The sequence below is a fragment of the Massilia sp. Soil_C_3 genome, from assembly GCF_057657035.1.
The window spans coordinates 226,846-282,868 of sequence record NZ_JBDGJG010000009.1; the positions used below are offsets into that span (position 1 = coordinate 226,846).

55 protein-coding genes and 1 tRNA gene (2 of these 56 running past the window's edge) are annotated in these 56,023 nt (G+C 65.1%); 30 read left to right on the forward strand and 26 right to left on the reverse strand.

The window, feature by feature from the left end; all coding sequences use genetic code 11:
* The 5 genes in view from AC3A6F_RS19855 to AC3A6F_RS19875 are tightly spaced (at most 42 nt apart) and all read left to right on the forward strand, a layout consistent with a single transcriptional unit that may run on beyond the window.
* Positions 1–966 carry the 3' portion of a CpaE/TadZ family protein gene (locus AC3A6F_RS19855; protein WP_487683904.1) on the forward strand. It extends 210 nt beyond the left edge of the window, so only the last 966 of its 1,176 coding nucleotides appear in the window; its start codon lies off the left edge, out of view; the stop codon is at positions 964–966.
* 42 nt (positions 967–1,008) lie between these two features.
* Positions 1,009–2,361 carry a TadA family conjugal transfer-associated ATPase gene (locus AC3A6F_RS19860; protein WP_487683907.1) on the forward strand — a complete coding sequence of 451 codons (1,353 nt, stop codon included), beginning with the start codon at positions 1,009–1,011 and terminating at the stop codon, positions 2,359–2,361.
* Between the two features lie 36 nt (positions 2,362–2,397).
* On the forward strand, positions 2,398–3,390 hold the full coding sequence (locus AC3A6F_RS19865; protein WP_487683910.1) for a type II secretion system F family protein: 993 nt from the start codon (positions 2,398–2,400) through the stop codon (positions 3,388–3,390).
* Between the two features lie 7 nt (positions 3,391–3,397).
* Positions 3,398–4,333, forward strand: a complete 936-nt coding sequence (locus AC3A6F_RS19870; RefSeq protein ID WP_487683913.1) for a type II secretion system F family protein — start codon at positions 3,398–3,400, stop codon at positions 4,331–4,333.
* 13 nt (positions 4,334–4,346) lie between these two features.
* Positions 4,347–5,399, forward strand: a complete 1,053-nt coding sequence (locus tag AC3A6F_RS19875) for a LytR C-terminal domain-containing protein (RefSeq protein ID WP_487683915.1) — start codon at positions 4,347–4,349, stop codon at positions 5,397–5,399.
* On the opposite strand, the gene AC3A6F_RS19880 is transcribed toward AC3A6F_RS19875, so the two are convergent.
* The 3 genes from AC3A6F_RS19880 to AC3A6F_RS19890 form a co-directional block, all read right to left on the reverse strand.
* Positions 5,390–6,481: an NADH:flavin oxidoreductase/NADH oxidase gene (locus AC3A6F_RS19880; protein ID WP_487683918.1), complete on the reverse strand. Its 1,092-nt coding sequence runs from the start codon at positions 6,479–6,481 to the stop codon at positions 5,390–5,392. The two genes, AC3A6F_RS19875 and AC3A6F_RS19880, sit on opposite strands and share 10 nt — an antisense overlap.
* Positions 6,482–6,692: 211 nt before the next feature.
* Positions 6,693–7,511 carry a glycoside hydrolase family 16 protein gene (locus AC3A6F_RS19885; RefSeq protein WP_487683921.1) on the reverse strand — a complete coding sequence of 273 codons (819 nt, stop codon included), beginning with the start codon at positions 7,509–7,511 and terminating at the stop codon, positions 6,693–6,695.
* Between the two features lie 20 nt (positions 7,512–7,531).
* On the reverse strand, positions 7,532–8,332 hold the full coding sequence (locus AC3A6F_RS19890; protein ID WP_487683925.1) for a polysaccharide deacetylase family protein: 801 nt from the start codon (positions 8,330–8,332) through the stop codon (positions 7,532–7,534).
* Positions 8,333–8,928: 596 nt separating this feature from the next.
* Between AC3A6F_RS19890 and AC3A6F_RS19895 the strand changes: the two genes are divergently transcribed.
* The 3 genes from AC3A6F_RS19895 (at position 8,929) to AC3A6F_RS19905 (ending at position 13,806) form a co-directional block, all read left to right on the forward strand.
* Positions 8,929–11,964 carry a TonB-dependent receptor gene (locus tag AC3A6F_RS19895; protein ID WP_487683928.1) on the forward strand — a complete coding sequence of 1,012 codons (3,036 nt, stop codon included), beginning with the start codon at positions 8,929–8,931 and terminating at the stop codon, positions 11,962–11,964.
* A 125-nt stretch (positions 11,965–12,089) separates the two neighbouring features.
* Entirely contained in the window at positions 12,090–12,809 is a 720-nt protein-coding gene (locus AC3A6F_RS19900) for a SapC family protein (protein WP_487683930.1), read from the forward strand.
* Positions 12,793–13,806 (forward strand): cupin-like domain-containing protein, encoded by a 1,014-nt coding sequence (locus AC3A6F_RS19905; RefSeq protein ID WP_487683933.1) that lies wholly within the window; start codon positions 12,793–12,795, stop codon positions 13,804–13,806. The genes AC3A6F_RS19900 and AC3A6F_RS19905 overlap by 17 nt, the downstream gene beginning before the upstream one ends.
* Positions 13,807–13,975: 169 nt before the next feature.
* On the opposite strand, the gene AC3A6F_RS19910 is transcribed toward AC3A6F_RS19905, so the two are convergent.
* The 9 genes from AC3A6F_RS19910 to AC3A6F_RS19950 all read right to left on the reverse strand — a co-directional run bounded on the left by AC3A6F_RS19910 (position 13,976) and on the right by AC3A6F_RS19950 (position 25,578).
* Positions 13,976–15,280, reverse strand: a complete 1,305-nt coding sequence (locus AC3A6F_RS19910; RefSeq protein ID WP_487683936.1) for a sugar MFS transporter — start codon at positions 15,278–15,280, stop codon at positions 13,976–13,978.
* A 13-nt stretch (positions 15,281–15,293) separates the two neighbouring features.
* On the reverse strand, positions 15,294–16,274 hold the full coding sequence (locus AC3A6F_RS19915; RefSeq protein ID WP_487683939.1) for a glucokinase: 981 nt from the start codon (positions 16,272–16,274) through the stop codon (positions 15,294–15,296).
* A complete protein-coding gene (locus AC3A6F_RS19920) occupies positions 16,271–18,793 on the reverse strand; it encodes a glycoside hydrolase family 3 protein (protein WP_487683942.1) in 2,523 nt (840 codons plus the stop codon). The genes AC3A6F_RS19915 and AC3A6F_RS19920 overlap by 4 nt, the downstream gene beginning before the upstream one ends.
* Before the next feature lie 50 nt (positions 18,794–18,843).
* Positions 18,844–20,208: a GH1 family beta-glucosidase gene (locus tag AC3A6F_RS19925; protein WP_487683945.1), complete on the reverse strand. Its 1,365-nt coding sequence runs from the start codon at positions 20,206–20,208 to the stop codon at positions 18,844–18,846.
* 127 nt (positions 20,209–20,335) lie between these two features.
* Positions 20,336–21,397: a LacI family DNA-binding transcriptional regulator gene (locus tag AC3A6F_RS19930; RefSeq protein WP_487683948.1), complete on the reverse strand. Its 1,062-nt coding sequence runs from the start codon at positions 21,395–21,397 to the stop codon at positions 20,336–20,338.
* A gap of 79 nt (positions 21,398–21,476) precedes the next feature.
* On the reverse strand, positions 21,477–22,523 hold the full coding sequence (locus tag AC3A6F_RS19935) for an ABC transporter ATP-binding protein (RefSeq protein ID WP_487683951.1): 1,047 nt from the start codon (positions 22,521–22,523) through the stop codon (positions 21,477–21,479).
* A 13-nt stretch (positions 22,524–22,536) separates the two neighbouring features.
* On the reverse strand, positions 22,537–23,397 hold the full coding sequence (locus AC3A6F_RS19940; RefSeq protein WP_487684183.1) for a carbohydrate ABC transporter permease: 861 nt from the start codon (positions 23,395–23,397) through the stop codon (positions 22,537–22,539).
* Between the two features lie 32 nt (positions 23,398–23,429).
* Positions 23,430–24,323, reverse strand: a complete 894-nt coding sequence (locus AC3A6F_RS19945) for a carbohydrate ABC transporter permease (RefSeq protein ID WP_487683954.1) — start codon at positions 24,321–24,323, stop codon at positions 23,430–23,432.
* A 4-nt stretch (positions 24,324–24,327) separates the two neighbouring features.
* On the reverse strand, positions 24,328–25,578 hold the full coding sequence (locus tag AC3A6F_RS19950) for an ABC transporter substrate-binding protein (protein ID WP_487683957.1): 1,251 nt from the start codon (positions 25,576–25,578) through the stop codon (positions 24,328–24,330).
* 256 nt (positions 25,579–25,834) lie between these two features.
* Here AC3A6F_RS19950 and AC3A6F_RS19955 point away from each other — a divergent pair, with 256 nt between their 5' ends.
* Together AC3A6F_RS19955 and AC3A6F_RS19960 are read left to right on the forward strand one after the other, a co-directional pair.
* Complete coding sequence (locus AC3A6F_RS19955; RefSeq protein WP_487683960.1) at positions 25,835–27,046, forward strand: cation:proton antiporter; 1,212 nt, start codon at positions 25,835–25,837, stop codon at positions 27,044–27,046.
* Positions 27,047–27,175: 129 nt separating this feature from the next.
* Positions 27,176–27,760 carry an acyltransferase gene (locus tag AC3A6F_RS19960; protein WP_487683962.1) on the forward strand — a complete coding sequence of 195 codons (585 nt, stop codon included), beginning with the start codon at positions 27,176–27,178 and terminating at the stop codon, positions 27,758–27,760.
* An 89-nt stretch (positions 27,761–27,849) separates the two neighbouring features.
* On the opposite strand, the gene AC3A6F_RS19965 is transcribed toward AC3A6F_RS19960, so the two are convergent.
* The 6 genes from AC3A6F_RS19965 to petA form a co-directional block, all read right to left on the reverse strand.
* Positions 27,850–27,925, reverse strand: a tRNA-Thr gene (locus AC3A6F_RS19965).
* Between the two features lie 27 nt (positions 27,926–27,952).
* Entirely contained in the window at positions 27,953–28,453 is a 501-nt protein-coding gene (locus tag AC3A6F_RS19970) for a ClpXP protease specificity-enhancing factor (RefSeq protein ID WP_487683965.1), read from the reverse strand.
* 133 nt (positions 28,454–28,586) lie between these two features.
* The gene (locus tag AC3A6F_RS19975; protein WP_005663771.1) at positions 28,587–29,198 is read right to left on the reverse strand and encodes a glutathione S-transferase N-terminal domain-containing protein; all 612 of its coding nucleotides are present in this window, start codon (positions 29,196–29,198) and stop codon (positions 28,587–28,589) included.
* Positions 29,199–29,317: 119 nt separating this feature from the next.
* On the reverse strand, positions 29,318–30,082 hold the full coding sequence (locus AC3A6F_RS19980) for a cytochrome c1 (RefSeq protein WP_487683968.1): 765 nt from the start codon (positions 30,080–30,082) through the stop codon (positions 29,318–29,320).
* A 28-nt stretch (positions 30,083–30,110) separates the two neighbouring features.
* Positions 30,111–31,523 (reverse strand): cytochrome b, encoded by a 1,413-nt coding sequence (locus AC3A6F_RS19985; protein ID WP_487683971.1) that lies wholly within the window; start codon positions 31,521–31,523, stop codon positions 30,111–30,113.
* Position 31,524: 1 nt separating this feature from the next.
* Positions 31,525–32,139, reverse strand: a complete 615-nt coding sequence (petA, locus tag AC3A6F_RS19990) for a ubiquinol-cytochrome c reductase iron-sulfur subunit (protein WP_487683974.1) — start codon at positions 32,137–32,139, stop codon at positions 31,525–31,527.
* A 224-nt stretch (positions 32,140–32,363) separates the two neighbouring features.
* Between petA and mscL the strand changes: the two genes are divergently transcribed.
* From mscL to AC3A6F_RS20010, 4 genes are read left to right on the forward strand one after another with little or no spacing between them, the layout of a single operon-like run.
* Positions 32,364–32,783: a large conductance mechanosensitive channel protein MscL gene (mscL, locus tag AC3A6F_RS19995; protein WP_320473225.1), complete on the forward strand. Its 420-nt coding sequence runs from the start codon at positions 32,364–32,366 to the stop codon at positions 32,781–32,783.
* Positions 32,784–32,821: 38 nt separating this feature from the next.
* Positions 32,822–33,967, forward strand: coding sequence for a Do family serine endopeptidase (locus tag AC3A6F_RS20000; protein ID WP_320473226.1), 1,146 nt, complete (start codon positions 32,822–32,824; stop codon positions 33,965–33,967).
* Between the two features lie 28 nt (positions 33,968–33,995).
* Entirely contained in the window at positions 33,996–34,694 is a 699-nt protein-coding gene (locus AC3A6F_RS20005) for a DUF2461 domain-containing protein (RefSeq protein ID WP_487683977.1), read from the forward strand.
* 11 nt (positions 34,695–34,705) lie between these two features.
* Positions 34,706–35,056 carry a cupin domain-containing protein gene (locus AC3A6F_RS20010; RefSeq protein ID WP_487683980.1) on the forward strand — a complete coding sequence of 117 codons (351 nt, stop codon included), beginning with the start codon at positions 34,706–34,708 and terminating at the stop codon, positions 35,054–35,056.
* A gap of 138 nt (positions 35,057–35,194) precedes the next feature.
* Here the strand turns inward: AC3A6F_RS20010 and AC3A6F_RS20015 are convergent, their stop codons facing one another.
* From AC3A6F_RS20015 to AC3A6F_RS20035, 5 genes are all read right to left on the reverse strand, one after another.
* On the reverse strand, positions 35,195–36,226 hold the full coding sequence (locus tag AC3A6F_RS20015; protein WP_487683982.1) for an NAD(P)H-dependent glycerol-3-phosphate dehydrogenase: 1,032 nt from the start codon (positions 36,224–36,226) through the stop codon (positions 35,195–35,197).
* A gap of 17 nt (positions 36,227–36,243) precedes the next feature.
* Positions 36,244–36,657, reverse strand: coding sequence for an SH3 domain-containing protein (locus AC3A6F_RS20020; protein WP_487684187.1), 414 nt, complete (start codon positions 36,655–36,657; stop codon positions 36,244–36,246).
* A 125-nt stretch (positions 36,658–36,782) separates the two neighbouring features.
* Positions 36,783–37,244, reverse strand: a complete 462-nt coding sequence (gene secB / locus AC3A6F_RS20025; protein WP_159628228.1) for a protein-export chaperone SecB — start codon at positions 37,242–37,244, stop codon at positions 36,783–36,785.
* A 149-nt stretch (positions 37,245–37,393) separates the two neighbouring features.
* Entirely contained in the window at positions 37,394–37,657 is a 264-nt protein-coding gene (grxC, locus tag AC3A6F_RS20030) for a glutaredoxin 3 (RefSeq protein WP_005663754.1), read from the reverse strand.
* 47 nt (positions 37,658–37,704) lie between these two features.
* Positions 37,705–38,106 carry a rhodanese-like domain-containing protein gene (locus tag AC3A6F_RS20035; protein ID WP_487683986.1) on the reverse strand — a complete coding sequence of 134 codons (402 nt, stop codon included), beginning with the start codon at positions 38,104–38,106 and terminating at the stop codon, positions 37,705–37,707.
* Between the two features lie 91 nt (positions 38,107–38,197).
* Here AC3A6F_RS20035 and gpmA point away from each other — a divergent pair, with 91 nt between their 5' ends.
* The 16 genes from gpmA (at position 38,198) to AC3A6F_RS20115 (ending at position 54,452) form a co-directional block, all read left to right on the forward strand.
* Positions 38,198–38,944 (forward strand): 2,3-diphosphoglycerate-dependent phosphoglycerate mutase, encoded by a 747-nt coding sequence (gene gpmA / locus AC3A6F_RS20040; protein ID WP_147935159.1) that lies wholly within the window; start codon positions 38,198–38,200, stop codon positions 38,942–38,944.
* Positions 38,945–38,986: 42 nt separating this feature from the next.
* Positions 38,987–40,417, forward strand: coding sequence for a murein hydrolase activator EnvC family protein (locus AC3A6F_RS20045; protein WP_487683989.1), 1,431 nt, complete (start codon positions 38,987–38,989; stop codon positions 40,415–40,417).
* A gap of 17 nt (positions 40,418–40,434) precedes the next feature.
* Positions 40,435–41,904, forward strand: coding sequence for a S41 family peptidase (locus tag AC3A6F_RS20050; protein ID WP_487683992.1), 1,470 nt, complete (start codon positions 40,435–40,437; stop codon positions 41,902–41,904).
* 162 nt (positions 41,905–42,066) lie between these two features.
* Positions 42,067–42,816 (forward strand): HesA/MoeB/ThiF family protein, encoded by a 750-nt coding sequence (locus tag AC3A6F_RS20055; RefSeq protein ID WP_487683994.1) that lies wholly within the window; start codon positions 42,067–42,069, stop codon positions 42,814–42,816.
* A gap of 214 nt (positions 42,817–43,030) precedes the next feature.
* Entirely contained in the window at positions 43,031–43,468 is a 438-nt protein-coding gene (gspG, locus tag AC3A6F_RS20060) for a type II secretion system major pseudopilin GspG (protein ID WP_123068255.1), read from the forward strand.
* Positions 43,469–43,479: 11 nt separating this feature from the next.
* A complete protein-coding gene (locus AC3A6F_RS20065) occupies positions 43,480–43,971 on the forward strand; it encodes a GspH/FimT family pseudopilin (protein WP_487683999.1) in 492 nt (163 codons plus the stop codon).
* Between the two features lie 14 nt (positions 43,972–43,985).
* Complete coding sequence (gspI, locus tag AC3A6F_RS20070; RefSeq protein WP_487684189.1) at positions 43,986–44,366, forward strand: type II secretion system minor pseudopilin GspI; 381 nt, start codon at positions 43,986–43,988, stop codon at positions 44,364–44,366.
* Positions 44,363–45,025, forward strand: coding sequence for a PulJ/GspJ family protein (locus AC3A6F_RS20075; RefSeq protein ID WP_487684001.1), 663 nt, complete (start codon positions 44,363–44,365; stop codon positions 45,023–45,025). Before gspI ends, AC3A6F_RS20075 begins: the two co-directional genes overlap by 4 nt.
* Entirely contained in the window at positions 45,025–46,002 is a 978-nt protein-coding gene (gene gspK / locus AC3A6F_RS20080) for a type II secretion system minor pseudopilin GspK (protein ID WP_487684004.1), read from the forward strand. The genes AC3A6F_RS20075 and gspK overlap by 1 nt, the downstream gene beginning before the upstream one ends.
* A 16-nt stretch (positions 46,003–46,018) precedes the next feature.
* The gene (gene gspL / locus AC3A6F_RS20085; protein WP_487684007.1) at positions 46,019–47,308 is read left to right on the forward strand and encodes a type II secretion system protein GspL; all 1,290 of its coding nucleotides are present in this window, start codon (positions 46,019–46,021) and stop codon (positions 47,306–47,308) included.
* Positions 47,305–47,823, forward strand: coding sequence for a type II secretion system protein M (locus AC3A6F_RS20090; RefSeq protein ID WP_487684010.1), 519 nt, complete (start codon positions 47,305–47,307; stop codon positions 47,821–47,823). The genes gspL and AC3A6F_RS20090 overlap by 4 nt, the downstream gene beginning before the upstream one ends.
* Complete coding sequence (gspN, locus tag AC3A6F_RS20095; protein WP_487684012.1) at positions 47,820–48,593, forward strand: type II secretion system protein N; 774 nt, start codon at positions 47,820–47,822, stop codon at positions 48,591–48,593. Before AC3A6F_RS20090 ends, gspN begins: the two co-directional genes overlap by 4 nt.
* Positions 48,593–50,995 (forward strand): type II secretion system secretin GspD, encoded by a 2,403-nt coding sequence (gene gspD, locus AC3A6F_RS20100; protein WP_487684016.1) that lies wholly within the window; start codon positions 48,593–48,595, stop codon positions 50,993–50,995. Before gspN ends, gspD begins: the two co-directional genes overlap by 1 nt.
* A 3-nt stretch (positions 50,996–50,998) precedes the next feature.
* Positions 50,999–52,420, forward strand: a complete 1,422-nt coding sequence (gene gspE, locus AC3A6F_RS20105; protein WP_487684019.1) for a type II secretion system ATPase GspE — start codon at positions 50,999–51,001, stop codon at positions 52,418–52,420.
* Between the two features lie 42 nt (positions 52,421–52,462).
* Positions 52,463–53,683 carry a type II secretion system inner membrane protein GspF gene (gspF, locus tag AC3A6F_RS20110; protein WP_487684022.1) on the forward strand — a complete coding sequence of 407 codons (1,221 nt, stop codon included), beginning with the start codon at positions 52,463–52,465 and terminating at the stop codon, positions 53,681–53,683.
* 19 nt (positions 53,684–53,702) lie between these two features.
* Positions 53,703–54,452, forward strand: coding sequence for a hypothetical protein (locus AC3A6F_RS20115; RefSeq protein ID WP_487684025.1), 750 nt, complete (start codon positions 53,703–53,705; stop codon positions 54,450–54,452).
* 37 nt (positions 54,453–54,489) lie between these two features.
* On the opposite strand, the gene AC3A6F_RS20120 is transcribed toward AC3A6F_RS20115, so the two are convergent.
* The 3 genes from AC3A6F_RS20120 to AC3A6F_RS20130 form a co-directional block, all read right to left on the reverse strand.
* Positions 54,490–55,221 (reverse strand): helix-turn-helix domain-containing protein, encoded by a 732-nt coding sequence (locus AC3A6F_RS20120; protein ID WP_123068267.1) that lies wholly within the window; start codon positions 55,219–55,221, stop codon positions 54,490–54,492.
* Positions 55,222–55,422: 201 nt separating this feature from the next.
* Positions 55,423–55,836 (reverse strand): type II toxin-antitoxin system HicB family antitoxin, encoded by a 414-nt coding sequence (locus AC3A6F_RS20125; protein ID WP_487684028.1) that lies wholly within the window; start codon positions 55,834–55,836, stop codon positions 55,423–55,425.
* Positions 55,837–55,904: 68 nt separating this feature from the next.
* Positions 55,905–56,023, reverse strand: partial view of a type II toxin-antitoxin system HicA family toxin gene (locus tag AC3A6F_RS20130; RefSeq protein WP_487684031.1) — the 3' portion only. 31 nt of this gene lie beyond the right edge of the window; the window shows 119 of its 150 coding nt (coding positions 32–150); its start codon lies beyond the right edge, outside the window; its stop codon occupies positions 55,905–55,907.

Genomic DNA, 56,023 nt, shown 5'->3' on the forward strand with positions numbered 1-56,023 from the left:
CGCCAGTACCCGGGTTCGCAGCTGATGCTGCTGACTAACCAGCACCAGCCCGACCTGTTGATCACGGCGATGCGCGCCGGCGTGCGCGAGCTGCTGCAACTGCCGCTGGTGCACCGCGCCTTCCACGAGGCGATGGACCGGATCGCCACCGCCGCCGGCGTGTCGAGCCTGCGCGAAGGCAAGGTGCTGGCCTTCATCGCCTGCAAGGGCGGCAGCGGCGCCACCTTCATCTCGGCCAACTTCGGCTACGCGCTGGCCACGCTGGCGGGCAAGAAGGTCTTGCTCATCGACCTGCACGGCCAGTTCGGCGACGCCGCCCTGTACGTGTCGGACCAGAAGCCGGCCATGACGATGTCGGACGTATGCGCCCAGATCGCGCGCGTGGACGGGCCCTTCCTCGAATCGTGCCTGGTGCACGTCACGCCGGGTTTCGGCGTGCTGGCCGCGGCCGACGATCCTGGCCACGCGAAAGAGGCCAGGCCGGAACACATCGACACCATCCTGCGCGTGGCGCGCCAGAACTACGACTACGTGCTGCTCGACGTCGGGCGCCAGATCGACGCGGTGTCGCTGCGCGCGCTGGACGTCACCGACACCATCTATCCGGTGCTGCAGCTGGCGCTGCCCGACATCCGCGACGCGCGGCGCCTGCTCGACATCTTCCGTTCGCTGGGCTACGTGCTGGACAACATCCGCCTGATCGTCAACCGCTACGAGAAGGGCGGCAAGCTGCGCCTGCAAGACCTGCATGCGGCGCTCGGCTGCGAGGTGGTGCACACCTTCCCCAACGACTACGTCGCGGTGACCGATTCGGTGAACCAGGGCGTGCCGGTGCTGCAGCTGTCGCGCTCGAGCTTTGCCGCGCGCAGCCTGGCCGAGATGGTCGAGCTGGTGACCGCGCACCGGGTCCAGGAAAGCCGCGGCCTGCTGGATCGCCTGTTCGGGCGCCAGGACGCGGATTACTGATCCATTACCGATCCATTACCGAGCCAGCCACGAAAGACGCCCATGTCCCTTCGCGAACGACTTGCCTTGTCCGGCCAGGAGCGCATCACCGGCGGTGGCGCCGAGCTGCAGGATGCGCCCAACCAGGCCTACCAGGAACTCAAGAAGCTGATGCACCAGATGATCCTCGACCGGATCGACCTGGAGCGCCTGAAGCGACTGACCGCCGAGCAGTTCAAGCACGAGCTGGCGCTGCTGGTGCAGCGCATCATCGAGGACGAGCGCATCGTCCTGAACCAGCACGAGCGGCACCACCTGGTGCTCGACATCCAGCACGAGATGCTGGGCTTCGGCCCGCTCGAGCCGCTGCTGTCCGACCCTTCGATCTCGGACATCCTGGTCAATACCGCGAATAAAGTCTATGTCGAGCGCCGCGGCCGGCTGGAGCTGACCGAGATCACCTTCCACGACAACGCCCACCTGATGAAGATCATTGAAAAGATCGTCTCGCGCGTGGGCCGCCGGGTGGACGAGTCGAGCCCGATGGTCGACGCCAGGCTGCCGGACGGCTCGCGGGTGAACGCGATCATTCCGCCGCTGGCGGTGGACGGGCCGATCCTGTCGATCCGCCGCTTCGGCGGCAGCCCGCTGACGGTGCAGAACCTGCTCGACTATAAAAGCGTGACCACGCCCATGATCCGGGTGCTGGAAGGGCTGGGCACGGCCAAGGTCAACATCCTGATCTCGGGCGGCACCGGCAGCGGCAAGACCACCTTGCTCAACCTGATCTCGGGCTTCATTCCGGCCAACGAACGGGTGGTGACGATCGAGGACGCGGCCGAGCTGCAGCTGCGCCAGCCGCACGTGGTGCGCCTGGAGACGCGACCCGCCAACATCGAGGGCAAGGGCGAGGTGCCGCAGCGCGCGCTGGTGCGCAACGCGCTGCGGATGCGGCCCGACCGCATCATCCTGGGCGAGGTGCGCGGCCCGGAAGCGCTCGACATGCTGCAGGCGATGAACACCGGCCACGAAGGGTCGCTGGCTACCATCCACTCGAACACCCCGCGCGACGCGCTGTCGCGTCTGGAGAACATGGTCAGCATGGCGGCGGTGAACCTGACGCCGCGCGCGATCCGCCAGCAGATCGTGTCGGCGGTGACGGTGGTGGTGCAGGTCTCGCGCCTGACCGACGGCACGCGCAAGCTGGTCAGCCTGCAGGAAATCACCGGCATGGAAGGCGAGATCATCTCGATGCAGGAGATCTTCCGCTTCGAGCAGAGCGGGGTCGACGTCGACGGCAAGGTGCTGGGTCACTTCAGCGCCACCGGCGTGCGCCCGCGCTTCGCCGACCGCCTCAAGCTGTTCGGGGTCCCGGTGTCGGACGATTCCTTCGATCCCGACCGCAGGTTTGACTGAAAACTTAGTGACTGAACTGAGCGACTGAGGACGCATATGGACGGCTTGTTCTATGGCTTCGTGGTGCTGGTGTTCGCGGCCGTGATCCTGGCGGTCGAGGGCTTCTATCTGTGGTGGATGAGCACCCATGGCGCGGCGGCGCGCCGCATCGCGCGCCGCCTGCAGATCATGTCCGGCGGCGTGAGCGGCCGCAGCGGCGAACGGATTTCGATCCTCAAGCAGCGCCGCTACAGCCGCTTCCCGGCGCTGGACCGCCTGCTGCATCGCTTCAAGCCGGCGCAGCGCATCGATGCGCTGCTGGTGCAGGCCGGCGCCACCTGGTCGGTCGGCCAGTTCCTCGCCGGCTCGCTGGCTTGCCTGGTAGCGGCCCTGGTGCTCACCTCCGATGCCTTCAGCGCCTTCACCGTGCCGCTGCCGGCGCGCCTCTTGGCCTGCGTCGGCGGCCTGGTCCTGCCATGGTGGCTGCTGCGCCGCATGCGCATGCGGCGCCTGGTGCGCATCGAGCACCAGCTGCCCGAGGCGGCCGACTTTATCGCGCGCGCGCTGCGCGCCGGCCACTCGTTCACCAATGTGCTGCAAATCGTCGGCAACGAACTGCCCGAGCCGCTGGCCGGCGAATTCCGCATCACGCGCGAGGAAATCAACTACGGCGTGCCGATGAACGAGGCCCTGCACGGCCTGGCCGAACGCATCCCGCTGACCGACCTGCGCTACCTGATCATCGCGGTGCTGATCCAGCGCGAATCGGGCGGCAACCTGGCTGAAATCCTCGGCAACATCAGCCAGATCATCCGCGCCCGCCTGAAGCTGGTGGCGCACGTGCGCGTGCTGTCGGCCGAGGGCCGCATGTCGGCCTGGATCCTGGGCCTGTTGCCGTTCGGCGTGATGGGCGTGATGCTGGTCAGCAGCCCGGACTACGTGCGCATGCTGTGGACCGATCCGTCCGGGGTGCGCCTCCTGTGGTACGGCCTGGGCATGATCGTGTTCGGCGTGCTGTGGCTGCGCAAGACCATCCGCATCCGCGTGTGAGGCTTCCATGACTTCTTCCCAATTGGTTTTCCTGCTGATCGTCTTCGCCGTCGTCTGCCTGCTGGCCTGGGTCGCGCTGGTGCTGTTCGCGCCGCTGGCCCTGCGCGAGCGCCTGCGCCGCTTCCTCGGTCCGCGCGCCGGACAAGACGCAGGCGTGCGCTGGATCGAGCGCGTCGCCAGCGTCGCCCGTCCCCTCACCAGGCTGTCGATCCCCGAGGAAGGGTGGGAAAAATCGACCTTGCGTACCCGCTTCATGAACGCCGGCTGGCGCCACCAGTCGGCGCCGACGCTGTACTTCGCATCCAAGACCGCGCTGGCGCTGCTGGTGCCGGCCGTGTGCGCGCCATTCCTGGTGCTGTATGGCTCGTCCCTGAGCGGCAGCAAGGTGCTGGGCATCCTGCTGCTGGGCGCCGCCTTCGGCTACTACGCGCCGAACGTGGTGCTCGAGCGCCTGGTGCAGCGGCGCCGGCGGGAGATCTTCGAGACCATCCCCGACGCGCTCGACCTCTTGACCGTCTGCGTCGAGGCCGGCCTGAGCCTGGAGCGGGCGCTGGTCAAGGTGGCGGCCGAAATCCACATCAAGAGCGTGGTGCTGTCGCAGGAGCTGCAACTGGTGCTGATGGAGATGCGCGCGGGCTTTTCCAAGGAAAAGGCGCTGCGCAACTTCGCGCTGCGCTCGGGCGTAGACGATGTCGACACCCTGGTGGCGATGCTGATCCAGTCCGAGCGCTTCGGCACCAGCGTCGGCGACTCGCTGCGCGTGCATGCCGAGAACCTGCGCCACAAGCGGCGCGTGATGGCCGAGGAAACCGCCGCCAAGATCGGCCTCAAGCTGCTGTTCCCGCTGATCTTCTGCATTTTCCCGACGTTGCTGATGGTCCTGCTCGGACCGGCCGCAATCCAGATCTCGCGCACCCTGGGTTCCATGCCCTTCGCGCGCTGAAAGGAGTGACCCCATGCGACGCACCCTCGAGATGACCCGCCTGGCGCTGCTGTGCGCCGGCCTGATGGCCTGCTCGCCGTTCGGTTGGCGCGCCGCCTTCGATACCGGCGCGCAGGCCGAGGACATCTATCGCACCGGGCGCGCCCAGCACCTGGCGCAACAGCCGGACGCCGCCCGCGCCACCTACGAGGCCGTGCTGCGGCTGGAGCCCGGCCATCCCGGCGCGCGCAACGGCCTGGCGACCCTGCACGCCGAGGGGCGCGAACTGGAACGGGCGACTGCCATCTGGCGCGAGCTGACCGCGTCGATCGGCCTGGATGCGGGACCGGGGAAGGCTTACCTGTTCGCCAACCTGGGGCAGGCTTACCTGCTCAATGGCGAACATCAGGAAGCGCGAGGCGCGCTGGAACGTGCCTGCCTGCTCGACCCGCTCAATCCGCGCGCCTGGCAGCTGCTGGGCGACGCCCTGGCGGCATCGGGACAGTCCGAGCGCGCCGCGCAGATGCACCGGCAGGCGGCGGCGCTACGCCAGCACGACCTGCGCGCGGACTTTGCCGCCGCTGGCGGCAAGACCGAGGTGGCGCCGCTCGGTCAGGCCCTGGCCGCACCAAAGCCGCAGGCCCACCCTGACTGGTCCCAGTCCTATATCCACGTCGGCGTGGACGGCATGATGGAGTTGCGGCGGGTGGAAGGAGCGCGCGTGGCACGCGAGGCTCCGGCTTCGGCTGCGGTCGCGCGCCTGGAAATCCGCAACGGCAATGGCGTGACCGGCATGGCGCGCGCGCTGTCGAACCGCATCGACGAACCGGGGATCCGGGTGACGCGCCTGTCGAACGAGCCGGGCTTCGCGGTGTCGCACACCCGCATCGAATACGAGGCATCCCATGCCGACGCTGCGCGCAGGCTGGCGCAGCGCCTGGGCAGCACCCAGCTGCGCGAAGTCGACCACGGTGCGCCCGTCAACCTGCGGCTGGTGCTGGGCCGCGATCTGGCGCGCCACGGCACGGCCCTGAGGCTGGCGCCGCCCGTGCCGGCTCAGGACGGGCAGCGGCTGGCTTACCGGTAGCGTTCCAGCCACCAGCCGTATTGCGGCGGCAGAATGGCGAACGGGTTCTCGACGCCCAGCTCCTTGGCCGCGCGGAAAGCGTAGTGCGGATCGGCCAGGTGCTCGCGGCCGATCATCACCAGGTCGATCTGCTCCCCGGCCACCGCCTGGTTGGCCACCTGCGGGTCGCCGATATACCAGGACGATGCCACCGGCAGGCCGGCCTCGTTCCTCACGCGCCTGGCGACCGGCGCCAGGAAGCCCGGACCCCAAGGGATCTTGACGTCGGGGACGGTGAAGTTGACGCTCACGTTCAACATGTCCAGGCCGGCCTCGCGCATGCGGCGGGTCAGCTCGATCGACTCCGCCAGCGTCTCTTCGTCGCGGCCGTCGTACTCGATCACGCCCATGCGCGCGGTCAGAGGCAGGTGCTGCGGCCATACTTCACGCACCGCGGCCAGGGTCTCGAGCAGGAAGCGTCCGCGGCCATCGAGGTCGCCGCCGTACTGGTCGTCGCGGCGGTTCGAATGCGGCGACAGGAAGGATTGCGCCAGATAGCCGTGGGCGAAGTGCAGCTCCAGCCATTCGAAGCCGGCGGCCAGGGCGCGCCGCGCGGCGTCGACGAAGCCCTGGCGCACGCGCGCGATGTCGTCCAGGGTCATCTCTTGCGGCACTTTCGACAGGTCGCCGCCGAAGGCGAGGGCGGACGGGGCGATGGTTTGCCAGCCGTCCGGCGCGTCGTTCGGGATGTGTGCGTTGCCGTCCCACGGACGGTTTGCGCTCGCCTTGCGGCCGGCGTGGCCGATCTGGATGCCGGCCACCGCGCCGGCGGCCTTGATCCCGGCGGCGATGGCGGCCATGCCGGCCACCTGCTCGTCGTTCCACAGGCCGGTGCAGCCCGGAGTGATGCGGCCTTCCGGCGTGACGGCCGTGGCTTCGACGATCACGAGGCCGGCGCCGCCGCGCGCGATCGAGGCGTAGTGGGAGAGGTGCCAGTCATTGGTGACGCCGTCGACTGCGCTGTATTGGCACATCGGCGGCACCGCGATGCGGTTGCGCAGGGTGACGGATTTGAGGGTGAAGGGCGTGAATAATGCGGTCATTGGTGCTTTCCAGGTGATGCTTCGACACGCAATGACGCGCCGCACGGCAAATGGCCGCCCGGGTCTATGGTCGCTGTGGGAAGAAGATCGGGGATTATCGAATCGGTCCTGGCATGCACCCTGTGTCAGGGTTGCGTGCCTGGCCGTATTCTCGCACCGATGCGGATTGTTTGCAGGCGGCGGTCGAAAAGTCGGCCGCCCGGCCAGGCCGTCAGGGCGCGGCCTTGCGATACACGCGCACGTAGTCGACCAGCATCTTGCGCGGGAACGGGGTGGTCGCATCCGGATAGCCCGGCCAGTAGCCGCCCACGGCCAGGTTCAGCAGCACGAAGAAGGGATGCTCGAATACCCATTCTCCCTTGACCGTTTCGGGCGTGGCGGTGTGGTAGTGGATGCCGTCGCGGTACCAGCGGATTTCTTTCGGCTCCCATTCGACGGCGAACACGTGGAAGTCGTCGCCGTATTCCGCGCCCGTGAGTGCGCTGGCGCGGCTGTTGGCGTGCTCGCCCGAGTAGCCCGGACCGTGCAGGGTGCCGTAGGCATTGGCCGGCTCCTTGCCGATGATTTCCATGATGTCGATCTCGCCGCTCTTCGGCCAGCCGACCTGGCCGATATTCGCCCCCAGCATCCAGAACGCGGGCCAGATGCCCTGGCCCTTCGGCACCTTGATGCGCGCCTCGTAGCGGCCGTACTGCGTTTCCTTCAGCCCGGCCGTCTTGAGCCGCGCCGAGGTGTAGTCCTTGCCTTCATGGCCTTCCTTGCGCGCCTCGATCACCAGGTGGCCGTCTTCCACGCGCACATTCTCGGGCCGGTCGGTATAGAACTGCATCTCGTTGTTGCCCCAGCCATGGCCACCGGTCTCGGGGAGCCATTTGCTGCGGTCCAGCGCCGCGCCGTCGAACTCATCGCTCCATTCGAGGGTCCAGCCGGGCAGGCCGCTGTTGGCGGCTGCGGTGGTGGCGGATTGCGTGGCGCAGCCAGCGCTGGCGGCCAGCGCGAGCAGCGCGGCGAGTCGGGTCAAAGTCTTCATGCGTCTCCTTGATTCGGCCGTCATCGCGCCGCGGGCGTCGCCGCGCGCTGCTGCCTGACATGCTTCATGATGTTGAGGAAGGTGTCGGTCCAGTATTCCTGGCGATGCGCGGCGAGGAAGCGGACCAGCTCCTCGTGCGCCTGCGTCGATACGCTCAGGTGGTCGCCGCCGATGCCGTGGAAGGTGAACGCGATCATGGTGCCGCGTTCCCCTGCCTGCTTCACCAGCGCAATCAGTTCGGCGCCGCTCGCGCCGACCGGCGCGACCGAAGCCACCCGGTAGGGATCGACCGCCGCCATCGAGGCCGGCACGCCGGGGCCGGCGCCTGCCTTGATCGCCACGAAGCTCGCGTGCAGCGCCGGCAGGTAGTCGCCGCCGAGGGCCTTCACGTCGAAGCAGGGCGCGGTATAGGTGCGCTCGCGGCGGCCGTCGATCGCAGTGAGCATCGTGTTGGCGAGCAGGACCTGGTCTTGCATCTGTTCGCGCGTGGTGGTGTCCAGGTTGCGGTGCGGAGCGACCCAGGCACGGTCCGGTCCCGCGCCGGAACACTGGTGGAACAGGCTGTGGTTGCCCAGCTCATGGCCGCCCCTGGCCGCGGCGCGCCAGTCTTCCATGCGCCTGGCCACCGGCTCGCTGGACAGCTGCAGGAAGAACGTGCCCTTGATGCGATGGCGGTTGAGCGCCGGGATGGCGTTGTCGAGCTGGGAATCCAGGGCGTCGTCATAGGCCAGGCTGACCGCCGCCCGCGCGCCGCCGGGCCAGGCAAAGGCGGGACCCTGCGCATGCGCCGGACTCGCTCCGACGAAGGTAACACCGGCCATGAGCAAGGCGGTCCGGGTGATGAGGCGGGCAAAAGGTCGAGCAATAGCGCAGGCAATTAAGTGGTGCATCCATGCTCCATTTTGGAAACGTTACCACAACGTCAACCGACTATAGCATCGCCGAAAAACAGGTGTCAACGAGGGAAACGACAGGGTGCACGGTTTTTCCATAACCGGCGCTTATTCTTGTGCTGCACCAAAGTGTTGCAAAACTACGTCAAACGCGGAGAGCACCCCATGGATATTCGGTTGACAATTTTTTTTCCTAACCCTAATATTCAGTCAAATTCATGGAAACGTTTCCATGACGCGAACAAGTCAGCTTCGTTCCCCCAAATGGCCGACAAGGCCCAGGAGCCGAGGACACATGAAACAGCGCGACGCGCACCGGGCAATCCACGCAACGAGGCCACCGGCACCAGCCGGCGGCCCCGTTGCGCCGCTTGGCGCGCGCCGCAGGTTTTCCTGGTCGGGAGATGACCAGGCAAGGATGTAGCAGCGAGTAGCGGAAACACGACGCATGCCGCAGTGCGTCCGATTTGGCGGAGACACCGTAGCTAGGCGACGGTCATATTTATAAAAAAACAGGAGAAGACATGTACTACCCGAAGGCTAAACAGACTCTGATCAGCCTGGCAGTTGCCAGCGCATGTTCGGCATTCATCCCGGCATTCGCGCAAGAACAGGCGACCACGCCGGCCGAGACCGCGACCAGCGCCCCGAACCAGGCAACCGACGCCGCCAGCAACCCCACCGGCTCGATTACCGGCCCTGCGCAGTCGGGCACCCAGACCGTGGTCGTGACGGGCCTGCGCGCCAGCCTTGAATCGTCGATGAACCTCAAGCGCAACGCGCAGGGCTTCGTCGACGGCATCGTCGCCGAAGACATCGGCAAATTCCCCGACACGAACCTGGCCGAATCGCTGCAGCGTATCTCGGGCGTGTCGATCGACCGCGAAATCGGCGAAGGCTCGAAGATCACCGTGCGCGGCGTGGGCCCCGACTTCAACCTGGTGTTGCTCAACGGCCGCCAGATGCCGGTCTCGAACCTGGGCGACCGCAACGGCCGCGCCTTCGACTTCGCCAACATCGCCTCGGAAGCGATCTCGCAACTGCAGGTCTACAAATCGAGCCGCGCCGAGACCCCGACCGGCGGCGTCGGCGCGACCATCAACGTGATCACCGCGCGTCCGCTGTCGCGTCCCGGCATGCAGGCCAGCATCGGCATCAAGGGCGTGCACGACACCTCGGCCACCAACCTGCCGGACGGCCTGCAGAGCGGCGACAAGGTCACCCCTGAAGTCTCGGGCATCTACTCCAATACCTCGGCCGACGGCCGCTTCGGCATCGGCATCTCGGCCAGCTACCAGGAGCGCAACCTGGGCTACAACCGCGCCTCGGTGCCGAATGGCTGGAAAGGCCCGTTCCGCGGCGACGACACCCAGTGGGGCACGATCCCGCAACCGGATGCATCCGGCGCGACCCCCGGCATCGTCAACCGTCCGGGTCCGAACGACCTGTACCAGGTGCCGCAGAACCTGAACTACAACCTCTCCGGCGTGCAGCGCGAGCGCACCAACGGCCAGGTGGTGTTCCAGTTCGCCCCGAACAAGGACCTGACCACCACCCTCGACTACACCTATTCGGAAAACAGGATCCACACCCGCCGCAACGACATGTCGGCGTGGTTCAACTTCGGCCCGTCGTCGAGCAGCTGGACCGACGGTCCGTTCGCCGCGCCGCTGACCTACACCGAGATCATCCCGCTCGGCGTCAACGACATCGCCATGGGCGCCTCCGACTTCGCCACCAAGAGCGAGAACAAGTCGCTCGGCTTCAACGCCGCATGGCGCGTGAACTCGGCCCTGCGCCTCGAACTCGACGCCCACAGCTCGTCGGCCGAATCGACGCCGGACAGCCCATGGGGTTCGAGCAATGTGATCGGCACTGCGAGCTTCAGCCGCGGCAACACCACCGCCGACTTCACCCAGGACTTCCCGGTCCTCTCCATCGAAGGCGCCGACTTCCTGCGTTCGCCGCAGCAGGTCACCGGTTCGGTGTTCGAGAACGGCTACATGAAGACCGAAGTCGACCAGGTGCAGACCCACGGCAGCTGGAAGGTGCTGGAAGCGTCCGAATTCAAGTTCGGCGTCGGCGCCACCAAGGTGAAATACCGCTCGGCCTTCTCGGTCCAGCAGCGCGACACCTGGGGCGGCGCCACCCCGGACTTCAACTACCCGGCCAGCCTGTTTACCCCGGATAGCCTCTCGAAGTACTTCGACCAGGTCGACGGCAGCGGCAACCCGAACCTGTTCAACCGCTTCCACACCTTCAACTTCGGCCAGATCCGCGACATCGTGGCCCAAGCCTCGGGCCTGCCGCAGCTGTACCTGCCGAAGACCACCTACGACACCGATCGCCGGACGGAAGAAAAGTCGAAGAGCCTGTACCTGCAGTTCAACACCGAGTGGGATACCCGCTGGCCGATCAATACCGCGCTCGGCGTGCGTTATGAAAAGACCGACGTCAGGTCGAGCGCGCTGGTGCAGGTGCCGACCGCGATCAGCTGGGTCTCGCAGAACGAACTGCCGGTGCTGTTCGGCGATTCGGGCTTCACTACGCTGGACGGCAGCTACAACCACGTGCTGCCGAGCTTCGACGCCGACATCGCGTTCCGTCCCGACTTCAAGGGCCGCTTCAGCTATGGCGAGACCATCGGCCGTCCGCGCTACGACCAGATCGCCGGCGGCCAGGTGCTCGACACGCTGGCGCGCGTCGAAGGCGGCACCGGTTCGCAGGGCAACCCGGCGCTGGAGCCGGTCAAGTCGAAGAACATCGACCTGGCGCTCGAGTGGTACTACGGCCGCCAGAGCTTCGTCTCGATCAACCACTTCCGCAAGCACCTGGATAACTACGCCGGCCAGTCGCAGATCATCGCCCAGCCGTTCGGCGTGCGCACCCCGGTGGGCGGCGCTTACTGGAACGCGGCGCTGGCCAACGGCTGCGTGGTCGCAGATACCACCTGCATCCGCAACTACATCTTCCGCAACTTCAACGGCCAGGAAGGCGTGGTGCGCGGACCGGACAACGCGACCGGCGATGCCACCGGCACCATCACCGCGATCGGCTCCGATCCGATCGCGGACTTCCGCATCACCTCGTACTCGAACCAGAAGAAGGCGCGCATCCGCGGTCTGGAATTCAACGTCCAGCACATGTTTGGCAACAGTGGCTTCGGCATCCAGGCCAACTACACCTACGTCAATTCGGGCCTGAAGTACGACAACAACAGCTTCGGCGAGCAGTTCGCGCTGGTCGGCCTGGGCGACTCGGCCAACCTGGTGGGTATCTTCGAGAACGACAAGTGGAATGTGCGCGCGGCCTACAACTGGCGCGACGAGTTCCTGTCGTCGACCTTCGACGGCCAGGGCCCTAACCCGAACTATGTCGAAAAATACGGCCAGCTGGACCTGAGCATCGGCTACAACGTGAACGACAACCTGTCGCTGTCCTTCGAAGGCATCAACCTGACCGACGAGATCCAGCGCACCCACGGCCGCACCAAGAACCAGGTGCTGTTCGTGACGCAGTCGGGCCCGCGCTACATGGTGGCCGCACGCTACAAGTTCTGATCGGGCTTTGCCTGTGCCGTCGTTCGGGAGTAGACTTCCCGGATGACGGTATTGACGGCGGGTCGGCAACAGCCGGCCCGCCGTTGTCGTTTCACTGACACCCACTACAAGATAACGAGACATCCATGCCCAACATCGCCCTGCTGAACAATATCGAGCACAAGGACCTGCGCATCATCCACGGCCACCGCGCTGGCCTGGGCAGCGAGGTCGCCTGGGTGCCGACCTTCGCCGACGAATTCCGCTCTCTGCAGGCGCACTATCCGATCATTTTCCGCCAGCTGGACGACGGCGCCAACTACGAGGCGATCGCGCTGCTCGGCTTCCAGCAAGACGAGAACCTGTTCCTCGAGGACGGCCGCTGGGATGCGCCGCTGGTGCCGTGGCTGCACGAGCGCCTGCCGTTCTACATCGGCCGCAACGGCGACGAACTGATGATCCAGGTCGACCTGGATCACCCGCGCATCAGCACGACCGAGGGCGAACCGGTGTTCAAGCCACATGGCGGCAATACCGACTTGCTCGAGAAGATGAGCCAGACGCTGTCGAACATCCACAACGGCGTGCAGGCCAACGCGGGCTTCCTCGAGGCCCTCAAGCGTTACGAGCTGCTCGATGCCTTCGTGCTCGACATCGAATTCGACAACGGTGAAAAAGCCCGCGTGGGCGGCTTCTTCACCATCCATGAAGAACGCCTGGGAGCGCTCGACGGCGCAGTCATCGCCGAACTGCATGCTGCCGGCTACCTGGCGCCAATGTACTTCGCGCTGGCCTCGCTCTCGCACTTCCGCGACCTGATCGACCGCAAGAACCGCAGGAACGCGCGCGATGGCGCCGCCCGTTAGAGCAGTTCGCGAGATCGCCGGGCTGCGCCCCGCCGACCTTGGCCCTGAGATCCTCACATCCACCGAGCCGCTGCTCTTGCGCGGCCTGGTGGCCGACTGGCCGGTGGTACAGGCCGCGCGCACCTCGCCGCAGGCCGCCATCGCCTATCTGCGCCGCTGGTACGTCGACGCCACCGTCAACGCCATGCTCGGCGCGCCCGAGATCGACGGCCGTTTCTTCTACAACGAGGCGCTGGACGGCTTCAATTTCCAGCCCATGCGGGTGCGGCTCGACGCCGTGCTCGATGAACTGGAAAAGCACCTGGCCACGCCAAGGCCGCCGGCCATCTACGTCGGCTCCACCACGATCGACGGCGCGCTGCCGGGTTTCAGGGGCGAGAACGACGTCGACCTGGGCGCGCGCGACCCGCTGGCCAGCATCTGGATCGGCAACCGCACGCGCATCTCGGCCCATTACGATTTGCCGGACAACCTGGCCTGCATCGGCGCCGGCCACCGCCGCTTCACCCTGTTCCCGCCGGGCCAGCAGCACAATCTCTACGTCGGCCCGATCGACCTGACCCCGGCCGGCCAGCCCATCAGCCTGGTGGACTTCAGGAATCCCGATCTCGAACGCTTTCCGCGCTTCGCCCAGGCGCTGGAACACGCCCAGGTGGCCGAGATGGAGCCGGGCGACGCGATCTTCGTGCCCAGCATGTGGTGGCACCACGTCGAGGCGCTCGATGGCTTCAATGTGCTGGTGAACTACTGGTGGCGCCAGTCGCCGGACTGGATGGACACGCCCAATAACGCCCTGATGCACGCCCTGATGACGGTGCGCGACCTGCCGCCAGCGCAGCGCGCGGCCTGGGCAGAGCTGTTCCGCCACTATGTGTTCGAGGCCGATGCCGATACCGCGGCCCACATCCCGGAAGGCGCACGCGGCCTCTTGGCGCCGTTCGACGACGATGCCTCGCGCATGGTGCGCGCGCAGCTGCTCAAGCGGCTGAACCGATAGCCTCGGTCACAATGTAGTTCCCGCTCCCCCAAAAACGTCGTCCCCGCGAAGGCGGGGACCCAAGCTTGCATGCATCGCGATGAAGTATGCAGAACTTGGGTCCCCGCCTGCGCGGGGAGTCGTTACTGCCAGTGGCAGTAACGACGGTGTTCAGGCTGACTGGCTGCGCTTACTCGGCCGCGACCTTCTGCTTGTGCAGATTGGCGTACTTCACGCCGTAGTACATGATGAACAGGTAGCAGGCCGCCGGCACCAGGAAGGAGATCTGCAGGCCGATGGTGTCGGCCAGGATGCCCTGCGCGAACGGCACCACGGCGCCGCCGACGATGGCCATGCACAGGATGCCCGAGCCCTGGCCGGTGAACTTGCCCAGGCCATGCAGCGCCATGCTGAAGATGGTCGGGAACATGATCGAGTTGCACAGGCCCACCGCCACGATTGCCCACATCGCCAGGCTGCCCTCGGTGAAGGTCGCGGTCAGGACCAGCGCGATCGAACCGAGCGCGGTGACCGCCAGCGATTTGCCCGGGCTCACATAACGCATCACGGCGAAGCCGATGAAGCGGCCGACCAGGGCGCCGCCCCAGTACATGCTGACGTAGCGCGCCGCATCGGCGTGCGACAGGCCGGCGATGTGCGGCTCGCCGATGAAGTTGATCAGGAAGCTGCCGATGCTCACCTCGGCGCCGACGTACAGGAAGATGCCCAGCGCGCCCAATACCAGGTGGCGGTACGACATCGCGCCGCCCTTGGCGTCGACCGCGGCGGTCGATTCTTCGAAGGCGATCTTCGGCAGGCGCGCCATGGCGAACATCACCGCCAGCAGCACCAGTGCGGCGGCCAGGCCAAGGTAGGGGCCTTGCACGGCGGCGGCTTCGGCCGCACGGTGCGCGGCCTGTTCGGTTTCCGGCAGCAACGCCAGCTGGTCGGCCGAGAGCACCACGGTCGACAGGATCAGGATGCCGCCCAGCGCCGGCGCCACGGTGGTGCCGAGCGAGTTGAAGGCCTGGGTCAGGGTCAGGCGGCTGGCCGCGGTGCGCGCCGGTCCGAGGGCGGTGACGTAGGGATTGGCGGCCACCTGCAGGATGGTGATGCCGCTGGCCAGCACGAACAGCGCGAACAGGAACATGCCGTAGCCGCCGTTCGAGGCAGGGTAGAACAGGGCGCAGCCGGCGGCCGCGATCAAGAGGCCGGTGACCGCGCCATTCTGGTAACCCAGGCGGCGGATCAGGGCGCCGGCCGGCAGCGAAACGATGAAATAGGCGCCGAAGAAGCAGAACTGCACCAGCATCGCCTGCATGTAGGTGAGGGTGTAGATCGACTTCAGGTGCGGGATCAGGACGTCGTTCAGCGACGTGATCAGGCCCCACATGAAGAACAGGATGGTGACGATGACCAGCGCACCGGTGTGCTGGTTGCGCTCCCCTTCCACGGCCGCGCTGGCCACGGTGGGGTTCTGGATTGGGTTCTGCATGGAGTCTCCGTTGTTATTGCAGAGTAGCGATATGACCCGACAGCATAGCCGAAACCCCGCGCAGCGCGGGATATTGTTCGGTGATCAGGTAGGTCGGGATGCGCGACAGATAGTCGCCGAGACGCCCCTTGTCCTCGAAGCGCGCGCGGAATGCCGATTGTTCGAAGATGGGTCCCAGGCGCGGCACGATGCCGCCACCGATATACACGCCGCCGGTTGCGCCGAGGGTCAGCGCGACGTTGCCGGCCACGCTGCCCAGGATGGCGCAGAACACGTCGACCGAGCCGCGGCAATCGCTCGATGACCCGTCCAGCGCCGCCGCCGTGATGTCGGGCGCCTTGAGACGCTTGCCGGTGCGGGCCCAGTGGATCAGCTCCATGCCCATCCCGGACAGCAGGCGCTCGGCCGAGACGTGGCCGTATTCTCCCCACAGCGCTTCCAGGATCGACACTTCGTCGCGGGTGACGGGCGCGAAACTGACGTGACCCCCTTCGCCGGACAGCGGGATCCAGCGCTCGCCCGCCGGCACCACGCCCGAGACGCCAAGGCCGGTGCCGGGGCCGACCAGGCCGATCGTCCGGTTCGGCAACTCGATGCCGCCGCCGATCTGCCGGCGGCCGTCCTGGGCCAGGTGCGGCAGCGACATCGCCAGCGCGGCGAAGTCGTTCACCATCAGCAGGGTAGTCAAGCCCAGTTCGACGCGCAAGGCTTCGATCGAAAAGCTCCAGTGATGATTGGTCATCTTGATCTCGTCGCCCTCGACCGGATTGGCGATCGCGATCGCCGCATGGCGAACGGTGTCGACCGCGAATCCGCGCACCCTGGCATTGGCCAGGTAAGCGCGCATCGCCTCGCCCAGGCTCGGGTAGCCGGCGGCGGCCAGCACCTCGATGTCGTCGAACCCCGCGCCCGCAGCCGACTGCAGGGCGAAGCGCGCGTTGGTGCCGCCGACGTCGGCCAGCAGCCGCAGCCCAGTGGTCACCTCTTGCGTCATTTCAGTTCACCGCACTGCACGGCGCCTGCTTCCTTGGCCGCGCCGCCGGCGATCTCGATATTGGCGAAGGCCGCCGAGAATGCGGCATCGCTGGTGACGGCGAACGGCGTATCGACCTTGGCCAGGTCGAGGCCCTTGGCCTGGAAGCACGACAGCGGAATCGCGACGGTGTTCTTGGCGCCGACGGCCAGGCGCTTGAACAGGGCGGTCGCATCCAGGTCGACGCTGGTGGAACCCTGGCGCATCGACAGCGTCACCTTGCCGGCCGGCGCCTTGGCGACGATGGTGTCGAAGCGCAGCGCGCCATCCTTGACGGCAGCAGCCGGCAGCACGATGGCGCGTGCGCCGCGTGCTTCCAGCGTGGCCGGGCCGGTCCAGGCGCCGAGCTTTGCGTCCTGCTGGGTATTGACCTGGGCGGTGGTGACGGTAATGTTCGGCAGCTTGAAGCTGGCGTTCAGGTCGGCGCCGAGCACGGTGGTCTGCTGGCCGGAGCGGATCGCCAGTGGATAGCTCAGGCGGTCGGCCTGGCTGAACACGGGGAAGGTGTTGCCGGCGCTGCAGCCGCCTTGCGGATAGCTTTCATCGAGTTTACCCAGCTTGGAACGGGTGGCGACCTTCAAGCCATAACCGTAGGCGAACAGCGGCGCGTAATCCTTGTCGCCCACGTTCAGCTTGATCTGGCAGGCCGACTTCGGCCACGAGAACGGCAGCACGCCGCGGAAGTCGTGGCGCTGCTGGCCTTCGACCAGCAGGTCCGACACGCCCTTGCCCTCGGAGCCCGGCAGCCAGGCCGAGATGAAGGTGTCCGAGAGGTTGAGCAGGTCGTTGGCGAATACCGGACGGCCGGTGACCATCACCGTGACCACCGGCTTGCCCTTGCCGCCGACGGCTTTCAGCACGGCGAGGTCTTCCGGATAGCGGCTGCTGTGGCGCAAGGTGCCGGACGGGTGGATGTCGCCATCGCCTTCGGCATACGGACGCTCGCCGATGACGGCGACCACGACGTCGAATTTCGACACGTCGACGCCTTTCGCATCGAGGCTGAAGGTGACGTTGTCCTTGCCGGCCGCTTCACGGATGCCGGTCAGGATGGTGTCGGCATTCTTGAAGTCGGCATTGGTAGTGGCGGTGCCCTGCCAGGTGATCGACCAGCCGCCGCTCTGGTTCGACAGCTCGTCGGCGCTCTTGCCCACCACGAGGATCTTCTGGCCGCGCTTGAGGGGCAGGGCGGGCCCTTCGTTCTTGAGCAGCACCAGCGATTCGCGCACCGCCTGGCGCGCCAACGCGCGCGCCTGCATGGCGTCGTCCTTGCCGGCATAGGCGTTCTGCACCGGGCTCTTGTCGAACAGGCCGGCGCGCAGCTTGACGCGGATGATGCGCGACACGGCGTCATCGATGCGCGACATCGGGATCTCGCCTGCTTCGACCTGCTTGATGGTATTGGCGATGAAGGCCTTCCAGTCGTCCGGCACCATGATCATGTCGTTGCCGGCGTTGATCGCCTGGGCGCAGCTGTCGTTGCGGCAGCCCGTCACTTCGCCGATGCCGTTCCAGTCGGTGACGACAAAGCCGTCGAAGCCCATCTTGACCTTGAGGATGTCGGTCAGCGCATACTTGCTGCCATGGAGCTTGCCGTACGCCTTGCCGCTGGCCGTGTCGGTCCAGCTGTTAAACGAGGACATCACGGTCTGGGCGCCCGCCTCCAGGGCCGGGAAGTAGCCGGCGCCGTGGATGTTGATCAGGTCGCGCTCGGTGGTCTCGGTCACGCCGCGGTCCTTGCCGTTCCTGGTGCCGCCGTCGCCGATGAAGTGCTTGGCGGTGGCGATGGTGTTGGCGTCGTCCTTGAATGCGCCCTGCATGCCCTTGACGTATTCGCCGGCATAGCTGCGCACCACTTCCGGATGCTCGGCATAGCTTTCGTAGGTACGGCCCCAGCGGTCGTCGCGCACCACGGCCAGGGTCGGGCCGAACACCCAGGCGATGCCGGTCGCGCGCACCGCCCTGGCGGTGGCGGCGCCGATCTCGCGCATCAGCTGCGGATTGCGCGCCGCGCCCAGGCCGATATTGTGCGGGAACAGGGTGGCGCCCGGCACGTTGTTGTGGCCATGGACCGCATCCGTGCCCCACACCACCGGCACCTTGATCGCCATATCGGTCTTCATCGAGGCCTCGTGGTAGGCCTGGGCCAGCGCCAGCCATTCTTTCGCGTCGGCCGCCTTGTTATTGTTTGGCCAGCTGCCGCCGCCGTTCAGAACCGAACCGAGGTAGTACTTCGTCACATCCTCTGGCTTGGTGGTCTTGATCTCGGGCTGGGTCATCTGGCCGACCTTCTGGGCCAGGGTCATCTTGCCGACGATTTCCTGGACCCGCTTCTCGATCGCGTCGTCCTTCTTGATGGCGCTGGTCACGCGCGGCCAGTCGGCCAGTCTGGTGTCGACCGGAGCGGCGGCGCCGCAGATGGCCGGCAGGGCCAGGGCGATGGAGAGGGCCAGCGTGGAAGGACGAAGCTTGAAGGTCATGGGTTGTCTCGCTTTATTGTTCGTTGAAATAAACGCTTATTCGTAGAGGCTCATTCCTGGCGCAGGAAGGAACCATACCATTTGCCGCTGTTCTTCAGGCGGCGCTGCTGGGTGGCGTAATCGATGTGCACCAGGCCGAAGCGGCGCAGATAACCCTCGGCCCATTCGAAGTTGTCGAGCAGGCTCCAGGCGAAATAGCCCTTGATCGGCGCGCCCTGGTCGATCGCATCCTTCATGGCGGCCAGGTGGCGCATCAGGTAGTGGCGGCGCTGGACGTCGTCGATCTCGCCATCCGGGCCAACGCTATCCTCGAAGGCCGAACCGTTCTCGGTGACGTACATCGGGCCCGGGTGATAGTCGTTCTCGATGCGGGTGAGCAGTTCAGTGAAGCCTTCCGGCGACACCGGCCAGCCCATCGCGGTGATCTCGCCGCTGGTGGTCGGCAGCACTTTCGCGTCGAGCGGCGCGTGGCCGGCTTCGTGCTTGACCACTTCGGGGAAGTAGTAATTCACGCCCATGAAGTCGGTCTTGACGGCGATCGCTTCCATGTCGCCTGGCGCGACGTCGGGCGCCGCGGCGCCGAACCGTTCGCGCGTGGCTTCCGGATAGCCGCGGCCGAACAGCGGGTCGAGGAACCAGCGGTAGCGCAGGCCGTCGTGGCGCTCCATCGCGGCTTTGTCTTGCTCGCTGTCGCTGGCGGCGCGCAGCGGGTGCAGGCTGACCGCCATGCCCACCTTCGCATCCGGCACGTTGGCGCGGATCAGCGGCACCGCCTTGCCATGCGAGACCAGCACATTGTGCGCGACTTGCAGCGCGGCCTTGAGGTCGGTCTTGCCCGGCGCATGCCAGCCTTCGAAGTTGCCGATGATGGCCGTGCACCACGGTTCGTTGTGGGTGATCCAGTGCTTGACCCGGTCACCCAGCGTGCGCGTCATGGCGTCGGTGTACTCGAGGAAGGCGTCGATGGTGGCGCGGTTTTCCCAGCCGCCCGCATCCTGCAGCGCCTGCGGCAGGTCCCAATGGTACAAGGTGGCCCATGGTTCTAGGTCCCGTTCGAGCATGCCGTCGACCAGGCGCGAGTAGAAGTCCAGGCCCTTCTGGTTCGGCTGGCCCTTGATGCCGGTGTAGATGCGCGGCCAGGCGAACGAGAAGCGGTAGGCGTTCAGGCCCATGCCGCGCGCGATGTCGAAGTCTTCCGGCCAGCGGTGATAGTGGTCGCAGGCCACCAGGCCATCGGAGCCGTCGCGGATCGTGCCGGGGGTGGCGGCGAAGCGGTCCCAGATCGATTCCACGCGGCCGTCTTCACGGCCGGCGCCTTCGATCTGGTACGACGAGGTGGCGCAGCCCCACAGGAAATCGCGGGCAAAATCGCTGCGCTGCGGCGCGGAAGGCTCGGGTCGGTTGGCAGTGGTCATGGTCTCGCTTCAGGTTTTGGTGTTGTACTCAATTAAATTTTGGGACAGCTTAACAAGACATTGGAAAGCTTTCCAGTCTGGCGCCAAAAAAATGGCCGCATGCGGCCGTGGATGAGGCAAACACGCCTCACTCACTTTTACTCTTGCCTTTGCCCTTGCCGCTCTTGTCGCTTTTCGCCTTGGCGCCGACCCTGGCCAGCGAGGCGCGCATGGTCACGTCGACCGGGAAGCTGCGCGCCACCGGGCGCTTCAGGTCGTAGCAGCGGTTGAGCAGGGCGTTGATGCCGTTCTGCGTCATCTCGCGCCACGGCATGTGCACCGACGTCAGGCGCGGCGCCGAGAATTGCGCGCTCGGCGTGTCGTCGTAGCCGATCACCGACAGGTCGCGCGGCACGCTGATGCCGGCTTCCTGGAAGTACGACAGGGCGCCGACCGCCATCTCGTCGTTGGCGCAGAACAGGGCGGTGCACGGCGTCTTCGATTCGACCAGGGCCTTGGCGGCATGCCAGCCGCCCTGTGGCGAGAAGTCGCTTTCGACCAGCCACACCTTGTCGGTGTCGACGCCAGCGTCCTTCAGCTCGTGCATGAAGCCGTCGATACGGGCCACGTTGTCGACCAGCGCACTGGGGCCGGCGATGACGGCGATGTCGCGGTGGCCATGCTCGAGCAGGGTCTGCGCCGCCAGCCTGCCGCCTTGCGCATGATCGACCGTGAAGCACTGCTCCGGGATGTCCTTGAAGTCGTGGTTCAGCGCGACGATCAGGCGCCGCTTGCCGCCGAGGGCCGCGATGTCTTCGTCGAGCAGGGCGCTGGTCATCATGATCAGGCCATCGCAACCGCGCTCGATCAGGAACTCGATGCCCTCGATCGCCTGGTTGCGCGCGTCGCCCAGGCCGACGCCGAAGGCGACCACCATGTGCAGGCCGGCCGCGCGCAGCTCGGTGTCGATGATCTGCAGGATCGGCGTGTAGAAAGTGCCGGACAACACGGGGATGTAGACGCCGACCATCCGGCTGGTGCCGGACAGCAGGGCGCGCGCCGCGTGCGAGGGCCGGAAGCCCAGCTCGTCGATCGCCTTGCGCACGCGTTCGAGCGTGGCCGGCGATACCGAGCCCTTGCCGCTGACCACGCGCGAGGCGGTGCCGAGACCTACTCCAGCCAGCCGCGCTACGTCCTTGATTGTCGCCACCCGCGATCCTATCCGTTCAATGAGTTAATCAAAACAACCGTCAAGCATACTGCATCCGCGTGCGGATGGCACCCATCCGTCATAAGCGTTGCCCATTTTTAGGGTCGAATAACGAAACACGGCCCGTGTCGATCGCGAAGCGTACCGTCTGGCCGGATGCCAGCGAACGTCCATCGTGCTCGATGCACGACAGCGCCAGGCCACCGCAGTCGAGCCACACCACCTGGTGATTGCCCATCGGCTCGACCAGGGTGACCGTCGCGCTCAAGGGGCCGTTGTCGTCGATGTGGATGTGTTCCGGACGCGCGGCCAGCGTTACCGCACCGGCCGAAGCACTGCCCGCGAATGGCAACGTGATTGCACCGGCGCCGAAGCGGCCGTGCGCATCGACGCTTCCATCGATGAAATTCATCGATGGCGAGCCGAGAAAGCCCGCCACGAAGCGGTTGGCGGGCGTGTCATACACCTCGGCCGGCGTGCCGATCTGCTGGATGCGCCCCGCCTGCATCACCACGATGCGGGTCGCGAGCGTCATCGCCTCGGCCTGGTCGTGGGTCACGTAGATCATGGTCGAACCGAGCGTCTGGTGCAGCATTTTGAGTTCGCGCCGCAGTTCGGCGCGCAGCTTGGCGTCGAGGTTCGACAGCGGCTCGTCGAACAGGTAGACGCCGGCTTCGCGCACCAGCGCACGGCCGATGGCGACGCGCTGGCGCTGGCCGCCCGAGAGCTGCGATGGCTTGCGATCGAGCAGGGCGTCGAGCTGCAGCATCTCGGCCGTCTTGCGCACGCGGCGCTGCACTTCCGCCTTCGGCGTGCCGGAGATTTTGAGGCCGAACGACATATTCTTCTCGACCGTCATGGTCGGGTACAGCGCATACGACTGGAACACCATGCCGATGCCGCGTTCGCTCGGGTCGGCGTAGCTCATGTCGCGCCCGCCGATCTCGATTGCGCCGCCGGACAGGTCGATCAGGCCGGCGATGCTGTGCAACAGGGTCGACTTGCCGCAGCCCGAAGGCCCGAGCAGCACGAGGAATTCGCCCGGCTCGATCTGCAGGTCGAGATCGCGGATGATCTCGTTGCTGCCGCGGGTGATGCACAGTTTGCGCAGGTGGACGTTCGACATAGCGAGTTTAACCCTAGCCTTTCACGGCGCCGGCGGCGATGCCGCGCACGAACCAGCGTCCGGAGATGAAGTAGATCGCCAGCGGCACCGCGGCCGTCAGGATGGTCGCGGCCATATTGACGTTGTACAGGCGGGTGCCGGTGGTGGTGTTGATCACGTTGTTCAGCTGGACCGTCATCGGCAGGTTCTCGCGACCGGCGAACACCAGGCCCAGGATGTAGTCGTTCCAGACGCCGGTGACCTGCATGATCGCGGCCACGACGATGATCGGCAGCGACATCGGCAGCATCACTTGAATAAAAATGCGCCAGAAGCCGCCGCCGTCGATGCGCGCGGCCTGGAACAGCTCGTGCGGCACCGAGGCATAGTAGTTGCGGAACAGGAGTGTCATGAGCGGCATGCCGAAGATGACGTGGACGGCCACGATGGCCGGCAGCGAACCGAACACGCCGGCATGCGCCATCATCCACACCAGCGGATAGATCATGACCTGCACCGGAATGAAGGCGCCGGCCAGCAGCACGCCGAACAGCAGGTTGGCGCCGCGCGGGCGCCAGAACGACAGCGCATAGCCGTTGACGGCGCCGAGCAGGATCGGAATCACGGTGCTGGGCACGGCGATCGCCACCGAATTCCAGAAACCGTGACTCACCGCGCCCCAGGCCGCGCGCCATGGCTCGAGCGTGGCTGCAGCGGGCAGGGCAAACACGTTCCCCATGCGGATCTCGTCCATCGGCTTGAACGAGGTGATGATCATGACGTACAGCGGCAGCAAGAAGAACAGGGCGGCGCTGAACAGGAAGGCGTAGACGCCGAGGCGCGCCGGTGTGAACAGGCGCTTGCGGCGTGCTGCCTGGGTGGTTTGGCCGGACATGGGCGGCGCGACCGCCCGCAGCGAATGGTGGCTCACGCGTGGCCTCCGTTCAGGCGCGCGCGGCGGCTACGGGCATAGGCATACGGCGCGAGCAGGGCCAGCACCGGGAGCAGCAGCGTGACCGCGCCGGCCGAGGCCAGGCCGATGTTCGAGCGCAGGAACAGGTGGTCCATGATGAACTTGGCCGGCACTTCGCTGGCGATGCCGGGACCGCCCTGGGTCATCGCGACCACGGCGTCGAACAGTTTCACGACCGCGGTGGCCAGCAGCAGGAACACGGTGGCAACCGACGGCCCCAGCATCGGCAGGACGATCTGCAGATACACGCGCCAGGCCGGGATGCCGTCCAGGCGCGCGGCCTTGTAAATTTCGGGATCGATGCCGCGCAGGCCGGCCAGCATCAGCGCCATCACCAGGCCCGAGGCCTGCCACACGGTGGCAATCACGACGGTGTAGATCACCAGGTCCTGGTGCACGATCCAGTCGAACGAGAAGCCTGGAAATCCCATCTGGCGCACGGCGCCTTCGATGCCGCTGCCGGGCGCCAGCAACCATTGCCATACGAGGCCGGTGGCGATGAAGGACATCGCGTACGGGTACAGGAAGACGGTGCGCAGCAGGCCTTCGCCCTTGACGTTCTGGTCGATGAAGACGGCCAGCAGAAAGCCGATGATCATGCAGGCGACGATGAAGGCCACGCCGTAGACGGCGAGGTTGTGCAGCGACAGTAGCCAGCGCTCGTTGTCGAACAGGCGCACGTACTGCGCCGCGCCGATGAAATTATCGGACGGGAAGGTGCGCGAGGCCGTGAACGAGGTGCGCAAGGTCCACAGCGCGCCGCCGATGTAGGCGCCCAGCACCACCAGCGCCATCGGCAGCAGGGCAAAGTGGGGAGCAAGACGGACGTGGAGGCGTTGGGCAAGCATGGCGTCAGTATTTGAGGGCGTTGGCGATGCTGCGCTGGACCCGGTCGACGTTCATGTCCATATTCCAGTAGGCGGTCAGGATGTCCTGCATGGCGCCGTTCTGGTCCGGGGTCAGATAGACCTCGGTGACGCCCAGCTGGCGGCTGCGGTCCTTGATGATCTCGATGCCCTTCTGCGCGCACAGGTCGAGCTGCGACGCATCGGCATCTAGACGCACCGGGATCGAGCCTTTCAGCTTGCTGAACGAGACCTGCAGCTCGGGCTGCGACACGACGTTGGCCAGCAGCTGCTGGGCCTTGATCGCGTCAGCCTTGTTCGTGCGCGGGAAGACGAAGACGTCGCCCTGCATCAGGTAGGGCGTGTCGGGCTTGAGGCCGGGGATGCAGCCGTAGTGCTGGCCGGGCAGCTGGCCGGCATTGGTGAACTCGCCCTTGGCCCAGTCGCCCATCACCTGGAAGCCGGCGCGGCCAGCGATGAGCATCGCGGTGGCGTCGTTCCAGTTGCGGCCGGGCGAGCCGGGATCGACATAGGACTTCATGCGCTTGAAGGTGAGCAGCACATTGCGAAACTGTGGCGACAGGATGGTGGCCTGGTCGCGGTCGCGGATCACTTTCAGATACAACTCACGCCCGCCGATATTGGCCAGCAGGGCCGAGAACAGCACGGTCTCCTGCCACGACTGGCCGCCGTGGGCCAGCGGCACCAGGCCGGCGGCTTTGAGCTTGTCGAGGGCGGCGAAGAGTTCGTCGATGCTGGCCGGTTCCTTGTCGATGCCGGCCTTCTGGAAGGCGGCTTTCGAGTACCAGATCCAGGTCTGCATGTGGATGTTGAGCGGCACCGCGTAGTAGTGGCCGTCGTGCTTGATCACGTCGATCAGCGGCTCGGGCAGGATGCGGTCCCAGTCCTGGGCCTTGGCGACCAGGTCGACGTTGTTGAGCATGTTCTGCTCGATGACGTCGGTGAACTGCTTGGAGGTGTTGAACTGGGCGGCGGTCGGCGGATTGCCGCCGATGATGCGGTTGATGGTGACGGCGCGCGACTGGTCGCCGCCAGCGATGGCGCTGTCGATCCACACGCCGCCTGCGGCGCGATAAGCTTGGGCGACCTGCTTGACGGCGCTGGATTCGCCACCGGAGGTCCACCAGTGGATGACTTCCGCCTTGGGCGCGGCAGCGTTGGCCAATGCGAAGCCTGGCGCGAAAGCAGCGGCGCACAGCCATGCGCAGGCTGCAGCCAGGTTGCGGGGTGTGACCATCTTGTCTCCATTGATGCCGTTATTGTTTTGGTAAGTTTGGAAACGTTACCATCGGCTTGGCCCGACTATAGCATCGCGTTAATTCAGGGTCAAATTAAACTTGCAATATGTCATTTTGGCATGAATCTTCAGGAACGATTCAGGTTGGGCGTTGCTTGGGCCTCATATTTACGAGGATACTCCCGGGGAGCTAGGGGTATCGCTATGCCGTCGTGTGGCGACCTCATCATCATAATAATTAACTGAGAGACCGACCATGCACAACGCAATGGCCACCACCGAGATTTACCTGATCGCGATGCTGCTGATCTTCGCCGTTCCTTACCTGATCTGGCGGCTCGGCAATACCGATTACTGGGCGCCGCTGGTCATCGTGCAGATCATTACCGGTGTGCTGCTGGGGCCTGGCGTGCTGGGCAAGGCGTATCCGGAGTATTACAGCTTCGTCTTCAATCCCCAGGTCATTCAATCGCTGAACGGAATCGCCTGGTGGGCGGTGATGATCTTCGTGATGCTGGCGGGGATCGAGCTCGATCTCAAGAAGGCGTGGGAGCATCGGCGCGAGAGCAGTATCACTGCCGGGCTGGCGCTGGGCGTGCCGCTGGTGTTTGGCAGCGTTGTCGCGGCGGGGATGCTGGGGTTTGCTGGCTGGATCGGGCCAGAGGCGCAGGGATGGCAGTTCGTGCTTGGCGTGGGGATGGCTTGTGCGGTGACCGCGCTGCCTATCCTGATTCTGCTGATGGAGAAGCTGGAGATTTTAAGACAGCCGCTGGGGCAGAGGATTTTGCGGTATGCGAGCCTGGACGATATCGCCATCTGGGGCGTGCTGGCGCTGACTCTGCTCGATTGGGAGCGGGTGGGGCGGCAGCTGGGGTTCTTCCTGGTGTTTATCGTGGCGACCAAATTGTTTCGGCGCTTGATGGTGAGTATTCCGGAGCGGGATCGGTGGTTCGTGATGCTGGTCTGGCTGGTGATTTGCGGGTTTGCTGCGGATTGGGCGGGGCTGCACTATATGGTGGGGGCGTTCCTGGCCGGCGCGGTGATGGATGCGGATTGGTTTGATCAGAAGCAGCTCGATTTCTTGCGCCACAATGTGCTGCTGGTGTTGATGCCTGTTTATTTTTTGAGCACCGGACTGCGCACCAATTGGGCAGTCGGTGGGGCAGCGGTGTTCATTGCCGCGGCGGTGCTGCTGGCAGCGTCGGTGTCGGGCAAGCTGATGGGAGTGCGCATCGCCGGACGCATTCTTGGCTGGAGCAGAGAGGAGGCCTCGATCATTGGGTGGTTATTGCAGACCAAGGCGCTGATCATGATCATCTTTTCGAACATTTTGCTCGACAAGGGCGTCATTACCAGCGAGACGTTCACGGCGCTGCTGCTGATGGCGATCGGCAGCACGATGATGACGATTCCGGTGGTGTATCCCAAGCTGCGGCAAGGTGCAGAGCTATTGCTGAAAGCCAGATGAGCGCCAGCCGTTCATCAACATGAAGCCGTCCTCGGCCCCGGCAGGCACCTCGGGGCATCTCAAAAAATGCAAAATTACAAAGATTGCTAAGTATAATCTTGCCATCTGATACCTGGATCGACGACCTCAATGTACAAGCTACACAAATGCTATCGCTTGCTCACCTATTGGTTACTAGCGCCCCTGATCGCCTGGCCAATGATTGGGTTGGCCTTGATCAGTCATCGATTGAAGAACGAAATCACGCAGGCTGCCCTGGTCATCTCCAGAGTTCCTTTTTACCTGGGCGAGCGGGCGCGCTACCTCTTTTATCGACGACTGCTCATTTCCGTGGGCACCGATGTGACGTTCCGATATGGCGCATTCTTTCAGTACCGCAAAGCTCGGGTGGGCAACCGCGTCCTGATCGGTTACTTCAACACAATTGGGGAAGTGGATATTGGCGACCACGTACTTATCGGTGGGAATGTCAATCTATTATCCGGAATGGAGCAGCATGGCTTTCACGATCCGGACCGCCTGATCTGGGACACGCCTGGCAAGGGACGTCGTGTCATCAAGATCGGTTCGGATGTCTGGATTGGCAGTAATAGTGTCATCGGCGACGATGTGGGTGATCGCTGCGTGATTGCCACTGGAAGTGTCGTGGTGAAGCCGATTCCCGATCATTCTCTTGCCGGCGGCGTTCCAGCCAAGTTCATCAAACATATCTGACGGACGTTGACGTGAAATTTTCTACTGGAATAACGAGAATAGCCCAAACAAAAAGCCCAGCGATTGCTGGGCTAAGTGCTTGATTCAATTGGTGCCGACTGCAGGACTCGAACCCGCCACCTGATGATTACAAATCAACTGCTCTACCTGATGAGCTAAGTCGGCACATGATCGTTGAACAACAATTATACGCTATTTGATCCGGGTCAAGGTCGGACGTCCACCCTTCTTGGGCGGCTCATCATCCCCGCCAGGAACAGTGGGCGGCGCATCCGCCACCACCGGCGAATCCACACCTTTCGACGGCACCGCCGACAAGGCAGGCGCAGCCGGCGCACTCTCGGCCGAAGCACCCGACGCCTGTTCATCAGCCTCAGGCGCCGCGCCCACCTCGAACGCCATTCCCTGCCCATTCTCATTGGCATAAATCGCCAACACGTTATGAACCGGGATATAGATCTCCCGCGATACGCCATTGAAGCGCGCACGGAAGTGGATCGCGTCGTTGTCCATCTTCAGCCCCGACGTCGCGCCGTAGCTGATATTCAGGATGATCTCGCCCTTGCGAACATATTCCATCGGCACGGTGGTCCCCCCATCGACCTTGACGGCGATATAGGGCGTGAAGCCGCTGTCCGTGCACCATTCGTAGATAGCGCGCAGCAGGTAGGGTTTGGTGGAGATCTCTGCCATGGTGATGTTGTCTAGAAATACAGGCGTTTGCGCCAGTCTACCGGAAATCGTCCGACGGACGTCCAAAACCGGCGCGTGTGAAGCGATACAGCGAACAGAGGCGGAACGCAGAAGCATCCCACCCCAGAACACATCAACGACGCATCACTTTCTCGGACGGGGTCAGCGCCTCGATGTAGGCCGGACGCGAGAAGATACGCTCGGCGTACTTCATCAGCGGCGCCGCGGTCTTCGACAGCTCGATGCCGTAGTGGTCCAGGCGCCAGAGCAGCGGGGCGATTGCCACGTCCAGCATCGAGAACTCGTCACCCAGCATGTATTTGTTCTTGAGGAACAGCGGAGCCAGCGTGGTCAAGCGATCGCGGATTTCTGCGCGGGCCTTGTCGTGGTTCTTGTCGTTCGCCTTGTTGCGCTCGCTTTCCAGCGTGTGCACGTGGACGAACAGCTCTTTCTCGAAGTTGAACAGCATCAGGCGGGCACGGGCGCGCATCAGCGGGTCGGCCGGCATCAGTTGCGGGTGCGGGAAACGCTCGTCGATGTACTCGTTGATGATGTTCGATTCGTACAGGATGAGTTCGCGCTCGACCAGGATTGGCACCTGGCCGTACGGGTTCATGGTCGAAATATCTTCCGGCTTGTTGAACAGGTCGACGTCGCGCACTTCGAAGTCCATGCCCTTTTCGAACAGGACGAGGCGGCAGCGTTGGGAGAACGGGCACGTGGTGCCGGAGTAGAGAACCATCATGGTTTATAGTTCCTTAAGAAACAAAGGGGTGTAGCGCCAGGGGAACTTTAGTGGCTCCCTAACACTCACCCCAGAAAAATGATTGCCCGTATTATAGCCAACCGGGCAAGGAAAACGAATTACTTCACTTCTTTCCAGTACGATTCGTTCAAACGCCAGGTCAAAAAGACGAAGACGGACAGGAACAGCAGCACGATCACACCCAGCTTTTTGCGGGTAGCCTGGGCCGGTTCGGCCATCCAGACCATATACGCGACCAGGTCGGCAGTGGCTGCGTTGAACTCCTGCTCACTCATGGTGCCCGGCGATACTTGCTCGTAGCCGGCGAACTTCTGCACCATCTTGCCTGGCTCATGCGGATCGGCTTCTTCGGCGAACTTGGCGGTACGAATCCCCTGCTGCTGCCACATCGCATGCGGCATTGCAACATTCGGCACCACCATATTATTCCACCCGGTCGGGCGGGTTTCGTCCTGGTAGAAGCTGCGCAGGTAGGTGTACAGGTAGTCCGCGCCCGAGCCAGCCGGCGACGCTTTTGCGCGCGCGATCACCGATAGGTCCGGCGGTACCGCGCCAAACCAGGCCGCTGCATCTTTCGGGCGCATCGCCGTCGTCATCATGTCGCCGACCTTGTCGGCAGAAAACAACAGATTGTCACGAATCTGGTCTTCCGACAGGCCCAGGTCGCGCAGGCGGTTGTAGCGCATCGAGGCCGCTGCGTGGCAATTCAGGCAATAGTTGACGAAGATCTTGGCGCCATTCTGCAGCGATGCCATGTCGTTGCGGTCCGGTGCGCGGTCCAGTGGTATGCCACCCTCGGCGGCGAAAGCCAGTCCCGGCACCAGCGCCAGGACTGCAATCAGTTTCTTTGCAAACAATTTCATGTCGTGTCCTTGTGCTCTTGTCCGGTGATCAATGCGGGGTGAAGGTGACACGGGTCGGCACCGGCTTGAAGGTGCCCATCGTGCTCCACCACGGCATCAGGAGGAAGAACGCAAAGTAGGCCAGCGTGCACACTTGCGAAATCAGGGTGAACGCGGCGGTCGGCAACTGGGTGCCCAGGTAGCCGAGGGTCACGAACACGAGCGCAAACAGGGCGTACACCCATTTGTGCCAGTTCGGACGGTAGCGCAGCGATTTCGCCGGCGAGTGGTCGAGCCATGGCAGGCCGGCGATGATCATCACCGACGAACCGAACAGCACCACGCCCCAGAATTTCGCGTCCAGCACCTGCGGCAGCATGCCGATGATCAAGAGGAGGCCGACCACGGCGATGATCGCCTTGGTGCGGAAGGCCAGCCGCGATTTCAGCCAGATGAAGGCTACGTACAGGGCGACGCCGGCCATCAGCACGTACATGAAGTCGGCCGTGGTCGCGCGCAGCACCGAATAGAACGGGGTGAAGTACCAGGTCGGCGCGATGTGGGCCGGGGTCTTCATCGAGTCGGCCGGCAAGAAGTTGTTGTACTCCAGGAAGTAGCCGCCCATCTCGGGTGCGAAGAACACGACTGCCGAGAACAGCAGCAGGAAGACCGACACCCCGAACAAGTCCTTGGTGGTGTAGTACGGGTGCGATGGGATCGAGTCGAGCGGGTGGCCGTCCGGGCCCAGGTGTTCCTTGACCTCGATGCCGTCCGGGTTGCTCGAGCCCACTTCGTGCAGCGCCGTCAGGTGGGCGGCCACCAGGCCGATGATTACCAGCGGCAGCGCGATCACGTGGAAGGCGAAGAAGCGGTTCAGGGTGGCGTCGGAGACCACGTAGTCGCCGCGGATCCACAGCGACAGGTCTTCGCCGATCACGGGAATCGCGCCGAACAGGTTGACGATCACCTGGGCGCCCCAGTACGACATTTGCCCCCATGGCAGCAGGTAGCCGAAGAAGGCCTCGGCCATCAGGCACAGGAAGATGCCGAAGCCGAACAGCCAGACCAACTCGCGTGGCTTGCGGTAAGAGCCATACATCAGCCCGCGCGCCATGTGCAGGTAGACCACGATGAAGAAGGCCGAGGCGCCGGTCGAGTGCAGGTAGCGCACCAGCCAGCCCCATGGGACTTCACGCATGATGTATTCGACCGAGCCGAAGGCCAGCGCGGCGTCCGGCTTGTAGTGCATGGTCAGGAAGATGCCGGTGACGATCTGCAGCACCAGCACCAGGGCCGACAGCGAGCCGAACAGATACCAGACGTTGAAATTCTTGGGGGCGTAATACTTGCCCCATTGATCGTTCCACAGTTTCGATGCGGGGAAGCGGTCATCGACCCAGGCCAGGGCTTTCTCTGCTACCGGCGCGTCGGCCGGTAGCTTGGTCTCCTTGAATGCACCCATCTTATGCCTCGCCTTTCTCGTCTTTACCGATCACCATTTTGTTATCGGACAGATACATATACGGGGGGACATCCATATTCGTCGGCGCCGGCTTGTTCTTGAACACGCGCGCCGAGAGGTCGAAGGTCGAGCCGTGGCAGGGGCATAGGAAGCCGCCCGGCCAGTTGTCGGGCAGGTTCGGCTGTGGGCCGGAGGCCAGGCGGGAAGAGGGCGAGCAGCCCAGGTGGGAACAGATGCCGACCGTGACCAGCACTTCCTTGTGCTCGGCACGCGAGCGGAAGGCGTTCTTGGCGTATTCCGGCATCGGCAGCTGGAACACCTTGTCGGAGGCGGGATCGGCCAGTTCGCCCTGGTCCTTCTCGAGCGTGGCCATCATTTCGGGGGTGCGGCGCAGGATCCAGACCGGTTTGCCGCGCCATTCGACGACTTTCATTTCACCGGGAGCGACGTCGGAAATGTCGACTTCAACCGGGGCTCCCGCCGCTTTTGCGCGCTCGGAAGGCTGGAAGGTGCTGACCAGGGCTCCCGCCGTGGACACGCCGACGACGCCACCGGCCGCGCACGTCGCGACCAGCAATCCGCGTCGACCCGGATCGACCTGCTTTTCATTACTCATACCAACCCCACTCCGTGAATATACGAATTTTAAGAATTAATAGCGAGCTTCCAGCATCCAAAATTATATGTGAACGGCAATACCTGAGGGAAAAAAATTGTCTGGGCTACACGCTTTAGCAGAATGGTCTTTTGTGCTCCTGCAGCATTTGACCGAAAGACAGCCCCCGGAGCGTTCGGGTATCATGCAAAGGCTTGTATCAACAACAACCAGGGGAGTCCCAAATGGCGATGATGGAAGAGTTCAAGAAGTTTGCGATGCGCGGCAATGTGATCGACCTTGCCGTCGGTGTGATCATCGGTGGCGCGTTCGCGCGCATCACCGACTCGCTGGTCAAGGACATCGTCATGCCGCCGATCGGCGCCGTACTTGGTGGCCTTGACTTCGCCAACTATTATATTCCTCTCAATAACCAAGGCTATAACCTCCCCTTGGCAGAGGCGCAAAAGGCCGGTGCTGTGTTGGCATACGGTAACTTCTTGACGATCTTGCTGAACTTTATCCTGCTGGCCTTCATCATCTTCCAGATGGTGCGCGTGATTAACCGCCTGCGCGGTCCGGCCGAGGAGGCCAAGCCTGCTGCCGCAGTGACGCCGGAAGATATCATCCTGTTGCGCGAAATCCGGGATTCCCTCAAAAAGTGAAAGACGACCTGGTCCACGAACTGCGGCGTCCGCATCCGTTGCGGCGCTTCTGGTTGCTGTTCGCGCAAGCGGTGACGATTGCGCTGGCGGCCTGGTTCGTGGTGGCCGCCATGCGGCCCGAATGGCTCGACAGGCCAGATAGTGTCGCGGTCGGCACCCCGGGCAATCCGGTGCCGATGCTGCAGGCGCCGCCGCGGGCGGCGGGCGGCAGTTTCCGCGATGCCGCCGCCAAGGCGATGCCGGCGGTGGTCAATATCTATACCAGCAAGGCTTCGCGCCAGTCGCATCCCTTACTAAAAGATCCGTTCTTCCGCCGTTTCTTTGGCGACCGCGCGCCGCCCGACGAGCAGCTGGCCAGCCTCGGCTCCGGCGTCATCGTCAGCAGCGACGGTTATATTTTGACCAATTTCCACGTTATCGATGGCGCCGACGCGATCGAGGTCGGTCTTGCTGATGGCCGCAAGGCCGCGGCGCGCCTGGTGGGCACCGATCCCGAGACCGACCTGGCCGTGATCCGCGTGAGCGAACGCAACCTGCCGGTGATGGTGTTGGGCGACCCCGAGGGCGCGCGCGTGGGCGATGTGGTGCTGGCGATCGGCAACCCGTTCGGCGTCGGCCAGACCGTCACCCTGGGCATCATCTCGGCGCTGGGCCGCAACAACCTGCACATCAATCACTTCGAAAATTTCATCCAGACCGATGCCGCGATCAATTTCGGCAACTCGGGCGGGGCCTTGGTCGATACCGATGGCCATTTGCTGGGAATTAATGCGGCCATCTATTCGCAGACTGGCGGCTCGGTCGGGATCGGCTTCGCGATTCCCGTGTCTACCGCCAAGAACGTGCTCGATTCGATCGTCAAGCATGGCAGCGTGGTGCGCGGCTGGATCGGCATCGAATCGCAGGACATCACGCCCGAGCTGGCCGACAGTTTTGGTTTGGCCAAGCGCAGCGGCGCCATCATCGCCGGTGTGGTGCGCGGCGGGCCGGCCGACCGGGCCGGCATCTTGCCGGGGGATATCCTGGTGGCGGTTGGCGGCGAGCAGGTGGCCGATACCAGCGAGATGCTGAACCTGATCGCCCAGCTCGCGCCCGGCGCCAAGACGCAAATGACGATCCTGCGCAAACGGCGCGAAGCCACGGTCGACGTGACCGTGGGCCGCCGGCCGCGCCAGGCGCCCTGAACTTTTTCTACCGAAACCCCGGACCACCATGCATCTGCGCGACCTGACGCAATTTCTCACTGAACTGAGCGAAAACAATACCCGGCCCTGGTTCCTTTGGAATAAACCGCGCTATGACATCCTGCGCACCGAATTCGAGGAAACGGTCACCGAACTGATCAAGGCCCTGACGAAGTTCGACAAGCAGGTGGCGGCCTGCAATCCCAAGAAGGCGATGTTCCGCATCCACCGCGACACCCGCTTCTCGAAGGACAAAACGCCCTATAAAACCCGCTTCTCGGCCGGCATCACCCCGCACGACAAGCGCCGCCCGAGCGCGGGCGGCGGCTCGACCTATTATTTTCATATCGAACGCGATGGCACTTTGGGCTTCGGCGTGGGCGAGTACCTGCCGCCGGCGCCGCGCCTGAAGGCGATCCGCGAGCACGTGGTCAACGATGCGACGGGTTTCGCCAAAGTATTGAAGAATAAGCATCTTCGCGCCACCTATAACGACATGCTGGAAGAGGACAAGTTGCAGCGTCCACCCAAGGGTTTCGACCCCGATCATCCGCATGTCGATTACCTGAAACTGAAAAGCTTTTTCGTGTGGACCGAGGTGAAACTGGACCTGAACGCACCGGATCAACTGGTGCCGCGGCTGGCGCAAGGATTCCAGGACGCCTATGCGCTGGTCAGCTGGCTGCGCAGCGTGCCGGAGCCGCAAGACGAAGCGACAAACGAATAGAGGAGGGCGACATGGCCTTGCATCACGCAGTATCCGGCGAAAAGATTGCTTTGCAACGCGGCGACGACGACATCGCCCATTTCACCTCGGTGGCCCTGGTCAAGACCGAGCACATGGAACTGATCCGGCTGGTGCTGCCGGTCGAACGGCCGATCCCCGAGCACCGGGTCGATGGTGAAGTGACCATCGTGTGCCTGGAGGGCGAGATCGCGATCGACGCCCACGACAAGACGACCAATCTGCAGCCGAACGAGATGCTTTATCTGGCGGGCGGTGTGCCGCACACGATCCGCGCCGTGTCGGATGCGGTGGCGCTGATGACCATTTTGATGGGACCCGAACGTTCGGGCGGCCCAGCGTAATGTAGGGTTGGCGGCTCCGCCGCCGACGCGTCGATGGTTATCGGCTCCGATGTCGCGCCGGATGATTTCGCAGCCAACTATCACCGCGTCGGCGGCATAGCCGCCGACCCTACGTACCGTGGCCGTTCGGTCAAATCATCACGCCAATTCCACCCGTGGATCCCGCGCCAGCAACTGCGCCGCCATCTGCGCCGCATCCACGCCGTCGAACAACACGCTGGCCACCGCCTCGGTGATCGGCATGTCGACCTCCATCCGGCGCGCCAGCTCGCGCACCGCCTTGGCGCACGGCACGCCTTCAGCCACATGCCCCAGGTCCGCCACGATCGTGGCCAGCGGCTTGCCTTGGGCCAGCGCCAGCCCGACTCTCCGGTTGCGCGACAGGTCGCCGGTGCAGGTCAGGATCAGGTCGCCCATTCCCGACAGACCCATGAAAGTACCCGGCTGCGCGCCAAGCGCCAGCCCGAGGCGGGTGATTTCGGCCAGGCCGCGCGTGATCAGCGCGGCTCTAGCATTCAGGCCCAGGCCCAGGCCATCGGCGGCGCCGGTGGCGATCGCCATCACGTTCTTGACCGCGCCGCCCACTTCCACGCCGACCAGGTCGTCGTGCGAGTAGACACGCAGGTTGTCGCCATGGGCCGCCGCCACCACGCGCTCGCGCAGCTCGGCCGACGTCGAAGCCACCGTAAGCGCGCACGGCAGGCCGCGCGCTACTTCTTGCGCGAACGAGGGGCCGGACAGCGCGGCGCCCGGCACGCTGTCGCCCAGCACCTGCGCCACTACCTGGTGCGGCAGCAGGCCGGTGCCGGCTTCGAAGCCCTTGCACAGCCAGACGACGTTCGGGATAGCGCGGCCGCGCAATTGTTCCAGCAGTGGGCGCAGGCCGGCCACCGGGCAGGCCAGGATCAAGAGCGGCGCGTCTTGTGCGGCGTCGGACGCCACATGAGCGAGCGCCGCCTCGAAGTCGGCGCTCACGCGCAAGGCGGGCGGCAGCGGATGGCCCGGCAGGTAGGCCAGGTTGTCGCGTGCGGCCTCGGTATCCGCCATTTGCTGTGGATTGCGGCCCCACAGCAGCACGTCGTGGCGCGCGGCCAGGGCGATGGCGACGGCCGTGCCCCAGGCGCCGGCGCCGAGGACGGTGATCTTGGTGTTGGGTTTATTCTGTTGCATGGAACTCCTGGAGTGGATTACAGGCCCCAGATGTCCGAGACCTTGATATAGCCGATGATGCCGTCGCGATGGCGCACGCGCGCCCAGACGACGGCATGGGGATCGGCCAGTTCAAGTAAAACGCCCTTGTCGGCCGTCATCAGGACCGCCGAGGTTTCATCGGGGCCGGAATGGACCCGGCTACCGGGCGTGCGTACCAGCACATTGCGTCGGGCGGCGAGCGAATTTGCCGGTGTCCAGGCCACGTCGCCGTTCATGTCGCGCACCTTGACCCAGTTGCCATAGGCGATCATGACCTGGAGCGGCATGCCGGGCGGCGCCAGATAGAGTTTGTTTCCCTTGGCCGATGGCGTCTGGTACAGGATCGCCGGGGCGGTGCCGACCGTCTTGAAATCGAAGGCGTGAGCGCTCGGCGCGGCCAGCACTGTCATTGCCAACAGTGGAGCAGCTGCAAGAAATCGGGAAGGGAGCATGGCGGGCCTGGGGTTGTAGGTGGAACCGCGACGCCGAAGGGCTGGCACGGACGCGACCTGGGCCGCGTCCGTCATGATGATGCTTAGTTTGCCGGTGCGGCGGCAGCTGCTTCGGCCATGGCCGCGGCGCGCTGCTGGTAGAACGCTTCGAAGTTGATCTCGGCCAGGTGCACTGGCGGGAAGCCGGCACGGCTGATCACGTCGGCGATGTTCGCGCGCAGGTATGGGTAGATGATGTTCGGGCAGCCGATGCCCAGCAGCGGATCCATCTGCTCGGCAGGAATGTTGCGGGCTTCGAAGATGCCAGCCTGCTTGCCTTCCACCAGGAACGCAACCTTGTCCTTGACCTTGGCGGTGACGGTGATCGTCACGGTCGACTCGTAGATGCCTTCGGCGATGCTTTCAGCGCCGACGTCGAGCGACACTTCGATTGCCGGTGCTTCCTGTTCCAGGAAGATCGATGGCGAATTCGGTTGCTCCAGCGACATGTCTTTCAGGTAGACGCGTTGGATTTGGAATACTGGTTGCAGAGTTTCGTCAGACATGGAACGCTTTCTAATAATAGTGGGAAGCAGATCGCCAGTTTGGCAGGCCGCTCCGGGGTGCTTGGGTCAAACGCGACGACAATTGTAGCAAAACCAACTTGGAAGCAATAGCGGCTTTGCCGCCTACCGCCGCGTTCAGCCCAATTAGCTTACTCGCCCTTGAGCATCGGGTCCAGGCGTCCTGCCTGGTCCAGCGCATACAAGTCGTCGAAACCGCCGACGTGGGTGTCGCCGACATAGATTTGCGGCACGGTGCGGCGGCCGGTGCGCTGCATCATGATCTGGCGCTGTTCCGGGTCGAGGTCGACGCGGATGCGTTCGATGTCGTGCACGCCCTTGGCTTCGAGCAGGCGCTCGGCGCGCACGCAATAAGGGCAGGCTGCGGTGTGGTAGAGAACGACGTGGGCTGTCATGCTGAATCCTTTCGTGTCTGCCGGGCCCGAATACCGGGCCGGCGGGTTTACTTGGTGACCGGCAGTCCTGCAGCCGTCCAGGCCGTCAGGCCGCCTTCCAGGCTGTGGACGTCTTCGAAACCGGCCGCCTGCAACTGGCGTGCGGCCTTGTCGCCACGGGCGCCGTTCTGGCACACCACCACGACGGTACGGTTCTTCGACTTGTCCAGTTCGCCGATGCGATTGCCCAAGTCTGCCAGCGGGATGTGTTTCGCGTCGCGCAGGTGGCCTGCCGCGAATTCTTCCGCGCTGCGTACGTCGACCACGGTGGTCTTGCCGCGGTTGATCATCTGCGTCACCTGCAGCGGCGTGGCGCGTTTTCCGCGCGGCGCCAGTGCCGGCCACAGCAGGGCGGCGCCCGAAATCACAGCGATCGCAACAACGAAGATATTATCGAGTAAGAAATTCACAAGGGTTCCGATTGGTTGAACTGAATCGGGGCATTATAAAATAGATGCCGGACCGGACTTCAACCAGAATTTTTTCGAGAAGAAGAGACTAATGTACAAGATCGTATTCATGCGCCACGGCGAATCCACCTGGAACCTGGAAAACCGCTTCACCGGCTGGACCGACGTCGACCTGACCGAAAAAGGCGTGGCCGAGGCGAAAAGCGCCGGCCGCGTGCTCAAGGAAGCCGGCTTCACCTTCGACGTGGCCTATACCTCGGTGCTCAAGCGCGCCATCCGCACCCTGTGGCTGGCGATGGACGAGATGGACGCCATGTACCTGCCGGTCAAGAACGACTGGCGCCTGAACGAACGCCACTACGGCGCCCTGCAGGGCCTCGACAAAGCCGAGACCGCCGCCAAGTTCGGCGACGAGCAGGTGCTGGTCTGGCGCCGCAGCTACGACACCCCGCCGCCTGCGCTCGAAAAAGACGACGAACGCACCTCGTTCGGCGATCCACGCTATGCAGCGCTGACCGATGAGCAGATCCCGCTGACCGAATGCCTGAAGGACACCGTGGCGCGCGTGATGCCGGCCTGGAACGACGAGATCGCCCCCGCGATCCGCGCCGGCAAGAAGATCCTGATCTCGGCCCACGGCAACAGCCTGCGCGCCATCATCAAGATGCTGGACAATATCAGCGACGCCGACATCGTCGGCCTGAACATCCCCAACGGCCAGCCGCTGGTGTATGAGCTGGACGCCGACCTGAAGCCGATCAAGCACTATTACCTGGGCGACCAGGAAGCGATCGCCGCCGCCATGGCGGCCGTGGCTAACCAAGGGAAGGCAAAGTAAGTCTTGCGTTTGCCATTCATGAAGGGAGCCGGCAGCGTACTCATGAGTACGTTGCTGGCGGTCGCGCTGTCGAGCGCGTTCGCAACCGACGCCTGGGCCCAGCGTCAGACCGAGCGCAGCCGCCAGAAAGCGGCGGCCGAGAAGCAGCGCGCCGGCATCCAGCAAAAGCTGCAGGCGATCAAGCGCGACATCAGCCAGACCGAAAGCGCCAGGGAAGACGCGGCCGACACGCTGGCCGAGTCCGAGGCCGCCATTTCCGACGCCAACCGGGCGCTGCGCGACCTGCAGGAAGAGCAGGGCGCCACCAACACGCGCCTGCAAGACCTGGCCGCGCAGCAGGAACAGCTGAACCAGACCATCGCCGCTCAGCAAAAGCAGCTGTCCAAGCTGTTGCGCGAACACTATGTGGCTGGCAACGAAGACCGGATCAAGCTGCTGCTGTCGGGCGACAACCCGAACCGCATCAGCCGCGACCTGCAATTGATGGCCTATGTCTCCCAGGCCCAGGCGCGCCTGCTCGGTTCGCTGCGCGGCAACCTGGTGCAGGTCGAGGCCAATCGCGACAAGGTCGAGAACGCCCAGCAAGAGCTGGAAGAAATCGCCCAGGAACAGCTCGACCAGAAGGCGCTGCTGGAGAAGGAAAAAGCCAAGCGCTCTGCGCTGCTCAACACCTTGTCGACCCGCCTGGCCGACCAGCGCAAAGAGGCCAGCCGCCTGGCGCAGGACGAAGAACGCATGGTGGGCCTGGTCACCCGTCTCGAGCGCCTGATCCGCGAGCAGGAAGAAGCCGAGCGCAAGCGTCAGGCCGCCTTGGCCGCGAAGCGTGCGAAAGCAAAAGCCGCGGCCGAGGCGAAAGCGAAGGCGCTGGCGGCCGCGCGCGCGAAAGCGGCGGCCGAGAAGGCTGAGCGCGACCGCGAACGCGAGCGCATCGCGCGCGAAAACGCCAAGCCGGGCGCCAAGCCCAAACCGATGCCCGAGCCGATCAAGGAAGCACCGATCCTGGCCCAGGAGCCGGACCAGGAAGACCCCGGTCCGAGCGAACCGCCGCCGCCGATCCTGGGGCCGGCCGCAGCCAGCGGTTCGTTTACGGCGCTCAAGGGCCGCATGGCCAGCCCGGTCAACGGCAGCGTCGTGGCCCGCTTCGGCGGACGCCGCGGCGACGGCCCGACCTGGAAGGGCAATTTCATCAAGGCCGCGGAAGGATCCGAGGTGCGGGCCGTGGCGCCGGGCCGGGTGGTCCACGCCGACTGGATGCGCGGCTTCGGCAACCTGATCATCATCGACCACGGCGACGGCTACCTGTCGATCTATGGCAATAACCAGTCGCTGCTCAAGCGTCCCGGCGACAGCGTGCGCGCCGGCGAGGCGGTGGCCAGTGCCGGCAATACCGGTGGCAACGAGGAATCGGGGCTATACTTTGAGCTCAGGCATCGTGGCAAGGCCATCGATCCGGCGGGCTGGGTCCGGTTCTAGGTACAACAAGGGTCAACATGGGCATGAAAGCAAAGCATTTCGGGCTGGTCGGCGTGGGCGTGCTGGTTGGCGTGGCGGCATCGTTCCAGCTGTCGGCCCATGCGCAAAAGGCCGGCGCGCCCCTGCCGCTCGACGAGCTGCGCCAGCTGGCCGACGTGTATGGCCTGATCAAGACCGACTACGTCGAGCCGGTGGAAGACAAAAAGCTGCTGTCCGAAGCAATCGGCGGCATGGTCGCCTCGCTCGACCCGCACTCGGTCTACCTCGACCCCAAGGCCTTCCGCGATATGCGCGAGGCGGTGCAGGGCAAGTTCGTGGGCGTCGGCGTCGAGATCTCGAACGAGGACGGTTATATCAAGGTGGTGTCGCCGATTGAGGGCACACCCGCCTTCAAGGCCGGCGTCAAGCCGGGCGACCTGATCACCCGCATCGACAATGTCCCCGTGCGCAATATGTCGTCCGACGAGGCGATCAAGCGCATGCGCGGCAAGGTCGGCAGCAAGGTCACGCTCACCATCGCCCGTCCCGGCGAAGACAAACCCTGGGTGGTGCCGATCGCGCGCCAGGAAATCAAGGTCGTCAGCGTCAAGGCCAAGATGGTCGAGCCCGGTTATGCCTGGTTGCGCATCAGCCAGTTCCAGGAAAACACCCTGGACGAGCTGGCCAAGAAAACCAAGGAACTGTACGCCGAACAACCCGACATCAAGGGCCTGGTGCTCGACCTGCGCAACGACCCGGGCGGCCTGCTGCCGGGCGCGATCGGCGTCTCGGCCGCCTTCCTGCCGCAGCCGGACCAGGTGATCGTGTCCACCAAGGGCCAGATTGCGGATTCGAACCAGGCCTTCTATGGCCGGCGCGAGTTCTACGCCCAGCGCGGCGACCCGCTGGCGGGCTTGCCGGTCGGCCTTAAATCGGTGCCGATGGTGGTGCTGGTCAATGGCGGCTCGGCATCGGCTTCCGAAATCGTGGCCGGCGCGCTGCAGGATTACCAGCGCGCGATCGTGATGGGCAGCCGCACCTTCGGCAAGGGCTCGGTGCAGACCTTGCGGCAACTGTCGGAGGACACCGCGATCAAGCTGACCACGGCGCGCTACTACACGCCAAAGGGGCGGCCGATCCAGGCCACTGGCATCGAACCCGATATGCGGGTCGATGAAAGCGCCGAGGGCGACCTGCTGAACGCCCTGCGCGTGCGCGAAGCGGACTTGCAGCGCCACCTGGCGGCCGAAGGCGAGAAGGAAGCGGCGCCCAAGGACCAGAACCCGAGTCTGGCGCAGCAGCAGCGCGCGCTGGCCCTGCTGAAGGACCGCGAGCCGATCGAGTTCGGCGGCCAGGACGATTTCCAGCTGGCGCAGGCGATCAAGCATTTCAAGGGCCAGCCGGTGCAACTGGCCAAGGGCGTGCCCGATGAAGACAAACCGGCGCCGGCGCCGCTGCCGGGGGCGGAGCATAAATTGCCTGAATTGAAGGCGCCGCCGACGAAATGATGTTGGGGTGGTGCGGGCTGAGCTTGGATCCCCGCCTGCGCGGGGATGACGTGCTCAGGGACGTGGCCGAAGTCGACCTGCGACGAATCCTTCACCTCTGATCAACGTCGTCCCCGCGCAGGCGGGGACCCAAGTTTGCCAGCCCACCTGCGGCCCAAAACCATGAACGACAACCAGCTCCTGCGCTACTCGCGCCACATCCTGCTCGACGACATCGGCATCGAAGGCCAGCAGCGCCTGCTCGCGGCCCACGTCCTGGTGATCGGTGCCGGCGGCCTCGGCTCGCCGGCCGCCCTCTACCTGGCCTCTGGCGGCATCGGCCGCATCACCCTGGTCGACGACGACACGGTCGACCTGACCAACCTGCAGCGCCAGGTGATGCACACGACCGAACGCATCGGCCAGCCCAAGGTCGAGTCCGGGCGCGCGGCCCTGCTGGCGATCAATCCCGAGATCGAGGTCGTTGCCCTGAACGAACGGGCCGGTCCCGAGCGCCTGCTGGCGCTGGCGCGCACCGCCACCGTCGTGCTCGATTGCAGCGACAACTTCGCCACCCGCCACGCCGTCAACCGCGCCTGCGTCGCGGCCAGTGTGCCGCTGGTGTCGGGGGCGGCGATCCGCTTCGACGGCCAGCTGTCCGTGTTCGACCCGCGCCAGCCCGACGCCCCGTGCTATGCCTGCCTGTTCCCTGAAGACAGCGGCTTTGAGGACGTTGCCTGCAGCACCATGGGGGTGTTCGCCCCGTTGGTCGGCATCGTCGGCGCGGTCCAGGCCGCCGAAGCGATGAAGCTGATCGCGGGCGTCGGCGAGCCCTTGGTCGGCCGCCTGCTCATGCTGGACGGGAAATACATGGAATGGACTGGCGTCAAGGTGGCGCGTAATCCCGATTGCCCGGTATGCGCCAGGCGTTAGCCAAGCGAACCGAATTTGATGAGGCCTGCCTTAACGGCGCGGATCCAAGGTGTCGCGACAGGCGTAGGTAGCTTACAATTGCACACCCGCCGCCGGTAGCGATGTAAGCGTTCCGCACGATTTTGTACGCATTTTCATCGGCAGTATTACCTTGTCATATTTCGGCCGTATACTGTCCCGGCTCCACCGATTCACCAGCCTAATCACACTGCATATGAATTTCCAACGCACACAACGTCGCGCCCGCGGCTTTACCCTGGTCGAGATCATGGTCGTCGTGGTCATCATCGGCATCCTCGGCGCCCTGGTCGTGCCTAAATTGCTGGGCCGCACGGGCGAATCGCGCGTCACTGCCGCCAAGGTCGACATCGCCACCATGATGCAGGCCCTCAAGCTGTACAAGCTCGACAACCAGCGCTATCCGACCACCGAGCAGGGCCTGAACGCCCTGATCGCCAAGCCCACCTCCGGCCCGGCCGCCAACGGCTGGAAAGACGGCGGCTATATCGAGAAGCTGCCGAAGGATCCGTGGGGCAATGCTTACCAATACCTGTCGCCGGGCGTGAAAGGCGAGATCGACGTGTTCTCCTACGGCGCCGATGGCCAGCCGGGCGGCAACGGCGAGGACGCCGATGTCGGTTCCTGGCACTAAGTAAACTTCCCATGCCGGCCTGGCGCGCGCGGGGCGCATCCTCCGGCTTCACCCTGGTGGAGCTGCTGGTCGTGATGGTCATCATCGGCATCACGCTGGGACTGGCTACGCTGAATGCCCTCCCGAGCCCGCGCCAGGACCTCGAGAACGAGGCCAGGCGCATCGCGCTGCTGCTGCAGCTGGCGCGCGACGAAGCCATCGTGCGCAACCGCCTGGTCGCGTTCGAGGCCAACGGCGAGCGCTACCGCTTCATGGTACGCGGCGACACCGGCTGGGAGCCGGTCACGCGCGACGACCTGCTGCGCGAGCGCAGCTTCAAGAATCCACCGCTGCGCCTTCAGCTCGAACCGTCCGGAAGTGGAGCCGGAAGCGGCGGCCCGGACATGCTGCGCATCACCTTCGGCCGCGAGCCGGTCGACCGTCCCTTCGTGCTGACGCTGGCCTCGGGCGCCAACGCGGTCGCGATCCGCGCCGACGGCGTCGGCCACTTTACCGTCGAATGACGCCGAGGACCATGATGCCGTCTCGCAGAAGCCTTGGCTTCACCCTGCTCGAAGTGCTGGTGGCGCTGGTCATCGTCGGCACCGCGCTGGCCGCCGGCCTGCGCGCGGTGGGCAGCCTGACGACCAACAGCGCCGGCCTGCGCGCCTCGATGATGGCGACCTGGTCGGCCGAGAACCGGCTGGTGCAGATTCGCCTGGGCCGCGAATTCCCCGAGATCGGCAAGCGCAGCTTTCCCTGCCCGCAAGGCGACCTGAACCTGATGTGCGAGGAAGAAGTGCTGGTCAGTCCCAATCCGCTGTTGCGCAGGATCGAAGTGTCGGTGTTCGACGCCGACAACCCGGGTCGCCGCATTGTCAAACTCATCCAACTGGTTTTGAGGCCTTCCCCGATATGAGCGCCAGCTCGCGGCATGCAGGCTTCACGCTGGTCGAACTCCTGGTGGCGATCGGCATCCTTGCCATGGTGGCCGTGCTCGGCTGGCGCGGGCTGGACGGCATCGTGCGCGCGCGCGTGGCGCTCACGCACGAAATGGAAATCACGCGCGGCATGCAGCTGGCCTTTGCCCAGATGCAGAACGATTGCGAGAACGCGGCCGGCAACGACATCATGCGCGGCCGCCCGGCGCTGCTGTGGGATGCCGACCGCCTGACCCTGGTGCGCAAGGTCTTCGTCGAACACGAGCCGTCGCGCCTGCAGGTGGTCAGCTACCGCGTGGTCAACGGCCAGCTGATGCGGCGCGAGTCGCCCGGCACGCGCGACCTCGACCACATCGCCCAGCTGTGGCAGGCGATCGCATCCGATGCGCCGGCCGAGAATTCGCCGTCGGTTGCGCTGCAGGTCGGCGTCACCGGCATGCAGGTGCAGGGCTGGCAGAACAATGCCTGGCGTAATGAGCCGACCGCGGTCGGGGGTAATGGCGAGCAGCAATCCCTGCCGCTCGATCCGTCCCTGGGCCCGGCCCGCTCGCGCGAGCCCACCGGCGTGCAGGTGGCGCTCACCGTGCAGGGCCTGGGCCAGCCGATGGTCAAGTCCTTCCTGTTGGGAGGCACCTGATGCGACGCTTGCACCATCCACCCCGCCAGCGCGGCGTCGCCGTGGTCACGGCCCTGCTGCTGACCACGCTGGCGATCTCGATCGTCGCCAGCCTGTTCTGGCAGCAGCAGGTGCAGGTGCGCTCGATGGAAAACCAGCGCCTGCAGCTGCAGACCAAGTGGATCCAGCGCGGCGCCCTCGACTGGTCCAGCGTGATCCTGCGCCAGCCCTTCGGCGGCCGCATCTCGCTCGAGCAGATATGGGCCACGCCGCTTGCCGAGACCCGCCTCGACCAGTACATCGAACGTGAGCGGGTGCAGGGAGAAAATTTCAATGCATCCCTGTCGGGTCAGGTATACGACGCCACGGCGCGATACAATCTGAACAACCTGGCGGCGGGCGGCAAGCGCGATCCCGTAGAGGCCGAGGTGCTCGGCCGCCTGCTGACCAATGTGCGGCAAGAGCCGCGGCTGGCGCGGCCGATCGCCGATTTCGTCGCCGCAGGCCAGGCGCTGACAGTGGATCCGGACGAGCCGGACAAGACCGCGCAGACGCCGCGCAAGGGCAATCCGATGCCGATCCTGCGGGTGGACGACCTGCTGGCGGTGCAGGGCGTCAAGCCTGAGACGGTCGAGGCCTTGCGTCCGTTCGTGATCGTGCTGCCGGCGCAAGGGACGACGGTGAACGTGAACACGGCGCCGGCCGAGGTGCTGGCGGCGGTCTTGTCCGGCTGTTCGGTCTCGCAGACCAATGCCCTGGTCGAGCAGCGCAAGCGGGTGCCGTGGAACGACGTCCAGCAGTTTTTGAGCGAAGTGCAATGTAGGGATGAAGCGGTGGCACAGCCAAAGATCAGCATCACCAGCAACTACTTCCTGGTGCAGAGCCGCATCCGCCTGGATCGCGCGGCGCTGGATGCGGAGTCGCTGGTGCAGAAAGGCAGCCTGGCCAATATGGGCGCCGCCGGTGGTGTGAGCGTGATCTGGACCCGCCAGAACTAGAAGAAAGCGAGACGGTTTGACTACTCTTTATATTCGGCATCCGGCCAGGAGCGAAGGCGAAGGCGCCTTATGCCGGTTCGCGATGGTCGGCGACAACGGCGCCATCGGACAGCAGGGCGAAGGCGTGCTGCGCAACCTGGGCGACGTGGTCGCGGCCAGCCGGCGCGTGGTGCTGATCCTGGCCGCCAGCGACGTCACCCTGCTGGCGGTGCAGGCGCCGCCGCTGGCCGGTGCGCGCCTGCGCGCGGCGTTGCCGGCCCTGGTCGAAGAATACATCCTGGGCGACCCGCTCGATTGCGTGCTGGTGGCCGGCCCGGCCATGGCCGATGGCCGCCGTTCGGTGGCCGTGGTGCAGCAGGCCTGGCTCGAGCCGCTGGTGCGTAAGCTGCTGGAGATGGGCGCGCGCGCGGTGGTGGCCGTGCCCGAACAATTGTGCCTGCCCCTGCATCCGGGCAGCGTGAGCGCCGCCTTCGGCAAGGGCGAACTGATCCTGCGCCAGAGCCAATATGAAGGCCTCGGCCTGGCGCTCGACGGCAGCCCGGTGATGGCCTTGCAGACGGCCCGCGCGCTGGCCGGCGATGCGCCGCTGGTGCTGTACGTCGAGCACGAGCAGATGGGCGAATACCAGGCGCTCCTGGCCGAGGCCGGCCCCGGCGTCACCCTCGAGAGCGACAACTGGGCGCACTGGATCGCCGGCGCCCGCGGCAGCCACGATGGCGGCGCGGTCGGCCCCGCGCTCGACCTGGTGCCCGGCCTGGGCACGGCCGGCGTGGCCCGACGCGACTGGCGCCGCTGGCGCTGGCCGATCCGGCTCGCCCTGGCGGCGCTGGTGGTCAACGTCATCGGCCTCAATGTCGAATGGCTGGGCCTGAAGCGCGAGGCCGACGCCGTGCGCCAGCAGATGAGCCAGACGTTCCGCTCGGTGTATCCGAACCAGCCGGCGATCGATCCGGTGGCGCAGATGCAGCAGAGCATCGCGCGCGCCAAAGCGGGCAGCGGCGAGGTGGGCGGCGACGAATTCACCTGGATGGCGGCTGCCTTCGGCGAAGCCATTGGCGGCCTCGGCGCGCCGCCTGCGATTGCATCAATGGAGTTTCGCGAACGCGCCCTCACGGTGCGCGTCAAACCTGAATCCGCCAACCCCGGCGCCGCAGACCAGCTGCGTCCAGCCCTGGCGGCACGCCACCTCAGCCTGGAAGCGCCCGACGCCAATACCTGGTTGATCCGCAGCGCGGGCGCCTCGCAATCGGGCTCGCAATCGGGAGCATCGCCATCAGGAGTCACGCAAGCAGGAGTTACGCCATGAACATCGCCGGCAAAATCAGCGGGCTGCGCGAACGCGCCACCGCCTACTGGATCGCGCGCACCGAGCAGGAACGCAAGTTCCTGCTCGTCGGCGGCTTGGTCGCCGCGCTGGCGCTGTTCTATCTCGTCCTGCTCGAGCCCGCGCTCGATGGCCGCGAACAATTGCGCCGGTCCTTGCCCGAGCTGCGCCAGCAGGCGGCCCAGCTCGAGACGCTGGCCGACGAAGCCCGCGCCGTCGCCAGCGAGCCGGCGCCCGCCGTCACGCCGGCCACGCGCGAGTCGCTCAGCGCCAGCATGGCGGCGCGCGGCCTCAATCCGGCCTCGCTGTCGGTGAGCGGCGAATACACCAAGGTTCAGCTCAACAATGTTTCCTTCGCCAACCTGATGGCCTGGCTCGACGCCCAGCGGCGCGAGAGCCGCCTGATGGTGCAAGACGCCCAGTTCAGCGCCCAGACCGCGCTGGGCCAGGTCGACGCCACGCTCACGCTGCGCCAGCGCAGCGATCCGGCTTCATGAGGCGGGCGCTGACGTGGGGCTTGCTGGTCATCCTGGCGGTAGTGGCGACGGTGCTGGCTTTCCTGCCGGCGGCCTGGCTCGGACCGATAGTCGAGCGCCAGACCGGCGGTCGATTGACGCTGGGGGATGCGCAGGGTACGCTTTGGCGCGGCTCAGCCTTTATCGGCGGGGCGCCGGGGCCTGGCGGGGCGGTCACGCCCTTGCTGCCGGGCCGTTTTTCCTGGACCTTGTCGCCGCTGGTGGTGCTGGGCCAGGTCAGCATGAGCCTGGAAAATCCCCAGGCGCTGGCCAACCCGGTGCGGGTCGAAGGCAGCTGGTCGCGCTGGCAGGTCAATGCCGGCGAGCTGCTGCTGCCGGCCGAGGGCTTGTCGGGCCTGGGCGCGCCGCTCAATACGCTGGCGCCGAGCGGCCGCATCCGGCTGTCCTGGAACGCGCTCGACCTGCTGCGCCAGCAGAATACCGTGACGGTGCAGGGGCGCACCGTCCTGTCGATGAGCGATATGGGTTCGCGCATGTCGCCCATCAAGCCGCTTGGCAGTTATGAAATGATCATGGACTGGCGTGGACCGCAGGCCGATTTGACCCTGCGCACCGTGCGTGGCGCTTTGCTGCTGTCGGGCGCGGGTGTACTGCAAAATGGACGCCTGCGCTTTTCGGGCCAGACCAGCGCCGCCGATGGCTATGAGGACCAGCTCGGGACCATGTTGAACCTGCTGGGTCAGCGCCGGATGGTGAACGGCAAAAACGTAATCGCACTCGAGTTCAGATAATGAAGAAAACAGACCGCTCCACCTCCGCGCCCCTCGATTTGACGGCCCTGCAACTGCCCGCCTTGCGCCGTCTTGCCGCAGGCGCCATGCTGTGCTGCGCCGCCACCCTGGTCGCGCTGCCGCTTCCCGCACTGGCGCAAGAAAGCGCGAACGCCGCTGCCTTGAGCTTCGTCAATGCCGACATCGAGTCGGTGATCAAGGCCATCGGTCACTACACCGGCATGACCTTCATCATCGACCCGCGGGTCAAGGGAACGCTGACCCTGGTGTCCGAGAAATCGCTGAGCAAGTCCGAAGCCTTCGGCCTGCTCACCTCGACCCTGCGCCTGCAGGGCTTCGCTGTGGTCACCAGCGGCGACGGCTATGCCAAGGTGGTGCCCGAGGCCGAGGCCAAGCTGCAATCCTCGCCGACCCAGGTCGGCGGCGTGCGCTCCAGCAAGGCCACCGGCGACCAGATCGCGACCCAGGTGTTTTATCTGTCCTACGAGTCGGCCGCCAACCTCACCGCCGTGCTGCGTCCGCTGATTTCGCCCAATAACTCCATCATGGCGAACCCGGGCAACAACACGCTGGTCGTCACCGACTACGCCGACAACCTGCGCCGCCTGGCGCGCATCATCGCCGCGCTCGACGCGCCAGTGGCGGCCGACCTCGACGTGATACCGATCCGCAACGCGATCGCCAGCGACATCGCCACGCTCGTCACGCGCCTGATGGAACCGGCCGCCGGTGGCGATTCGGGCCGGGTCACGGTGCTGGCCGACCCGCGCACCAACTCGGTCGTGATCCGCGCGCCGTCGCAGGCACGCGCCAACCTGGCCAAGAGCCTGATCGCCCGCCTGGATCAAGAGAGCTCGAGCAAGGGCAATATCCACGTGGTCTACCTCAAGAACGCGGAAGCCACACGCGTGGCCCAGACCCTGCGCGCCGTGGTCTCGCAAGACTCATCGGCCTTGCAGGTGCAGCAAGGCACCCAGGGCAGTTCGATCACGTCCGGCACCGGCAGCCAGGCGGGCCAGGGCGGGCAGGGCGGCCTCGGCGGCGGCCAGCAGGGCCTGCAGGGCGGCACCAGCATCGGCGGCACCAGCAACACCTTCGGCCAGCAGGGCCAGCAAGGCGCCCAGGGCAGCGGCGGCGGCCAGGGCTCGGGCTTCATCCAGGCCGACGCCTCGACCAACAGCCTGATCATCACCGCGCCGGATGCGGTGTACCGCAACCTGCGCTCCGTGATCGACCAGCTCGACGTGCGCCGGGCCCAGGTCTATATCGAGGCGCTGGTGGTCGAAGTCACCTCCAATAAAGCGTCCGAATTCGGCGTGCAGTGGGTCGGCGCCACCGGCGACTCCGACAGCAAATACCGCTTCGGCGGCCTGCAGAACTTCACCGGCGGCGGCTCGAACAACAGCATCGTCAACCTGGCGCTCGCCGCTGCCCAGGGCACGAGCGCCACCAACGGCACCAGCGGCCTGACGGGCCTGCCGACCGGGCTGACCTTCGGCCTGTTCCGCCAGGTGGGCGGCGAACTCGGCCTGGGCGCGGTGGCGCGCGCACTGGAATCCGACGGCAACGCCAACATCCTGTCGACGCCGAACATGATCACGCTCGACAACGAGCTGGCGACCATCAAGGTCGGCCAGAACGTGCCGATCATCACCGGTTCGTTCGCGACCAACAGCACCACCGGCGGCGGCAACCCGTTCCAGACCGTCGACCGGCAAGACGTGGGCCTGCTGCTGCGCGTGCGGCCGCAGATCTCGGAAGGCGGTACCATCAAGATGGCGATCTACCACGAGAATTCGAGCGTGGATGCCTCGACCCGCAATGCCGACTCGGGCCTGACCACGAATGTGCGCGCGATCGAGAGCAATGTGCTGGCCGACGACGGCCAGATCATCGTGCTCGGCGGCCTGATCGAGGACAGCGAAGGCGATGGCGAAGAGAAAGTGCGCGGCTTGGGAGACATCCCGGTGATCGGCAACCTGTTCAAGTACCGCACCCGCAGCCGCGTCAAGACCAACCTGATGGTGTTCCTGCGCCCAGTGGTGGTGCGCAGCAAGGAAGCTTCGAATTCGATCGCGATGGACCGCTACGACTACATGCGCGCGGCCGGCGCCGCCGCCCAGCTCGAATCGACGCCGCTGCTGCGCGACCTCGGCGCGCCGCAACTGCCGCCGCTGGTGAGCGGCCAGCCGCCGGCCGGTGGCGGCATGGCGACCGTGCCGGTCCAGCGCCAGCCGGCGCCGAACGCGGCGCCGGGCGCATCCAACGATGGCGCGGCATCCCGCCATCAAGGAACCGCGCCGGGTGCTGGCGTGTCTGAGCCAGGATCGGGCGCGGTCATGCCCGGCGCGGCAGTGCCAAGCGCGCCAACCCGTCCGGTGCAGCAACCGAACGGAGAGTAAACCATGAACAATCTCTTGCCCTACGCCTTCGCCCGCGACCATAGCGTGCTGGCGCGCGGTAATGGCGAGCCGGGCCAGAGCGTCGAAGTGCTGGTGTCCAGCGCCACCGCGCCCGCCGCCATCGCCGAGGTGTCGCGCCGTTTCGGCCGCATCCAGCTGCGCCGCCTCGATCGCGACGAGCTCGACACGGCCATCGCCGGCGCCTATGCCGGCGGCGGCGGCGACGCATCGCAGGTGGTCGACGAATTCGATGCCGACCTCGACCTGACCAAACTGCTGCAAGACGTGCCCGCCATCGAAGACCTGCTGGAATCGTCCGACGATGCGCCGGTGATCCGCATGATCAATGCGCTGCTCACGCAATCGCTGCGCGAAGGCGCATCCGACATCCACATCGAGCCGTTCGAACAAACCTCGGTGGTGCGCTTTCGCATCGACGGCGCGCTGCGCGACATCGTGCGCCCGAAAAAGGCGATCCACGCCTCGCTGATCTCGCGTATCAAGATCATGTCGCAGCTCGACATCGCCGAGAAACGCCTGCCGCAGGATGGCCGCATCACCCTGCGCGTGGGCGGCAAGCCGGTCGACGTGCGCGTCTCGACCCTGCCGACCGGCCACGGCGAACGCGCCGTGCTGCGTCTGCTCGACAAGGAAGCGGGGCGCCTCGACCTGTCGCACCTGGGCATGGCCGAAGGTATGCTGCCGCAGTTCGACCGCCTGATCAACCAGCCGCACGGCATCGTGCTGGTGACCGGCCCGACCGGTTCCGGTAAAACCACCACCCTGTACGCGGCGCTGTCGCGCCTGAACGCGTCCACCACCAATATCATGACGGTGGAAGACCCGATCGAGTACGACCTGACCGGCGTCGGCCAAACGCAAGTCAATGCCCGCATCGACATGACGTTCGCGAAAGCGCTGCGCGCCATCCTGCGCCAGGACCCGGACGTGATCATGATCGGCGAGATCCGCGACCTGGAAACGGCGCAGATCGCAGTGCAGGCCTCGCTCACGGGCCACCTGGTGCTGGCGACGCTGCACACCAACGACGCCGCCTCGGCCGTGACGCGTTTGCTGGACATGGGCATCGAACCCTTCCTGCTGTCCTCGTCGCTGTTGGGCGTGATGGCCCAGCGCCTGGTGCGCAAACTCTGCTCGCAATGCAAGACCTTCGACGGTTCCACCTGGCATGCGGTCGGCTGCGAGCGCTGCGGCCACACGGGTTATCACGGCCGGGTCGGCGTCTACGAGCTGCTCGAGACCACCGAGCAGATCCGTTCGCAGATCCACAACCGCGCCTCCGAAGCCGAGATCCGCGATGCGGCGCTGGCGACCGGCATGAAGACCATGCGCGATGACGGCGAACGCTGGCTGGCGGACGGCACCACCACGCGCGCCGAGCTGGTGCGGGTGACGAAGGATTAAGATGCCGACCAAGATGGGAATCGCGAGGATGGGAACTGACTGATGCCGGCATTTCGCTACGAAGCCGTTGACGCCGGCGGCGCCACCCGCAAGGGCGTGGTCAACGCCGACAGTCCGCGCGCGGCGCGCTCTGACCTGCGCACGCAAGGCCTGACGCCGTTGAGCGTCGAGGCCATTACCGCCCAGGTCGACGCCTCGGGCGTCGCGCGTGCGCGCGGCATCGGCGAGCGCCTGTCGCAGAACGAGCTGGCCCTGTTCACGCGCCAGCTGGCCAGCCTGCTGGAAGCCGGCCTGCCGCTCGAGCAAGCCTTCACCGCGCTGCTGGAGCAGGCCGAGCGCGCCTATATGCGCGACCTGATCGCCTCGATCCGCTCCGAAGTCATCGGCGGCTCGTCATTTTCCACCGCGCTATCGCACCACCCGCGCGACTTCGCCGAGATCTACCGCGCGCTGGTCTCCTCGGGCGAGCAGATCGGCCAGCTCGCGCGCGTGCTGTCGCGCCTGGCCGACTACATCGAACGCCGCAACGCCCTGGTGCAAAAGGTGCGGCTGGCGTTTACCTATCCGGCGATCGTGACCGTGGTCGCGTTCGCGATCGTGATCTTCCTGCTCACCTATGTCGTGCCGCAAATCGTCTCGGTGTTCGCCAACACCAAGCAGAAGCTGCCCTTCCTCACCGTGGTCATGCTGGCGGTGTCCGACTTCGTGCGCGCCTACGGCATCTATTGCGCGATCCTGATCGGCGGCGCGTTCTGGCTGTGGCGGCGCGCGCTGCGCAATCCCGACCTCAAGCGGCGCTGGCATACCTGGCTGTTGACGGCCCCGATCTACGGCAAGTTCGAGCGCAGCCTCAATACGGCGCGCTTCGCCAGCACCCTGGCGATCACCACCGGTTCCGGCGTGCCCATCCTGCGCGCGCTCGACACCAGCCGCGAGACCCTGTCCAATGTGGCGATGGCCGAACTGGTCGAGCAGGCCACGGCCAGCGTACGTGAAGGCGTGAGCCTGGCGCGCGCACTGTCGGCGCAAAAACACTTCCCGCCGATGCTGGTGCACATGATCCGCGCTGGCGAGATCACCGGCGAACTGCCGGCCATGCTCGAGCGCGCCGCCAATTCGCAGCAGGCCGACCTCGAACGCCGCACGCTCACCATCGCCGGCCTGCTCGAACCGGTGCTGATCCTGGCCATGGGCCTGGTCGTGCTGCTGATCGTGCTGGCGGTGCTCATGCCGATCATCGAAATCAACCAGCTGGTGCAGTAAAACAATGGCAGTCAATAATATGAACAAGCGTTTGCCTCTTCTTCTCAGCCTGCTGGCCCTGATCCTGCTGGCGGCCTCGATCGCCTACTGGGTGCTGCAGCTGTACAAGCCGGAGCAGCGGCCGCTGGCGGCGGCGCCGGTCGCCATCCAGCCGCCACCGAGCCCGGAGGCGGCGGCAACGCTGTTCGGCGGCCAGCCGACCGCAGTGATTTCCAATTTCCAGCTCACCGGCGTGGTGTCGGCCGGCGCCAACAGCGCAGTGATCCTGGTGGCCGACGGCCAGCCGCCGAAGGCGGTGCGCATCGGCCGCGAGATCGCGCCTGGCGTGACCGTGGCCGAAGTGCACCGGCGCTACGTGATGTTGTCGGATGGCGGCGTGATGAAGCGGGTGGAACTGGCGGCCGACACCGGCCAGTCGACGGCGATCATGCCGCCGGAGCCGCGCATGCAGCAGCAAATGCAGCAGCAGATGCCGCAACCGATGACTGCGGCGCCTGCCGTGGAACCGCAGACCGCGCCAGGCGTGGTCAACCCGCCGCCCACCATGCGCAGCGTGCCGCCACCGGGCGGCGGTCCGCAGGGGACGCCGACCACGCCCGAGAATGCGCAAGTGCCGCAAGAGCAGCAGGCGCCGCAAGACCAGCAGGCGCCGCAAGAGCCGCAGGATCCGCCGCCTGAGCAGGGCGATCCGACCCAGCAGAGCCGCAATGTGCAGATGCCGCCGAATGCCCCACCGATGAACCAGACGCAGCAGCCGATCACCCAGTAAACAGGCCGTTAAGGCCTCTTTATTACACCGAGCCCCATCAGCGTCGCAGCGCGGTAAATGCCGCCAGTTCCCACGACCTGAACCCCAGCAACAAGGTATAGCCCTCGCGTTCCCCGGCCGGCAGGCGCCGGTCGTTCAGGTGCAGCCGCGCCAGCTCCGCCGCCAGCTGCTCGATCTTGAGCGACAACTCTTTTGCGCTGGCAGGCGACAGCCGCGCAGGCAGGCACATCAGCGTCTCGCCCGCACCGTCGAAGTGCCCGGCAAAATAATCCTCCACCACGTGTTCGCGGAAGAAATGCTGCACCGGTCCGTCCGGCAGCCAGCGGAATGCGTTCGACACCCGCAGCTGGTAACGGTTCAGCGGCTTGAGTTCGATCAGTCCCAGCCGGTCGAGTTCGGCGAGCAGGGTGATGCACTCGGCCTCGCTCAGCTTGTAGGTGTCGATGACCTGTTCCACGTTCCAGTGGCCGAGGCAGCAGATCGCCATCAGGAGCAGGCGCGGATTGGCCACCAGCGAGCGCTCCTGCGGCAGGCTCAGGGCATCGAGCTGCGGCCGGGTGTCGAGCGCGCCGCGCAGCAACTCTTCCAGCGGGATGCCGGTCGCCTGGCAGATCTCGGCCAGCCGCGACAGCGCCATGTCCTTCTGGCCGAACATGCGTTTCACGCTCGATTCGCTCACGCCAATGCGCTCGGCCAGCAGCTTGTAGGTGATGCCGGCCGCGCGCAGACGGGCGCGCAGGGCGTCGAGGATCAGGTCGGGTGAGCTCATAAAATCCGCAGTGAATGACGACGGATGACTCTACCGTTGAATGGGAGCATGAACAAGGCGTATGCGACGAATGGCATCCAGGGCCGACGAATTGTCGGCCCAGGGTAGAGTGCAGGATTGTGATTTCTGACGTCGTGGCCGAACAACGCTCAGCCACGGATGGCCCATGTCGAGTGCGCCTACGCTCGGAGAGCTTGGCGACTACGCGTGTTCTGTTTCCTCAGCAATCATTGCCAAGGCTGCGCGCGAAATGAAGCCGCTGCGCGTTTCGTGCCTCGCTTCTGCAAAGCTATCGATCTTTTTCAACACGAAACGCGGGATGGAAATATTGATTCTCTCCGGCTTGGAGTCGAATTTGGATGCGTCGATATCGATCAAGGCCCAGATCGCCCCCAAAAACTCTTCATTCGATACGAGATCCTGAATTTTCGAGGTCTTGAAGCTCAGGGTTTCGCCACTTTCCGCCAATACCTCGTAATGGCTGTAGATCGCTTCGCGGGCATTCTTGATTGCTTCGTCAACCGTATCGCCCCAGGAATAACACCCCGGAACATCAGGAACCGTCACGCCATAAACGCTATTCTCATCCTTGTGAATTGCGATCGGCATTTCCATTTTTAATCCCATCATATGAAGGTCACGAAGGCCGGACTATCTTAACCCGGCTTTTTTGAGAATGCTGTTCACCGTTCCAATCGGTAATCTTTCTTCGGGTGAGGCACCGTGAGTATCATCGTATGTTCGGGGTGCTTGAAGGTGTGATGGCTTCCTGCCACACGAACTTCTTGCCATCCTGCCGCTG

Coding starts and splice junctions, on each gene's coding strand:
- AC3A6F_RS20050 (WP_487683992.1), top strand. CDS start 40,435: ATGGGCATGAAAGCAAAGCATTTCGGGCTGGTCGGCGTGGGCGTGCTG.
- gspD (WP_487684016.1), top strand. CDS start 48,593: ATGAAGAAAACAGACCGCTCCACCTCCGCGCCCCTCGATTTGACGGCC.
- AC3A6F_RS19945 (WP_487683954.1), bottom strand. CDS start 24,323: ATGCTTGCCCAACGCCTCCACGTCCGTCTTGCTCCCCACTTTGCCCTG.
- AC3A6F_RS20120 (WP_123068267.1), bottom strand. CDS start 55,221: ATGAGCTCACCCGACCTGATCCTCGACGCCCTGCGCGCCCGTCTGCGC.
- AC3A6F_RS20005 (WP_487683977.1), top strand. CDS start 33,996: ATGCATCTGCGCGACCTGACGCAATTTCTCACTGAACTGAGCGAAAAC.
- AC3A6F_RS19920 (WP_487683942.1), bottom strand. CDS start 18,793: ATGACCTTCAAGCTTCGTCCTTCCACGCTGGCCCTCTCCATCGCCCTG.
- AC3A6F_RS19875 (WP_487683915.1), top strand. CDS start 4,347: ATGCGACGCACCCTCGAGATGACCCGCCTGGCGCTGCTGTGCGCCGGC.
- petA (WP_487683974.1), bottom strand. CDS start 32,139: ATGAGTAATGAAAAGCAGGTCGATCCGGGTCGACGCGGATTGCTGGTC.
- AC3A6F_RS20075 (WP_487684001.1), top strand. CDS start 44,363: ATGAGCGCCAGCTCGCGGCATGCAGGCTTCACGCTGGTCGAACTCCTG.
- AC3A6F_RS20090 (WP_487684010.1), top strand. CDS start 47,305: ATGAACATCGCCGGCAAAATCAGCGGGCTGCGCGAACGCGCCACCGCC.
- gspI (WP_487684189.1), top strand. CDS start 43,986: ATGCCGTCTCGCAGAAGCCTTGGCTTCACCCTGCTCGAAGTGCTGGTG.
- gspF (WP_487684022.1), top strand. CDS start 52,463: ATGCCGGCATTTCGCTACGAAGCCGTTGACGCCGGCGGCGCCACCCGC.
- AC3A6F_RS19985 (WP_487683971.1), bottom strand. CDS start 31,523: ATGGGTGCATTCAAGGAGACCAAGCTACCGGCCGACGCGCCGGTAGCA.
- gpmA (WP_147935159.1), top strand. CDS start 38,198: ATGTACAAGATCGTATTCATGCGCCACGGCGAATCCACCTGGAACCTG.
- AC3A6F_RS20125 (WP_487684028.1), bottom strand. CDS start 55,836: ATGGAAATGCCGATCGCAATTCACAAGGATGAGAATAGCGTTTATGGC.
- mscL (WP_320473225.1), top strand. CDS start 32,364: ATGGCGATGATGGAAGAGTTCAAGAAGTTTGCGATGCGCGGCAATGTG.
- gspG (WP_123068255.1), top strand. CDS start 43,031: ATGAATTTCCAACGCACACAACGTCGCGCCCGCGGCTTTACCCTGGTC.
- AC3A6F_RS19925 (WP_487683945.1), bottom strand. CDS start 20,208: ATGACCACTGCCAACCGACCCGAGCCTTCCGCGCCGCAGCGCAGCGAT.
- gspN (WP_487684012.1), top strand. CDS start 47,820: ATGAGGCGGGCGCTGACGTGGGGCTTGCTGGTCATCCTGGCGGTAGTG.
- gspE (WP_487684019.1), top strand. CDS start 50,999: ATGAACAATCTCTTGCCCTACGCCTTCGCCCGCGACCATAGCGTGCTG.
- AC3A6F_RS19890 (WP_487683925.1), bottom strand. CDS start 8,332: ATGGCCGGTGTTACCTTCGTCGGAGCGAGTCCGGCGCATGCGCAGGGT.
- AC3A6F_RS19885 (WP_487683921.1), bottom strand. CDS start 7,511: ATGAAGACTTTGACCCGACTCGCCGCGCTGCTCGCGCTGGCCGCCAGC.
- AC3A6F_RS19935 (WP_487683951.1), bottom strand. CDS start 22,523: ATGTCGAACGTCCACCTGCGCAAACTGTGCATCACCCGCGGCAGCAAC.
- AC3A6F_RS19955 (WP_487683960.1), top strand. CDS start 25,835: ATGCACAACGCAATGGCCACCACCGAGATTTACCTGATCGCGATGCTG.
- secB (WP_159628228.1), bottom strand. CDS start 37,244: ATGTCTGACGAAACTCTGCAACCAGTATTCCAAATCCAACGCGTCTAC.
- AC3A6F_RS20015 (WP_487683982.1), bottom strand. CDS start 36,226: ATGCAACAGAATAAACCCAACACCAAGATCACCGTCCTCGGCGCCGGC.
- AC3A6F_RS19910 (WP_487683936.1), bottom strand. CDS start 15,280: ATGCAGAACCCAATCCAGAACCCCACCGTGGCCAGCGCGGCCGTGGAA.
- AC3A6F_RS19960 (WP_487683962.1), top strand. CDS start 27,176: ATGTACAAGCTACACAAATGCTATCGCTTGCTCACCTATTGGTTACTA.
- AC3A6F_RS19950 (WP_487683957.1), bottom strand. CDS start 25,578: ATGGTCACACCCCGCAACCTGGCTGCAGCCTGCGCATGGCTGTGCGCC.
- AC3A6F_RS20020 (WP_487684187.1), bottom strand. CDS start 36,657: ATGACAGTGCTGGCCGCGCCGAGCGCTCACGCCTTCGATTTCAAGACG.
- AC3A6F_RS19880 (WP_487683918.1), bottom strand. CDS start 6,481: ATGACCGCATTATTCACGCCCTTCACCCTCAAATCCGTCACCCTGCGC.
- AC3A6F_RS19980 (WP_487683968.1), bottom strand. CDS start 30,082: ATGAAATTGTTTGCAAAGAAACTGATTGCAGTCCTGGCGCTGGTGCCG.
- AC3A6F_RS19940 (WP_487684183.1), bottom strand. CDS start 23,397: ATGTCCGGCCAAACCACCCAGGCAGCACGCCGCAAGCGCCTGTTCACA.
- AC3A6F_RS19905 (WP_487683933.1), top strand. CDS start 12,793: ATGGCGCCGCCCGTTAGAGCAGTTCGCGAGATCGCCGGGCTGCGCCCC.
- AC3A6F_RS20045 (WP_487683989.1), top strand. CDS start 38,987: ATGAGTACGTTGCTGGCGGTCGCGCTGTCGAGCGCGTTCGCAACCGAC.
- AC3A6F_RS19900 (WP_487683930.1), top strand. CDS start 12,090: ATGCCCAACATCGCCCTGCTGAACAATATCGAGCACAAGGACCTGCGC.
- AC3A6F_RS20065 (WP_487683999.1), top strand. CDS start 43,480: ATGCCGGCCTGGCGCGCGCGGGGCGCATCCTCCGGCTTCACCCTGGTG.
- AC3A6F_RS19915 (WP_487683939.1), bottom strand. CDS start 16,274: ATGACGCAAGAGGTGACCACTGGGCTGCGGCTGCTGGCCGACGTCGGC.
- AC3A6F_RS20115 (WP_487684025.1), top strand. CDS start 53,703: ATGAACAAGCGTTTGCCTCTTCTTCTCAGCCTGCTGGCCCTGATCCTG.
- AC3A6F_RS19895 (WP_487683928.1), top strand. CDS start 8,929: ATGTACTACCCGAAGGCTAAACAGACTCTGATCAGCCTGGCAGTTGCC.
- grxC (WP_005663754.1), bottom strand. CDS start 37,657: ATGACAGCCCACGTCGTTCTCTACCACACCGCAGCCTGCCCTTATTGC.
- AC3A6F_RS19970 (WP_487683965.1), bottom strand. CDS start 28,453: ATGGCAGAGATCTCCACCAAACCCTACCTGCTGCGCGCTATCTACGAA.
- AC3A6F_RS20055 (WP_487683994.1), top strand. CDS start 42,067: ATGAACGACAACCAGCTCCTGCGCTACTCGCGCCACATCCTGCTCGAC.
- AC3A6F_RS19975 (WP_005663771.1), bottom strand. CDS start 29,198: ATGATGGTTCTCTACTCCGGCACCACGTGCCCGTTCTCCCAACGCTGC.
- AC3A6F_RS19865 (WP_487683910.1), top strand. CDS start 2,398: ATGGACGGCTTGTTCTATGGCTTCGTGGTGCTGGTGTTCGCGGCCGTG.
- AC3A6F_RS19870 (WP_487683913.1), top strand. CDS start 3,398: ATGACTTCTTCCCAATTGGTTTTCCTGCTGATCGTCTTCGCCGTCGTC.
- gspK (WP_487684004.1), top strand. CDS start 45,025: ATGCGACGCTTGCACCATCCACCCCGCCAGCGCGGCGTCGCCGTGGTC.
- AC3A6F_RS20010 (WP_487683980.1), top strand. CDS start 34,706: ATGGCCTTGCATCACGCAGTATCCGGCGAAAAGATTGCTTTGCAACGC.
- AC3A6F_RS19860 (WP_487683907.1), top strand. CDS start 1,009: ATGTCCCTTCGCGAACGACTTGCCTTGTCCGGCCAGGAGCGCATCACC.